The 57,346-nt window shown below is 35.9% G+C and carries 63 protein-coding genes and 1 riboswitch (2 of these 64 running past the window's edge); of the genes, 48 read left to right on the top strand and 15 right to left on the bottom strand.

Annotated features, from left to right (window positions below; translation table 11 throughout):
- The 10 genes from MJG50_RS01785 to MJG50_RS01740 all read left to right on the top strand — a co-directional run.
- A protein-coding gene (locus MJG50_RS01785; protein WP_275695458.1) for a YezD family protein crosses the window boundary here: on the top strand, window positions 1–4 show its 3' end. It extends 152 nt beyond the left edge of the window; the window shows 4 of its 156 coding nt (coding positions 153–156); its start codon lies off the left edge, out of view; its stop codon occupies window positions 2–4.
- A 125-nt stretch (window positions 5–129) separates the two neighbouring features.
- Window positions 130–843, top strand: coding sequence for a phosphoadenylyl-sulfate reductase (locus tag MJG50_RS01780; protein ID WP_240252288.1), 714 nt, complete (start codon window positions 130–132; stop codon window positions 841–843).
- A 12-nt stretch (window positions 844–855) separates the two neighbouring features.
- A complete protein-coding gene (gene cysP / locus MJG50_RS01775; protein ID WP_240252287.1) occupies window positions 856–1,923 on the top strand; it encodes a sulfate permease in 1,068 nt (355 codons plus the stop codon).
- Window positions 1,924–1,985: 62 nt separating this feature from the next.
- Window positions 1,986–3,134 (top strand): sulfate adenylyltransferase, encoded by a 1,149-nt coding sequence (gene sat / locus MJG50_RS01770; RefSeq protein WP_240252286.1) that lies wholly within the window; start codon window positions 1,986–1,988, stop codon window positions 3,132–3,134.
- Between the two features lie 12 nt (window positions 3,135–3,146).
- The gene (gene cysC, locus MJG50_RS01765) at window positions 3,147–3,746 is read left to right on the top strand and encodes an adenylyl-sulfate kinase (RefSeq protein WP_240252285.1); all 600 of its coding nucleotides are present in this window, start codon (window positions 3,147–3,149) and stop codon (window positions 3,744–3,746) included.
- Window positions 3,747–3,781: 35 nt separating this feature from the next.
- On the top strand, window positions 3,782–4,558 hold the full coding sequence (gene cobA / locus MJG50_RS01760; protein ID WP_240252284.1) for a uroporphyrinogen-III C-methyltransferase: 777 nt from the start codon (window positions 3,782–3,784) through the stop codon (window positions 4,556–4,558).
- Between the two features lie 19 nt (window positions 4,559–4,577).
- Entirely contained in the window at window positions 4,578–5,309 is a 732-nt protein-coding gene (locus MJG50_RS01755) for a sirohydrochlorin chelatase (protein WP_240252283.1), read from the top strand.
- A 20-nt stretch (window positions 5,310–5,329) separates the two neighbouring features.
- The gene (locus tag MJG50_RS01750; RefSeq protein WP_240252282.1) at window positions 5,330–7,141 is read left to right on the top strand and encodes an assimilatory sulfite reductase (NADPH) flavoprotein subunit; all 1,812 of its coding nucleotides are present in this window, start codon (window positions 5,330–5,332) and stop codon (window positions 7,139–7,141) included.
- 27 nt (window positions 7,142–7,168) lie between these two features.
- Window positions 7,169–8,890 carry an assimilatory sulfite reductase (NADPH) hemoprotein subunit gene (gene cysI / locus MJG50_RS01745; protein ID WP_240252281.1) on the top strand — a complete coding sequence of 574 codons (1,722 nt, stop codon included), beginning with the start codon at window positions 7,169–7,171 and terminating at the stop codon, window positions 8,888–8,890.
- A gap of 154 nt (window positions 8,891–9,044) precedes the next feature.
- Window positions 9,045–9,506: a nucleoside deaminase gene (locus tag MJG50_RS01740; RefSeq protein WP_240252280.1), complete on the top strand. Its 462-nt coding sequence runs from the start codon at window positions 9,045–9,047 to the stop codon at window positions 9,504–9,506.
- A 440-nt stretch (window positions 9,507–9,946) separates the two neighbouring features.
- Here MJG50_RS01740 and MJG50_RS01735 read toward each other — a convergent pair whose 3' ends face one another.
- The gene (locus MJG50_RS01735; protein ID WP_240252279.1) at window positions 9,947–10,780 is read right to left on the bottom strand and encodes a nuclease-related domain-containing protein; all 834 of its coding nucleotides are present in this window, start codon (window positions 10,778–10,780) and stop codon (window positions 9,947–9,949) included.
- Window positions 10,781–10,845: 65 nt separating this feature from the next.
- Window positions 10,846–11,244 carry a ribosomal maturation YjgA family protein gene (locus MJG50_RS01730; protein ID WP_240252278.1) on the bottom strand — a complete coding sequence of 133 codons (399 nt, stop codon included), beginning with the start codon at window positions 11,242–11,244 and terminating at the stop codon, window positions 10,846–10,848.
- A gap of 75 nt (window positions 11,245–11,319) precedes the next feature.
- On the opposite strand from MJG50_RS01730, the gene MJG50_RS01725 reads away from it, so the two are divergent.
- The 3 genes from MJG50_RS01725 to MJG50_RS01715 all read left to right on the top strand — a co-directional run bounded on the left by MJG50_RS01725 (window position 11,320) and on the right by MJG50_RS01715 (window position 13,282).
- Window positions 11,320–12,114, top strand: coding sequence for a nucleotidyltransferase domain-containing protein (locus tag MJG50_RS01725; RefSeq protein WP_240252277.1), 795 nt, complete (start codon window positions 11,320–11,322; stop codon window positions 12,112–12,114).
- 173 nt (window positions 12,115–12,287) lie between these two features.
- Complete coding sequence (locus MJG50_RS01720; protein ID WP_240252276.1) at window positions 12,288–12,611, top strand: PadR family transcriptional regulator; 324 nt, start codon at window positions 12,288–12,290, stop codon at window positions 12,609–12,611.
- Between the two features lie 5 nt (window positions 12,612–12,616).
- On the top strand, window positions 12,617–13,282 hold the full coding sequence (locus tag MJG50_RS01715) for a DUF1129 family protein (RefSeq protein WP_240252275.1): 666 nt from the start codon (window positions 12,617–12,619) through the stop codon (window positions 13,280–13,282).
- 22 nt (window positions 13,283–13,304) lie between these two features.
- Here the strand turns inward: MJG50_RS01715 and MJG50_RS01710 are convergent, their stop codons facing one another.
- Window positions 13,305–13,865 carry a DUF6434 domain-containing protein gene (locus MJG50_RS01710; protein ID WP_240252274.1) on the bottom strand — a complete coding sequence of 187 codons (561 nt, stop codon included), beginning with the start codon at window positions 13,863–13,865 and terminating at the stop codon, window positions 13,305–13,307.
- An 18-nt stretch (window positions 13,866–13,883) separates the two neighbouring features.
- On the bottom strand, window positions 13,884–14,300 hold the full coding sequence (locus MJG50_RS01705; RefSeq protein WP_240252273.1) for a VOC family protein: 417 nt from the start codon (window positions 14,298–14,300) through the stop codon (window positions 13,884–13,886).
- 98 nt (window positions 14,301–14,398) lie between these two features.
- Here MJG50_RS01705 and MJG50_RS01700 point away from each other — a divergent pair, with 98 nt between their 5' ends.
- The 18 genes from MJG50_RS01700 to MJG50_RS01615 all read left to right on the top strand — a co-directional run bounded on the left by MJG50_RS01700 (window position 14,399) and on the right by MJG50_RS01615 (window position 29,929).
- Window positions 14,399–15,358, top strand: coding sequence for a helix-turn-helix transcriptional regulator (locus MJG50_RS01700; RefSeq protein WP_240252272.1), 960 nt, complete (start codon window positions 14,399–14,401; stop codon window positions 15,356–15,358).
- 144 nt (window positions 15,359–15,502) lie between these two features.
- A complete protein-coding gene (locus tag MJG50_RS01695) occupies window positions 15,503–16,192 on the top strand; it encodes a phosphatase PAP2 family protein (RefSeq protein ID WP_240252271.1) in 690 nt (229 codons plus the stop codon).
- Window positions 16,193–16,197: 5 nt separating this feature from the next.
- Window positions 16,198–16,827 (top strand): nucleoside deaminase, encoded by a 630-nt coding sequence (locus tag MJG50_RS01690; RefSeq protein ID WP_240252270.1) that lies wholly within the window; start codon window positions 16,198–16,200, stop codon window positions 16,825–16,827.
- Window positions 16,828–17,042: 215 nt separating this feature from the next.
- On the top strand, window positions 17,043–17,705 hold the full coding sequence (eutL, locus tag MJG50_RS01685; protein ID WP_240252269.1) for an ethanolamine utilization microcompartment protein EutL: 663 nt from the start codon (window positions 17,043–17,045) through the stop codon (window positions 17,703–17,705).
- A 73-nt stretch (window positions 17,706–17,778) separates the two neighbouring features.
- Complete coding sequence (locus MJG50_RS01680; protein WP_240252323.1) at window positions 17,779–19,230, top strand: acetaldehyde dehydrogenase (acetylating); 1,452 nt, start codon at window positions 17,779–17,781, stop codon at window positions 19,228–19,230.
- A gap of 36 nt (window positions 19,231–19,266) precedes the next feature.
- Complete coding sequence (locus tag MJG50_RS01675) at window positions 19,267–19,554, top strand: BMC domain-containing protein (RefSeq protein WP_240252268.1); 288 nt, start codon at window positions 19,267–19,269, stop codon at window positions 19,552–19,554.
- A 6-nt stretch (window positions 19,555–19,560) separates the two neighbouring features.
- Window positions 19,561–20,349, top strand: a complete 789-nt coding sequence (pduL, locus tag MJG50_RS01670) for a phosphate propanoyltransferase (RefSeq protein WP_240252267.1) — start codon at window positions 19,561–19,563, stop codon at window positions 20,347–20,349.
- On the top strand, window positions 20,342–21,178 hold the full coding sequence (locus MJG50_RS01665; RefSeq protein ID WP_240252266.1) for a hypothetical protein: 837 nt from the start codon (window positions 20,342–20,344) through the stop codon (window positions 21,176–21,178). Before pduL ends, MJG50_RS01665 begins: the two co-directional genes overlap by 8 nt.
- Window positions 21,175–21,453: a EutN/CcmL family microcompartment protein gene (locus MJG50_RS01660; RefSeq protein ID WP_240252265.1), complete on the top strand. Its 279-nt coding sequence runs from the start codon at window positions 21,175–21,177 to the stop codon at window positions 21,451–21,453. The genes MJG50_RS01665 and MJG50_RS01660 overlap by 4 nt, the downstream gene beginning before the upstream one ends.
- Before the next feature lie 34 nt (window positions 21,454–21,487).
- Entirely contained in the window at window positions 21,488–21,829 is a 342-nt protein-coding gene (gene eutS, locus MJG50_RS01655) for an ethanolamine utilization microcompartment protein EutS (RefSeq protein ID WP_240252264.1), read from the top strand.
- Entirely contained in the window at window positions 21,826–22,278 is a 453-nt protein-coding gene (locus tag MJG50_RS01650; protein ID WP_275695450.1) for a EutP/PduV family microcompartment system protein, read from the top strand. The genes eutS and MJG50_RS01650 overlap by 4 nt, the downstream gene beginning before the upstream one ends.
- A 96-nt stretch (window positions 22,279–22,374) precedes the next feature.
- Window positions 22,375–23,811: a sensor histidine kinase gene (locus MJG50_RS01645; protein ID WP_240252263.1), complete on the top strand. Its 1,437-nt coding sequence runs from the start codon at window positions 22,375–22,377 to the stop codon at window positions 23,809–23,811.
- Complete coding sequence (locus MJG50_RS01640) at window positions 23,801–24,388, top strand: ANTAR domain-containing response regulator (RefSeq protein ID WP_240252262.1); 588 nt, start codon at window positions 23,801–23,803, stop codon at window positions 24,386–24,388. Before MJG50_RS01645 ends, MJG50_RS01640 begins: the two co-directional genes overlap by 11 nt.
- 97 nt (window positions 24,389–24,485) lie before the next feature.
- Complete coding sequence (locus MJG50_RS01635; protein ID WP_240252261.1) at window positions 24,486–25,916, top strand: ethanolamine ammonia-lyase reactivating factor EutA; 1,431 nt, start codon at window positions 24,486–24,488, stop codon at window positions 25,914–25,916.
- A gap of 48 nt (window positions 25,917–25,964) precedes the next feature.
- Window positions 25,965–27,311 carry an ethanolamine ammonia-lyase subunit EutB gene (locus MJG50_RS01630; protein ID WP_240252260.1) on the top strand — a complete coding sequence of 449 codons (1,347 nt, stop codon included), beginning with the start codon at window positions 25,965–25,967 and terminating at the stop codon, window positions 27,309–27,311.
- 13 nt (window positions 27,312–27,324) lie between these two features.
- Window positions 27,325–28,203 carry an ethanolamine ammonia-lyase subunit EutC gene (eutC, locus tag MJG50_RS01625; RefSeq protein WP_240252259.1) on the top strand — a complete coding sequence of 293 codons (879 nt, stop codon included), beginning with the start codon at window positions 27,325–27,327 and terminating at the stop codon, window positions 28,201–28,203.
- A 34-nt stretch (window positions 28,204–28,237) separates the two neighbouring features.
- Window positions 28,238–28,381, top strand: coding sequence for a hypothetical protein (locus MJG50_RS01620; protein ID WP_240252258.1), 144 nt, complete (start codon window positions 28,238–28,240; stop codon window positions 28,379–28,381).
- 36 nt (window positions 28,382–28,417) lie between these two features.
- Window positions 28,418–29,929, top strand: coding sequence for an amino acid permease (locus tag MJG50_RS01615; protein WP_240252321.1), 1,512 nt, complete (start codon window positions 28,418–28,420; stop codon window positions 29,927–29,929).
- A gap of 47 nt (window positions 29,930–29,976) precedes the next feature.
- On the opposite strand, the gene MJG50_RS01610 is transcribed toward MJG50_RS01615, so the two are convergent.
- Complete coding sequence (locus MJG50_RS01610; RefSeq protein ID WP_240252257.1) at window positions 29,977–30,597, bottom strand: DUF3298 and DUF4163 domain-containing protein; 621 nt, start codon at window positions 30,595–30,597, stop codon at window positions 29,977–29,979.
- A 132-nt stretch (window positions 30,598–30,729) separates the two neighbouring features.
- Window positions 30,730–31,236, bottom strand: a complete 507-nt coding sequence (locus tag MJG50_RS01605; RefSeq protein ID WP_240252256.1) for a DoxX family membrane protein — start codon at window positions 31,234–31,236, stop codon at window positions 30,730–30,732.
- Between the two features lie 366 nt (window positions 31,237–31,602).
- Here MJG50_RS01605 and MJG50_RS01600 point away from each other — a divergent pair, with 366 nt between their 5' ends.
- Together MJG50_RS01600 and MJG50_RS01595 are read left to right on the top strand one after the other, a co-directional pair.
- Window positions 31,603–32,610 (top strand): hypothetical protein, encoded by a 1,008-nt coding sequence (locus MJG50_RS01600; protein ID WP_240252255.1) that lies wholly within the window; start codon window positions 31,603–31,605, stop codon window positions 32,608–32,610.
- Between the two features lie 136 nt (window positions 32,611–32,746).
- Window positions 32,747–32,834, top strand: a riboswitch (cyclic di-GMP riboswitch).
- 357 nt (window positions 32,835–33,191) lie between these two features.
- Entirely contained in the window at window positions 33,192–33,920 is a 729-nt protein-coding gene (locus MJG50_RS01595) for a GGDEF domain-containing protein (protein WP_240252254.1), read from the top strand.
- 43 nt (window positions 33,921–33,963) lie between these two features.
- On the opposite strand, the gene guaC is transcribed toward MJG50_RS01595, so the two are convergent.
- Both guaC and MJG50_RS01585 read right to left on the bottom strand, forming a co-directional pair.
- Complete coding sequence (gene guaC, locus MJG50_RS01590; RefSeq protein WP_240252253.1) at window positions 33,964–34,947, bottom strand: GMP reductase; 984 nt, start codon at window positions 34,945–34,947, stop codon at window positions 33,964–33,966.
- A gap of 155 nt (window positions 34,948–35,102) precedes the next feature.
- Window positions 35,103–36,185 (bottom strand): AI-2E family transporter, encoded by a 1,083-nt coding sequence (locus MJG50_RS01585; protein ID WP_240252252.1) that lies wholly within the window; start codon window positions 36,183–36,185, stop codon window positions 35,103–35,105.
- A gap of 284 nt (window positions 36,186–36,469) precedes the next feature.
- Between MJG50_RS01585 and ltaS the strand changes: the two genes are divergently transcribed.
- Complete coding sequence (gene ltaS / locus MJG50_RS01580) at window positions 36,470–38,431, top strand: lipoteichoic acid synthase (protein WP_240252251.1); 1,962 nt, start codon at window positions 36,470–36,472, stop codon at window positions 38,429–38,431.
- 205 nt (window positions 38,432–38,636) lie between these two features.
- Here the strand turns inward: ltaS and rluF are convergent, their stop codons facing one another.
- Window positions 38,637–39,353, bottom strand: coding sequence for a 23S rRNA pseudouridine(2604) synthase RluF (gene rluF / locus MJG50_RS01575; RefSeq protein WP_240252250.1), 717 nt, complete (start codon window positions 39,351–39,353; stop codon window positions 38,637–38,639).
- 176 nt (window positions 39,354–39,529) lie between these two features.
- Here rluF and MJG50_RS01570 point away from each other — a divergent pair, with 176 nt between their 5' ends.
- On the top strand, window positions 39,530–39,865 hold the full coding sequence (locus MJG50_RS01570) for a rhodanese-like domain-containing protein (protein WP_240252249.1): 336 nt from the start codon (window positions 39,530–39,532) through the stop codon (window positions 39,863–39,865).
- Window positions 39,866–39,983: 118 nt separating this feature from the next.
- On the opposite strand, the gene MJG50_RS01565 is transcribed toward MJG50_RS01570, so the two are convergent.
- Window positions 39,984–40,970 carry a Gfo/Idh/MocA family protein gene (locus MJG50_RS01565; protein WP_240252248.1) on the bottom strand — a complete coding sequence of 329 codons (987 nt, stop codon included), beginning with the start codon at window positions 40,968–40,970 and terminating at the stop codon, window positions 39,984–39,986.
- Window positions 40,971–41,143: 173 nt separating this feature from the next.
- Here MJG50_RS01565 and MJG50_RS01560 point away from each other — a divergent pair, with 173 nt between their 5' ends.
- The 5 genes from MJG50_RS01560 to MJG50_RS01540 all read left to right on the top strand — a co-directional run bounded on the left by MJG50_RS01560 (window position 41,144) and on the right by MJG50_RS01540 (window position 45,091).
- Complete coding sequence (locus tag MJG50_RS01560) at window positions 41,144–42,439, top strand: purine/pyrimidine permease (RefSeq protein ID WP_240252247.1); 1,296 nt, start codon at window positions 41,144–41,146, stop codon at window positions 42,437–42,439.
- 29 nt (window positions 42,440–42,468) lie between these two features.
- Window positions 42,469–42,885, top strand: coding sequence for an ABC-2 family transporter protein (locus MJG50_RS01555; protein WP_240252246.1), 417 nt, complete (start codon window positions 42,469–42,471; stop codon window positions 42,883–42,885).
- 124 nt (window positions 42,886–43,009) lie between these two features.
- Window positions 43,010–43,267 (top strand): hypothetical protein, encoded by a 258-nt coding sequence (locus MJG50_RS01550; protein ID WP_240252245.1) that lies wholly within the window; start codon window positions 43,010–43,012, stop codon window positions 43,265–43,267.
- Window positions 43,268–43,491: 224 nt separating this feature from the next.
- Entirely contained in the window at window positions 43,492–44,457 is a 966-nt protein-coding gene (locus MJG50_RS01545; protein ID WP_240252244.1) for a bile acid:sodium symporter family protein, read from the top strand.
- A 115-nt stretch (window positions 44,458–44,572) separates the two neighbouring features.
- Entirely contained in the window at window positions 44,573–45,091 is a 519-nt protein-coding gene (locus MJG50_RS01540) for an acyl-CoA thioesterase (RefSeq protein WP_240252243.1), read from the top strand.
- 39 nt (window positions 45,092–45,130) lie between these two features.
- Here the strand turns inward: MJG50_RS01540 and mscL are convergent, their stop codons facing one another.
- Together mscL and MJG50_RS01530 are read right to left on the bottom strand one after the other, a co-directional pair.
- Window positions 45,131–45,520, bottom strand: coding sequence for a large conductance mechanosensitive channel protein MscL (mscL, locus tag MJG50_RS01535; RefSeq protein ID WP_240252242.1), 390 nt, complete (start codon window positions 45,518–45,520; stop codon window positions 45,131–45,133).
- A gap of 38 nt (window positions 45,521–45,558) precedes the next feature.
- Window positions 45,559–45,858, bottom strand: coding sequence for a hypothetical protein (locus MJG50_RS01530; protein ID WP_240252241.1), 300 nt, complete (start codon window positions 45,856–45,858; stop codon window positions 45,559–45,561).
- Between the two features lie 158 nt (window positions 45,859–46,016).
- Here MJG50_RS01530 and MJG50_RS01525 point away from each other — a divergent pair, with 158 nt between their 5' ends.
- Window positions 46,017–46,475, top strand: coding sequence for an SRPBCC family protein (locus tag MJG50_RS01525; protein ID WP_240252240.1), 459 nt, complete (start codon window positions 46,017–46,019; stop codon window positions 46,473–46,475).
- Between the two features lie 55 nt (window positions 46,476–46,530).
- Here the strand turns inward: MJG50_RS01525 and fdhD are convergent, their stop codons facing one another.
- Window positions 46,531–47,337 (bottom strand): formate dehydrogenase accessory sulfurtransferase FdhD, encoded by an 807-nt coding sequence (gene fdhD / locus MJG50_RS01520; RefSeq protein WP_240252239.1) that lies wholly within the window; start codon window positions 47,335–47,337, stop codon window positions 46,531–46,533.
- 212 nt (window positions 47,338–47,549) lie between these two features.
- On the opposite strand from fdhD, the gene MJG50_RS01515 reads away from it, so the two are divergent.
- The 3 genes from MJG50_RS01515 to MJG50_RS01505 all read left to right on the top strand — a co-directional run bounded on the left by MJG50_RS01515 (window position 47,550) and on the right by MJG50_RS01505 (window position 52,394).
- Window positions 47,550–49,910, top strand: a complete 2,361-nt coding sequence (locus MJG50_RS01515) for an FdhF/YdeP family oxidoreductase (RefSeq protein ID WP_240252238.1) — start codon at window positions 47,550–47,552, stop codon at window positions 49,908–49,910.
- Window positions 49,911–50,196: 286 nt separating this feature from the next.
- Window positions 50,197–51,981 (top strand): DNA helicase RecQ, encoded by a 1,785-nt coding sequence (gene recQ, locus MJG50_RS01510; RefSeq protein WP_240252237.1) that lies wholly within the window; start codon window positions 50,197–50,199, stop codon window positions 51,979–51,981.
- A gap of 104 nt (window positions 51,982–52,085) precedes the next feature.
- Entirely contained in the window at window positions 52,086–52,394 is a 309-nt protein-coding gene (locus MJG50_RS01505; protein WP_240252236.1) for a hypothetical protein, read from the top strand.
- An 80-nt stretch (window positions 52,395–52,474) separates the two neighbouring features.
- Here MJG50_RS01505 and MJG50_RS01500 read toward each other — a convergent pair whose 3' ends face one another.
- Complete coding sequence (locus tag MJG50_RS01500; RefSeq protein WP_240252235.1) at window positions 52,475–52,702, bottom strand: group-specific protein; 228 nt, start codon at window positions 52,700–52,702, stop codon at window positions 52,475–52,477.
- 130 nt (window positions 52,703–52,832) lie between these two features.
- Between MJG50_RS01500 and MJG50_RS01495 the strand changes: the two genes are divergently transcribed.
- Entirely contained in the window at window positions 52,833–53,333 is a 501-nt protein-coding gene (locus MJG50_RS01495) for a hypothetical protein (protein WP_240252234.1), read from the top strand.
- 79 nt (window positions 53,334–53,412) lie between these two features.
- Window positions 53,413–53,937: a nitroreductase family protein gene (locus tag MJG50_RS01490; protein ID WP_240252233.1), complete on the top strand. Its 525-nt coding sequence runs from the start codon at window positions 53,413–53,415 to the stop codon at window positions 53,935–53,937.
- 354 nt (window positions 53,938–54,291) lie between these two features.
- On the opposite strand, the gene MJG50_RS01485 is transcribed toward MJG50_RS01490, so the two are convergent.
- Window positions 54,292–54,852, bottom strand: coding sequence for a thioredoxin family protein (locus MJG50_RS01485; RefSeq protein WP_240252232.1), 561 nt, complete (start codon window positions 54,850–54,852; stop codon window positions 54,292–54,294).
- A 200-nt stretch (window positions 54,853–55,052) separates the two neighbouring features.
- On the opposite strand from MJG50_RS01485, the gene MJG50_RS01480 reads away from it, so the two are divergent.
- Window positions 55,053–56,435, top strand: coding sequence for an L-cystine transporter (locus MJG50_RS01480; RefSeq protein ID WP_240252231.1), 1,383 nt, complete (start codon window positions 55,053–55,055; stop codon window positions 56,433–56,435).
- Window positions 56,436–56,963: 528 nt separating this feature from the next.
- On the top strand, window positions 56,964–57,346 hold the 5' end (the start) of the coding sequence (locus MJG50_RS01475) for an AAA family ATPase (protein WP_240252230.1). The gene runs 568 nt beyond the window's last position; the window shows 383 of its 951 coding nt (coding positions 1–383); its start codon is at window positions 56,964–56,966; the stop codon falls past the right edge of the window.

Below are 57,346 nucleotides of genomic sequence, written 5' to 3'. Positions count from 1 at the left end.
CTGACTAGAAAAACTAGAGGCGGTCTCCATTTTATTAAAATGGGAGGCTGCCTTTTTTTATTGAAATTTTCAAGTGCTTTTCTTACAGCTACTCTCGAATGTTTTTAGGAATGAAAGGAGGTTAATACAATGTCGGTTACAACGTATGATAATTGGATTCAAATTTCAAATCAATTTAACACAGATGATGAATCAAAAGGGGCAAAGGCAGTATTAGAATGGGCCTATAGCACCTATTCAGCGGAAAAGATTGTCTACGCCTCAAGTTTCGGTGCTGAAGCAATCGTTCTAATTGATCTGATTCAACAGTGTAAGTCAGATGCTCATATTGTTTTTTTAGATACTGGTTTGCACTTTCCTGAGACTTATGAAGTGATTGATAAGATTGAGACACGTTTTCCATCCTTAAGAATTGAACGAAAACAGCCGACCATCAGTCTTGAGGATCAAGCTGCACAATTTGGAACCGCATTATGGAGAAGGAATCCGAATGAGTGCTGCAATATTAGGAAAGTAATTCCATTAAAAGAGGTTCTCTCGACGAAACAAGCTTGGATTTCTGGACTTCGTAGGGAGCAATCGCCTTCAAGGGCAAATACTGAATTTATTAATAAGGATGATAAGTTCAAGAACATTAAAATTTGTCCTCTCATCCATTGGACTTGGGATGATGTATGGGAATATCTTCGAAAAAGGGATTTACCATATAACATTTTGCATGACCATCAATATCCAAGTATTGGATGTTTCCCTTGTACACATCCTGTTAGTGATAGTGGTGACTCACGTGAGGGACGTTGGGCGGGAATCGGTAAGACGGAGTGTGGTCTTCACACCCGCTAAGGAGGACGTAACATGATTATGTTTATGGCTATAATAATTGGGTTATTTTTTGCCATGAATATAGGAGGTAGTGGTGCAGCTGCTTCGATGGGAATTGCATATGGTTCAAATGTGATATCGAAATGGCTAGCATTGCTCCTCTGTAGTATAGCAGTATTTCTTGGTGCTTGGCTTGGTGGCGGTGAGGTTGTTAAAACAATTGGAAGTGGGATTGTCCCTTCTAGTACATTCTCGACTCCAATTGCCTTAATTGTATTAGCATCTGCTGCTTCATCGTTATTTTTGGCAAATATTTTCGGTATTCCTCTATCAACGAGTGAAGTGGCGGTTGGTTCAGTAATCGGAGCAGGAATTGTCTATCAGTCTATTTTTATCTCGAATGTTCTCTGGATTATGTTATTCTGGCTGATTACACCTTTACTTGCGTTTGTGATTGCCATCATTGCTACTACTTTTTTAAAAAGCAAATACATAAAACGGGTTATGTTGGCCCCAAAAGCAATCCCGTTTTTATCAGTCCTTGTGATTTTTATGGGATTGTTTGAAGCTTTTTCTGCGGGTATGAACAATGTTGCTAATGCAATTGGTCCACTTGTTGGTTCAGGAATTCTTTCTAAGGAATTCGGTATTTTCTGGGGTGGTTTATTTGTTGCCATTGGTGTATTGCTGCTAGGTCGACGTGTCCTCGAAACGAATGGAAAAAAGATTACAACAATCAAGTTAGAGGAAGGATGCGTGATCTCAGGTACTGGTGCAAGCATTGTAACAGTTGCATCATTGTTTGGAATTCCAGTACCACTGACACAAATCACAACCTCTTCGATTATCGGAATCGGATTTGTAAATCATGGGAAGGCAGTTTTGAAAAAGGGAATCGTTGTACAATTGCTCACAGTTTGGATTGTATCCCCAGTCCTCTCAATGCTACTGTCTTACACACTTATTCAATTATTCATTGAAAAAAATGTTTACCCAATTATTGTAATGGTGAGCGTTCTGATTTCAGTATTTGGTGTGTGGTTTTTGTTGAAACGGCAGAAACCAATTATTCATTTAGAAGCTGAGAAGGAATCTAACTAGATTAAATTAGTGGATACTATAAAACAATTAAATTATAAAAATCAATGAAAGGTATGATATTAATGTCATTTTTACCGCAACCTCATGGAGGTACTTTAATCCAGGCATATGATCCTGATTTTGATTATGCCCATCTCGATAAAGAGATTGAACTTGATGCTATTGCATTAAGTGACCTTGAATTAATTGGAATTGGAGTATTCAGTCCATTGACTGGTTTTCTTGGTCGGGAAGACTATGAATCTGTTGTCGAAAGCATGCGACTTGCAGGAGGCATGATTTGGTCGATTCCAGTTACACTTCCTGTATCGTACAAAAAGGCTGAAACACTTAAAAAAGGTGAAGAAGTTAAACTAGTTTTTAAGAACGAGGTCTATGGTGTATTAAAAGTTTCAGAATGGTATGAACCAGACTTAAGTAAAGAGGCTATATTGGTCTATCGGACAGAAGAACTTGTCCATCCAGGTGTTAAACGACTCTTTGAAAGAGGGACTGTCTATGTCGCTGGGGATATAACTCTTATTAAAAAGACGGAAAAAGGCATATTTAACGATGTTTGGTATGAGCCGAAGGATACTAGAGCTTTGTTTGAAAAAAATGAATGGAAAACAGTTGTTGGTTTCCAAACACGAAACCCTATTCATCGAGCTCACGAATATATTCAAAAGGCAGCCCTTGAAACGGTTGATGGATTATTTGTTAATCCACTTGTAGGGGAAACAAAATCTGATGATATTTCAGCAGATGTAAGGTTAAAAAGCTATCGTGTCCTCTTAGAAAATTACTATCCAAAGGAACGAGTCAAACTTGGGGTATATCCTGCTGCTATGCGTTATGCAGGGCCAAGAGAGGCTGTTTTTCATGCAATTGCACGGAAAAACTTTGGTTGTACTCATTTTATCGTTGGACGTGATCATGCAGGAGTGGGTAATTATTATGGAACGTATGATGCACAACGCATCTTCAGTGAGTTTCCTGAAAATGAACTTGGAATTATTCCGCTATTTTTTGAACATAGCTTTTATTGCAATAAATGTGAGGGGATGGCTTCAGATAAGACTTGTCCACATTCTAAAGAAGACCGTGTTATTTTATCAGGCACTAAGGTTAGAGAAATGCTTCGAAATGGTAAAGTTCCACCATCCACTTTTAGTCGGAAAGAGGTTGTGGAGGTACTTATCGAAGGCTTGAAAGAGAATGCATTAGTTTAGAGGAGGGAAGCCATGTCTAAGGCAACTAATATTGTCTGGCATCATAGTGCAATAACAAAGACTGACCGACGTGTTCAAAATGGTCACGGGAGTTGTGTTTTATGGTTCACAGGTTTATCAGGATCAGGGAAATCGACAATTGCAAACGCTGTTTCTAGTGAATTATATTTTCAAGGAATTAATGAATACGTCCTTGATGGTGATAATATTCGCCATGGGCTTAATCGTGATCTCGGCTTTTCAGATTATGATCGAACTGAAAATATTAGAAGAATCGGTGAAGTGGCTAAGCTATTTATCGATAGTGGAAAAGTAGTAACAACTGCTTTTATCTCTCCGTTTCGGTCAGATAGAGATCAAGTTCGTGCACTTTTTGAAGCAGGAGAATTTATTGAGGTATTCGTTGATTGTCCAATCGAAATTTGTGAAAATCGAGACCCAAAACAGCTCTATGAGAAGGCACGTCGTGGAGAAATTAAAAATTTTACGGGGATTGATTCTCCTTATGAGGCGCCTGAACGTCCGGAAATCATCATTCCATCAAACGTATTGACAGTAGACGAAGCAGTGGAACAAATCTTCCATTATCTTCGAGAACACCACATTTTGTGATTCTTAATTTTTGGTAAATGGAAGGAGTGTTTATTGTGAGTGGCAAGGTTTATTTAGTAGGAGCCGGACCAGGTGATCCTGACCTTTTAACAGTAAAAGGGCTACGTTATATTGAGGCAGCAGATGTCATTCTATATGATCGGCTCGTGAATCCAAAGCTATTGGAGAAAGCAAAGGATGGAGCGCAACTTGTGTACTGTGGAAAACTCCCACATTACCATACGATGAAGCAGGAAACAATCAATCATTTCTTAGTGAAATATGCAAAAAAGGGACTTCAAGTTGTTCGGCTCAAGGGCGGTGATCCTTTTGTATTTGGACGTGGAGGAGAAGAGGCTGAAGCCTGCGCAAAACATGGGATTTCATTTGAAATCATACCCGGAATTACAGCTGGTATAGCAGCTACTGCTTATGCAGGAATTCCTGTTACCCACCGTTCTTTAAGTAGGAGTTTTGCCATGATTACAGGGCATCAGGTAGGTGATCAAGTGGCAGAACAGCAGTGGTCACATTTGGTCAATGGCGTAGATACACTCTGTATCTATATGGGGGTCTCACAGCTTTCTACGATAATCAACAAATTAATTGATCATGGCAAACCACGGCAAACTCCAATAGCGCTTATCCATTGGGGAACATACCACGATCAAAGTACAGTTATTGGGACACTTGAGTCGATTGAAGAGTTAGTAAAGAAAGCAGATATCTCAAATCCAAGTATGATTGTGATTGGTGATGTTGTTCAATTACATGAAAAATTAAACTGGTTCCAAGAAGAAAAATTATCGAATGTACCGGTTGTCCATGGATAAGAGGAGAGTGGTTCAGTAGATGGAAGCCATTCTTTATATAGCACATGGCACACGTTCAAAAAAAGGGGCAAGTGAGGCTATAGATTTTATAGAAAGGGTCATGAATCGAATTGATATTCCGATACAGGAGATGAGCTTCTTAGAATTGACGAAACCATTGATTAATGAAGGGTTTAAGCGGTGCATTGCAAGGGGGGCAACAGTAATTAATGTAGTCCCATTGTTCCTGCTTGCAGCAGGGCATATTAAACATGATATCCCACAGACATTATCGTCCTTACAAGCTGATTTCCCACATGTTGAAATTCTTATGAAGGATCCCTTTGGAGTACAGGAGAAAATCCTAGATGCAGCAGCAGAGCTTGTAAGGAATTCTTCTGGTCAAATGGATCGACTATTGATCGTTGCTAGGGGAAGTAGTGATCCAGATATTCATGCTGACTTTTCACAGATTGCTAGTGGGCTTAAGGAACGTCTAGGAATTGACTTTGTAACCGTTTGTTTTTTAGCCGCTGCTGAACCAAGTCTTCAACAAGGTTTGGATAATATTTTAGAAGAAGGGACTGGAATCGTCTTCGTTCTTCCATATTTATTATTTTCTGGATTACTAAGTGCAGAAGTAGAACGGGAGGTTAATAGAAGGAAGAAAGCAGGAAGATTAATACAACAAACCGGTCCGTTAAGTCAACATCAGGCCATTGAGGATATTGTAATTGAACGTGCAAGCAGTAAGAAGATAGTTATTTTTTAACAATAGTGGGGTGTATAACGTTGCAACTTCAGGTTTTAAACAGTCTATTTAATCAAGAGCAGGCAGATCTTCTTAACCGCCTTCTACCAACTATGAATGAGACACAAATGGTTTGGTTGAGCGGGTACCTAGCTGCTGCGATACAATCTGGACTTAATTCTAATTCACCTGTTATTCAGGTTGGAAATCAAGGCAGTGGTGCAGTAATTACGAAAGAAGTAACCATTCTATACGGTTCGCAGACAGGTAACTCAAAAGGTCTAGCGAACAAAGCTGCAAAAACACTTGAAACTAGTGGGTTTAAATTAACCGTTGTTTCCATGAATGATTTTAAACCAAATCAATTAAAAAAAATCAAGAACCTTTTAATTGTTGTAAGTACACATGGGGAAGGGGATCCACCGGATAATGCTTTGACATTCTTCGATTATCTTCATAGTAAAAGAGCACCAAAGCTTGATGATTTACATTTTTCAGTATTAGCACTAGGAGACAGCTCCTATGAATTTTTCTGTAAAACTGGAAAGGATTTTGACCAGCGATTGGAGGAACTTGGTGGAACAAGGCTTTATCCTCGATTTGATTGTGACGTCGATTATGATGAGCCAGCAGAAGAATGGATACAGGGAGTTTTTAGTAGTTTGAAAGATACTGAGGGTGAAAGTGAAAATTTTGAATTAGGAGTCCAGTCGATAGTCTCCGAATCCGTATATTCACGAACGAATCCCTTCAAGGCAGAAGTTTTAGAGAATATTAATTTGAATGGAAGAGGATCAAACAAAGAAACTCGTCATCTCGAGCTGTCAATAGAGGGATCTGGCCTCACATTTGAACCTGGTGATAGTCTTGGAATCTATCCGGAAAATGATCCTGACCTAGTTGATCTTATTCTTAATGAGTTAAATTGGAGTCCTGATGAAATTGTGACTTTAAAGCAAGGTGATACACGTTCACTATATGATGCTCTGTATTCATTCTATGAAATTACGGTTCTGACAAAACCTCTTCTAGAAAAGATAGGGAAGCTTTCCACTAATCAGGAATATCAAGACCTGTTATCACCTGGCAATGAGGGAAGGGTGAAAGCATACATCGAGGGGCGCGACTTACTTGATTTGATTCGCGACTTTGGGGTTTGGGGCAATACAGCGCAAGAATTTGTATCTGTCCTACGGAAAATACCAGTTCGATTATATTCAATTGCTAGTAGTTTAGCTGCTAATCCAGATGAAGTTCATCTAACAATTGGCGCTGTTCGCTATGAAGTAAATGGGAGGAGACGAAATGGTGTTTGCTCAATTTTAACAGCAGAGCGCCTTCAACCAGGGGATATTTTGCCTGTTTTTATTCAACATAATGAAAATTTCAAGTTGCCAGCTAATCCTGAAGCACCGATTATCATGATTGGACCGGGAACGGGCGTTGCACCGTTTCGTTCTTTTATGCAAGAACGTGAAGAGCTTGGTATAGAAGGAAAGTCATGGTTATTCTTCGGTGACCAACATTTTGTGTCAGATTTTCTGTATCAAATTGAGTGGCAGAAATGGCTGGAAAGTGGAGTTCTGACAAGAGCGGATGTTGCTTTCTCAAGGGACCAGGAAGAAAAGGTTTATGTACAAAATCGTATGCTTGAAAATAGCAAGGAATTATTTATGTGGTTGGAAGAAGGAGCATATGTTTACGTTTGTGGTGATGAAAAGAACATGGCACGAGATGTTCATCACACACTAATTGAAATTATTGAAACAGAGAGTGGTTTGAGCCGTGAAAAAGCGGAGGAATATGTTGCTAGACTTTTACAACAAAAGCGTTATCAGCGTGATGTTTATTAATGTAGGAAGAAAGGGAGTTAATTCGTTATGGTTTTCAAGCAAATATTAAAAGCGCCGGATGGTACTCCGAGTGATGTAGAACGAATTAAAGATGAGAGCGACTATTTGCGTGGAACATTAGAGGCTTCAATGAGAAATCAGATTAGTTCAGGAATTAATGATGATGATAATCGTCTTATGAAGTTTCACGGAAGTTATTTACAGGATAATCGAGATCTTCGAAATGAGAGGCAAAAACAAAAACTTGAACCAGCATATGGTTTTATGTTGCGAGTACGTGCTCCAGGTGGAGTTGTAAATTCTGAACAATGGCGGGTTCTTGAAGAGCTATCCGATAAATATGCGAGTGGAGCATTAAAACTAACAACACGTCAATCGTTTCAAATGCATGGTATTTTAAAATGGAATATGAAAACGACAATACAAGAAATTGATCGTATTCTATTAAATACACTTGCTGCCTGTGGAGATGTTAATCGGAATGTAATGTGTAATCCTAATCCTTATCAATCTGAAATACATTCTGAAGTTTATGAATATGCAAAATTGCTAAGTGATTACTTATTACCACGTACAAGAACCTATCATGAAATTTGGTTGGATGAGGAGAAAGTCGCTAGTTCGCCGGATGTTGATGAAGTCGAACCAATCTACGGTAATTTGTATTTGCCGAGAAAATTCAAAATAGGGATTGCAGTACCACCATCGAATGATATTGATGTTTTTTCTCAGGATCTCGGATTAATTGCGGTCGTAGAGGAAGGGAAGCTTATCGGATTTAACATCGCAATAGGTGGGGGGATGGGTTTTACCCATGGTGACAAAGCAACCTACCCACAGGTAGCGAAGGTGATTGGCTTCTGTGGTCCTGATAAGATAATAGAGGTTGCCGAAAAAATAATTACGATACAGCGTGATTACGGGAATCGATCTGTCCGTAAAAATGCAAGATTCAAGTATACAATTGACCGACTTGGTCTTGAAGTTGTTAAGGAAGAATTAGAGAACCGTCTTGGCTGGAGGCTAGCTGAGGCTAAGTCATATCATTTCGATCATAATGGCGACCGCTATGGCTGGGTAAAAGGAATTAATGGTAAATGGCATTATACTCTTTTTGTTCAAAATGGTCGTGTGGTGGATTATGATAGTTATCAACTAAAAACAGGTTTGCACGAAATTGCAAAAATCCATACAGGTGACTTCCGTCTAACTGCCAATCAAAATCTAGTTATCGCTAATGTTTCTGAGGAAAATAAAGAACGAATTAGTGAGTTAATTGAAATTTTCGGATTAACTAACAGTGACTACTACTCTGCCTTACGACGTAATTCCATGGCATGTGTTGCTTTGCCAACATGTGGTTTAGCGATGGCCGAGAGTGAACGGTATTTGCCTGTTTTAATTGATAAAATTGAAGAAATCATTGTTGAAAATGGTCTAAGAAATGAAGAGATTACAATTCGAATGACGGGTTGTCCAAATGGTTGTGCGCGCCCAGCTCTTGCTGAGGTTGCATTTATGGGGAAAGCCCCAGGGAAGTATAATATGTATCTCGGTGCTGCATTTGATGGAAGTCGGTTAAACAAAATGTATCTCGAAAATATTGGCGAGGATGAAATTTTAAGCGAAATGAGACTGTTGCTTACGCGTTATGCTAAGGAACGTGAGGACAAGGAACATTTCGGGGACTTTGTTGTACGTGTTGGTATTATTAAAGAATCATCAGATGGGACTAATTTTCATGATTGATTAGAAGTTGAGTGTATATTAAAGAGGGGGCAGAAGCAGAGGTCGAGGCTTCTGTTTTTTTGATCTCAATATATGATAAAGAATTGTATATTTTGCACATACTATCTTCATTTGATAAGGTATTATGTAAAAGAAATGGTGAGGAGGAATTGGATTGGATAAATTTATGGAAAGAGCAGTAGTGTTGGCTATGGATAATGTTAATAGTGGCGGTCAGCCGTTTGGTGCGGTTCTTGTGAAGGATGATCAGATTATTGCGGAAGGGGTAAATGAACTGCACAAGAAATTTGATGTAAGTGGGCATGCTGAGTTGTTAGCAATTAGACGTGCACAGGAGCAGTTGAAGACAAATGATTTGTCTGGATATACCATGTATGCAAGCGGTGAGCCTTGCCCGATGTGCCTAAGTGCGATGTATTTTGCAGGGATTGAACAGGTATATTTTTGTGGTTCTATTGAGGATGCCGCAGGTGTTGGTTTGGGAAAGTCAAAAGAGATTTACGAGGATTTGAAAAAGTTAAGGGTAGACCGTTCGTTATCAATGATCCAAATGCAGTTGGAGGAAGGGCAAGTAAATCCAATGATACTTTGGAAAGAACGTACAAAGATTAAATAATCAAGAGATTTGCCCTACCAGACGCATTTTGTAAAAGGAATGCGTTATTTTTATACCTGCTTTTTAAAGTGAAAAAGGGAAACTTCTGAAAGGCATGGCCACGAATCTCCATTGGAAAAGTAAAAAGAAGGAAAAAGTGGTGGTGCAAACCTGTGAATCGCCACCGGAAAAGTAAAAAGAAGGAAAAAGTGGTGGTGCAAACGTGTGAATCGCCACTAGAAAAGTAAAAAGAAGGAAAAAGTAGTGTTGCAAATGCGCAAATCCACACCAGAAAAGTAAAAAAAAGGAAAAAGTAGTGGTGCAAATGTGCGAATCGCCGCTAAAAGTAAGAGTTAGGAGAAGTTCACCTATACACCTCCATCTTAGTCCTCCATATAATAAGAAGCCCTTCCAAGTTTTTTTAATTTAAAGTTTCTTGAAAGAATCTTTTGGAGTTCTGATTACGATATTTTTTCATCGTACCATTCATGAATAGTATTTAGTCGTATCTTTCTATTCGGAAAAAGGTGGACAAACTCTTTAATACTCCTTAACACAGCCAATTCAACATTTTCCACGAAACCACACCCAGAACATTTAAAACTACTATTTCGAATATCAGTATAAAACGAATAGCATGCTACACAGGTGATCCCTTTTTCAAGCGATTCATATGTGTACTCTGGTATTCTAGTGAAAGGGTTATTCATAAGATGCAAAGCTTTTAATTTCTCAGCTAACTTCCAATGTCTATCAGTTATCTTGGATGGAATCGAATTTAATTTTTTAAAAAAGCGGTTCAACTGGGTTGGGAAAGTAATAGGTAGATTTAATGGAGCTTGGTATAAGTAAAAGTCAGAGTTAATAAAGATAAGTGAAGCTTCAATTGGGAGGTTAAAGCCATTTTCGTGGAATAATCGTCGGAGTAAGGATTCACTACGGGTTAACTGTATAAGTGGGTCTTTTATTTCAATATCCGAAAAGGTGTACCACTTGCCTTTTTGAATAAAAAAGTCACCATCATAATTTTTTACATCAATAAGATAAATTTTGTTCTGGGTAATTAGTAGTGAGTCAATTTGAAAGAAAGAATTGCCAATTTCGAACAAGAGATCATTCAGAACTAGAAAATCATTCCGGACGTCATTTAATCTTGCATCAAACAATATCTCGCCTTGGTAACCCTTTTCAAGCTGAGAAAAGTATTTTTGCTCCTTTTCAGTAAACTTCATTCGGGGTTGTAAATACCGTAGTATGATTAATTCTTGGGGTTCGTGTCGGGGTTTATATATCATTAATCACATCTCCATTCAAATTGATTATATAAATAGTACCATTATCTAGAAAATAAGAGTAGTCATTATTTTAGGAATATTTTATCCAACACTACTGCAATCATGATTCCTCCCGAATATCGAACAAGATCCACCAATAAAAACCCTTTACCAAATATTAAAGCTCCAAGCACCGTACCACGAATCTGATGCATCCATTCAGCTTGATATAATTGACTAAATTCAATTCCAAACGTGAATATGAAGCATAAAACAAGTGCAGAAATAAAACTCTTTCGCACAAACAAAAAACGAAACCCAAAATAAACCATCATCGCCCAAAGCATATCCCCACCATTTTCAGCTACAAATGGAGGAAGTAAATATCCATATTTTCTTGAAGCTAAGCCTAAAAATATGGTAACAATAATGGCAACGCTATATAATAATCTCAACTGTATAGGATGAGTTTTAATCAAAGACATTTTCATCACTCACTATCTTGTTATGTAATCACCTATAGGTTACCATATATAAAACCGTTAATGGGGGATAAATAGATGAAACAACATATTCAACAAGTAGTAAAACAAATTGAAATCGATTATGATGTAAAAGTTTTGTATGCATGTGAATCTGGTAGCCGCGCTTGGGGATTCCCTTCTAAAGATAGTGACTATGATGTTCGATTTATTTATGTTCATCAAAAAGAGTGGTATTTATCGATTGATCATAAAAGAGATGTTATCGAAATTCCTAGCAGAGACAAAATTTCGATTCCTATCCATGAGCTATTAGATGTAAGCGGTTGGGAGCTAACAAAAGCGCTACGATTATTTCGTAAATCCAATCCGCCACTTTTGGAATGGCTCCGTTCAAATATCATATATTATCAGTCATTTACTACGATTGATCAAATGAGACATTCAGCTAAGAATATTTTTTCGCCCGCATCATGTATCTACCATTATTTAAATATGGCAAAAGGGAATTTTCGTGATTATCTACAAGGCAACGAGGTTAAAATAAAAAAATACTTCTATGTATTAAGACCTATTTTAGCGGCAAAATGGATTGAAAAGTATAATACAATTCCACCCATTAAGTTTGAGGAATTAGTAAAAGATATTATTAATCCTGGTGAACTAAAAGATGAAATCGCAACCTTACTAGAGCGTAAAATTGCCGGTGAAGAATTAACGCTAGAACCAAAGATTGATGTAATAAATCAATATCTCACTAAGGAAATTGAACATTTAGAGCATTTTACAAAAAACATAAATATTGAAATTCCAGATCCTACAAATATGCTTGATAATCTCTTTAGGGATACATTAGAAGAGGTTTGGGGCTAAGCGGATTGCTTATTGACACAAAAAGAAAAATAAATTATATTAAAAACAACTATTTTGCATAACCAAGTAGTTGTTTTTTTTATTAACTATCTTGTAATAACAAATAGTAAAAATCTCAGGCTATTTTTTTTATCAACTATCTTGTAATGCATGTTAGTGGGGGTAAGTTGTATATGTCGATAAGAAGTCAATTACTAAAGGGAATTTTGGATGGATGCGTTTTAGCAGTTATTGAGAAGGAAACAGTCTATGGGTATGAACTATCTCAAAAATTGCAAGAGGTTGGACTAGATGATGTAAGTGAAGGGACAATTTATCCTGTTTTATTGAGACTCCAAAAAAATGGATTAATTAGGGGAGAAATGAGACCATCTGATGCTGGACCTAATCGAAAATACTATTTTTTAACCGCTGAAGGACATGAAGCTTTGACTATCATTACTGAAGAGTGGAAACAAATTTCAAAGCCGGTGAACGATTTACTTAAAGGAAGGTGAGAAAGATGAATGCAACAAAATTAATCGAAGAAAACAATAGAAAAAGAGAATTATTGACTCCGGAAAATGAAGTGTATTATAGCGATATGTTGGTCTATATTCGACTTCAATTTTTGATTTCTGAGCAGCAATCTGAAGAGGTATTAATGGAGTTGCTTGATCATTTACTTGAAGGGCAAGAGGCAGGAAAAACAGCTAAAGACATATTTGGTTCCAATCCGAAGGCATACGCCGATGAAATTATTGAACTTCTCCCTAAAGAGCAAAAACGTGCAGTACTACCATTTGTTTTAGGTATCATCGGTAACATTGTTAGCTGGACTTTGCTATTACGCGGTATGATTTTCCTTGTGGTTTCACGATTCCATGAAGTAAATATAGAGGTCTATCCATTTAAAGTTATTGTTATAGGTCTCATGATTGCGATGTTCGTGATATTCACGATATGGGTTATTTTTAAGCTTGTAAAAAACTCGTTATTTCAAAAGAAGCGTACAACAAAAAGGGATATGGTCATTGCAGGTTCAGTTGCTGCATTAAATATGGCAGCTGTATTAACTGCAGTACGCTTTATTCCTGACATTGGTCCTTCATTCAATTTCACCTGGTGGGCATCGCTACTTGCTGGGGGAATTCTTTGGATCATTTTGTATGTAATTAAAAAGAAATGATGTAAAAGGGGCTAAACCCCTTTTACATATATTTATTAGATCCGGGCAATTTTTTAATAATGTTCCATGCTTTTATTGCTTCTTCTCTACCTTTTCCTTTGTTCTTTGTGTCAGCGAAAAAGTCCCGGATAAATTGGTTATATTCAAATTGTGGACTGATTGCATTCTTATATTTAGGGTCTTTCTTTCGTTCCTCCTCTTTATACCAAGCCTCTATAGCATCACGATATGTCTTTCCAGCATTGTTTTTAAAATAGTTCTGTATATAGGTTGAAAAATGAAACTTTTGATTAATTGCTGTCTTGAAAAAGGCTCTAACTTCTTGGCTGCATCGATGCTCCTCCGTAATCACTGTATCTAAACTTAATTTTTGTTTAGTACGTTTACTAGTGGCCTTTCTTTTTCTGATTGGTGTTTTTATCTCCCCAGTATGCAGAAAATTAGTGATCCTATTTGAAATCTCTAATTTTGAACCTGAAGCTGATAGCCCATGTTCTCTGCAAAAAAATTGTAATTCTTCCTTCAACCAATAAAAGTTTTTAAAATCTTGAACACTTAAGTTAAAAGTAAGTTTGGGCCTCATTTTTATCACCTTTAAAAATTATTGTGTGGAAATTTGAAAGGTAACGCCAAATTTATCTGTAACTATTCCGTACGCAGGGCTATAGTGTGTTTTAGCTAAATCCAAGTTCACTGTACCACCAACTTTTAATTGATTAAAAATTCGTTGGGAGCTTGCTACACCCTCAATTATCAAGCAAATGCTAATTTTACCCCCATCAATAGATGGAATTCCCGTAAGTATGTCAGAAATCATAATCTGTGTTTCTCCGATTTTTAATACTGCATGTGCAATAAGCTCTTGTTCAATTTCTAGAAATTGTGAGGCTATATCTTTGGGGCGATCGCCAATACTGCTTTGAAATAGTATATCTGCATTTAATACATTTCTATAAAATTCAATAGCCTCCCTAGCTCTTCCGTTCATTAAGATATATGGAATGGCTTGCAATTTCATAATTAACATCTCCTTAATGGTTATAAAAATCATTTCTCAATTATTTAGTATAGACTATAATGGTGACAAGTAATGTCATAGTTATGCGGGAGGCATTTATGTCAAAAGCAAAAAGATTAAATGAAATGATAATGATGGTCAATCGTAAAAAAAGATTTACAGTACGAGAGCTATCAGAGGAGTTTGGAGTTTCCAAAAGGACCATCTTACGTGATTTGCAGGAATTAAGTGAGATGGGGGTACCACTATATTCTGAAGTTGGTCCACATGGAGGATATCAAGTTTTACATGAAAGGATTCTTCCTCCAATTGCTTTTACGGAAGATGAAGTAGTTTCTATCTTCTTTGCAATTCGTGGATTAAGAAATTATGTTTCACTCCCATTTCATAGTGAATATGAATCAATCGAAAGAAAGTTTTATTTAAATCTTTCTGGGGATATGAGGGAGACAATAGATAAGATGGCTGATCGGGTAGATTTTGTAACAGTTTTTCAACGACAAGACCTTCCAAATTTAAAACAATTACTTGAAGCATCGATTGAACAGAAAGTAATTGTAATCGAATATGAAAATACAAATAAGAAATCAAAGAGAAGCATTCAACCAATTGGTATTTATGCAAAAAATGGACATTGGTATTGTCCAGCTTATTGTTTTTTGAGTAAAGATTATCGAGTATTTAGATGTGATCGAATCAGGTCAGTAATGTTTGATGAGGAGAGAAACCCTCTCAATTTGAAGGAATACACATTAAAGAATCGTTTTGAGTTACAGAAAAAACCTTTGGAATCATTAACTTTACATGTGGAGTTAACAACTGCTGGGCTAGAAAAATATCAGCTTGAAATTTGGCCAAATCTAGTTTTGCATAAAAGAAATGATGGTTCAGGATTTATAACGGGGAAAATGACAGAACAAGATATTCCTTTTTATTCGAATGTTTTTATTTCTTTAGGCAAAAATGCCAGCGTCGAATCACCAGTTGAATTAATAGAATATATAAAGTCTGTGTTAATGGAGCTATTGGATCACTATGTTGAGCATCTTGATATGTAAAAAAATTTATAAAACTTTTTCCGACTTTACACGTATATGTTATCAGAGATATATAGTAGTGGGAATATCCAGAATTATAGTACAATAAAGGTTGTATCTTTTTTAACAAAGATAAACAATATCAGTAAAAGGAGGCAATATGAAATGCAGCAAAGAAATACAACATTATTATTGTTTTTCCTTTTATTGCTCAGTATAACTGTTGGATATACGATAATTATTGTAAATGATGTTTTTTATACAATTGATACGAATGTTGAGGATATGTTAGCTTCATGGTCATCTCCAATTCTGGAAAGGGTAATGGAGGGAATAACATTTCTCGCCTATACCAAGATGCTTGCATTGTTGTCAGCAGTTGCCTTGATTTGGTTGCTTATTAAAAAGTTATATATTCAAATTATCTTTTTCCTCTTATTAATGGGAGGGGGAGTTATTCTAACATTAGTGATGAAACTTACGATAGAACGTGATCGACCAGATGAAATTACATACATTGACTTCTGGGGATTCGGTAATAACATCATTTCATATAGCTATCCTAGTGGGCATGCGGTGAAAGGCTTTTTATTTTTTGGGTTTCTTATTTATTTGATTCATCGGAAAATGAATAGTAAAGGTTTGGAATACAGTTTAACCGTATTTTTTGTCACTCTTATTGTCCTTATTGGTATAGGTCAAATTCTATTAAATAGACATTATGTTTCAGATGTTCTCGGTGGCTATCTCATTGCTATAACATGGTTCATGTTTTGTTTTATAATACTTCGGTCAAATAAAATTAGAAAATCAAAGGTGTTTTTTTTCGATAGAAAGACATTTAAAGGAGAGTGACCACCATGCAATGGTCAAATATACCACATATTTGGCAAGAATGCTTTAATACTGCTTGGATTTCATTTCAAGAAGGATCCAGGCCAATTGGGGCTGTTATAGTTAACACTCAAGGGGAGATCGTTGCTCGCGGGAAAAGTGCTGTTTTTAATGAATTATCAAATACAGTTATCTCCCATAACGAGCTCGCACACGCAGAAGTTAATGCGATGTTAACATTAGATAATCGTATACATAAGAAAGTGAATGATTATGTTTTATACTCTACGATGGAGCCTTGCCCATTATGTTTTAGTGCGTTATATATGAGTGGAATTAAGAATTTGAAATATGCTGCAAAGGATAAGTATGGTGGTAGTACTAATTTAGTAGGGACAACCCCATATTTAAGCCGCAAGCAAATTGCTATCGAGGGATCGGTGCCAATTCTTGAAGATTTCTCTATCCTGCTTAATGTATATTTTGACCTTAAGATTGGATACGAGAAAGCATTACCGGTAATTGCTTTAATGGAAGAGGATTATCCGTTTGCAGTACAATTAGCAAGAAAATGGGTAAAAGAAGAGAAATTAAAAGAATACAAGAATTTGAATGTTGAAGAAGTTTACGGAATGATTACATATGAATTGCAATGAATCATTATCAGTTGTAGATTTTTAACATAATGAAAAAGGGGAAACACCATCGAAAAGAGGATAAACAAAAACGAAGTCATATATTTCAGTCCTTCCTAATAGACTTATGATAGCTAGTTCTCGCGAAAAGTGAATATCAGAATGGCAAAGGTGCCGTGTGTACAGTTTAGATGCTGTTGCATGGCATTTTTTTATTGGATTGGGGGTGATGAGGTTTGGGGAAAGATATTTATCCACTGCCAGCAGCAGTTTTAGCTAGTCGGATAATTCCTAATGTTGACGAAGGTCTTGCCAAACATTTAGAGCTGCTGCCACATCTTAAGAGCTTGGCACTCGTAACGTGTACAAGTGATGATGTTGGTTATACTGCACTTGATGAGGCGACAAAAAAAGCGGCTGTCGAGGTTGTCTATGCGAAATCATTTTATGCAGGTGCTGCTCATTCTTCTGGGCCGTTGTCTGGGGAATTTATTGGTATTTTGGGGGCAGAAACACCTTCAGAAGCAAGAAGTGGCTTAGATGTTGTGGTTCAAATGATTGAGAGAGGACCTTGTTTTTATGCTCTGGATTCTAGTGGAAGTCATGCATACTATGCTCATACTATCTCTAAATCTGGAGCTTATTTATCGAAGGTAGCGGGAGTTGAAGCAGGAGCACCGTTAGCTTATTTAATTGCTCCTCCCCTTGAAGCAGTCGTGGGGTTGGAAGCAGCTTTAAAGGCAGCGAACGTTCGTTTATGTGTCTTCTATGGTCCACCTACTGAAACCAACTTTGGTGGAGGCTTGCTAACTGGTACCCAATCATCTTGTATGGCAGCTGCAGAAGCGTTTGCAGAAGCAGTTCGAAAAATTTCCGAATCTCCATTTGGAGGGACGTAATAGGTTGTTGTAATTGAGCCAAATCGGTTTTCCCTGCTTTGGAAGCAGGACTACAGGAGGTGGAAAATCATCGATGGAGTTGGATCGTGATTTGTTATCCATTCAAGAGGTAAGAAACAAAGTAACTTTGTCTAAAATAGCTCAAGAGAAACTTGAACAACATTCACAAAATAACATTGATAAAATCGTTTTTAATATGGTTGAAAAAGCTGTTCAGCACGCTACTGAACTAGCAGAGTTAGCTGTAGAAGAGACAGGATTTGGTAATGTCCGCGATAAGGTTATCAAGAATTTATTTGCTTCAGAAAATGTATATGAAGCCATTAAAGATATGAAGACTGTTGGTATTATTCACGAGGATGTTGAGAAGAAGGTATGGGAAATAGCAGCTCCGTTTGGGGTAATCGCTGGAATTGTTCCATCTACCAATCCGACGTCGACGATTATTTTTAAAGCACTGATTGCTATAAAAGCACGGAATACGATCATATTTAGCCCTCATCCATCCGCATTAAAGTGCTCATTACTTGCGGCGAAAATAATGCATGACGCGGCAATCCAGGCAGGGGCACCTGAAAACTGTATTCTATGTCTTGAACATCCAGCTTTTGAGTCTTCTAAGGAATTAATGTCCCATCGAGAAGTTGACTTAGTCCTAGCTACCGGTGGACCTGGAATGGTCAAATCAGCATATAGCTCTGGGAAACCAGCATATGGCGTTGGACCTGGAAATGTTCCGGTTTATGTCCATGAGAGTGCAGATTTGAAACAAGCAGCAAAATATATTATTGAAAGTAAGTCATTTGATCATGGTACGATTTGTGCTTCAGAGCAGTCGGTGGTGGTTGATGAAAGGATAAAAGCACAATTCATTATCGAGTTGAAAAATGCTGGAGCATATGTTTTAGAAAAGGAAGAAAAAGAAAAACTCGCTTCAATTATATTAGACAATAAACGATTGAATGCTGGAATTGTAGGGAAGTCGCCTAAATGGCTTGCGGAAAAAGCAGGCTTTCATGTTCCATCCGCAACAAAGGTGATTGTTGGGGAAGAGGAAGAGATTGCTAAAAACATCCCTTTTGCAATTGAAAAACTATCCCCAATTCTTGCTTTTTACACAGTTAAAAATTGGCGTGAAGGCTGTGAGACGTGTATGCATCTACTTGAAGTTGGTGGACTTGGACATACTCTAGGGATTCATGCAACTGATGACGCAGTTATTAGAGAGTTTGCATTGAAAAAGCCTGCCTCAAGAATTGTAATCAATACCGGAACAACCTTTGGCGGGATAGGTGCAACGACAGGGATTTTTCCATCGATGACATTAGGGTGTGGATCATTTGGGAACAACATCACATCAGATAACATAGGGCCTCAGCATTTGATGAATATTAAGCGTGTTGCATTCGGGATTCGTGAAATGTACCCGGAAGTAAATAGAGTAGAAGAATCACCCAGTGTTGAGCTTGGAATAAGTGAGGAAGATATTAAACGTATTGTTGAACAGGTTTTAAGTAAATTATAATGACAGCATTTAAATACAAATAAGGAGGAATTTGGGATGGGAAGAGAAACATCGGCATTAGGTATGATTGAGACAAAGGGATTAATAGGATCTGTTGAGGCAGCGGATGCAATGGTTAAAGCGGCAGATGTTCGCTTAGTAGGTAAGGTACAGGTAGGGGGTGGCTTAGTTACTGTTATGGTTCGTGGTGATGTCGGAGCAGTAAAGGCAGCAACAGATGCCGGGGCAGCTGCTGCTGAGAATGTTGGTGAATTAGTGTCAGTTCATGTCATTCCAAGGCCACATTCTGATATTGAGCTCATCTTACCAAAATTAGAAGGGTAAGAGGGGATGGCACTGATTACAGAGAAAAATCTACGTCAATTATTCGTACAAAGAAAGCTGCCAAATCCTTTTATTCTTAACTCGAATGAGAAGATGACACCAGCAGCGCGGGATTTTTTGAATGAGCGAAAAATTGCAATCATCTTTGCAGAGAAACAGAAGAATCCGCTAACTCATTCACACATTCAAATTCCTGTAGGCGTTTCTAACCGACATGTTCACCTATCAAATGAGCATGCTGCAATCCTATTTGGTGCGAATGAAAGATTAGTAGAAGAAAGACCATTATCACAGCCAGGACAATTTGCATCAAAACAAAGAGTTACATTAGTTGGACCAAATGGCGTGATTGAAAATGTCCGAGTACTTGGGCCAGAGCGAGAAAGAACCCAGATTGAAATATCACGTACTGACGGATTCTCATTAGGAATTCATCCCCCAGTTCGATTATCGGGTTCAATAGAAGGTACTCCAGGGATAACACTTGTTGGAACAGCTGGAAGTGTAACAGTTAAGGAAGGTCTTATCATTGCAAAAAATCATGTTCATATGTCTTCGAAAAACTCGAAGAATCTTAATATCAAACACGGAGATTCCATCGTTCTATTATCTAAAATGAGAAATATTATTTTTTCGGATGTTATTGTCAGGGTAAAAGACTCTTATCAGTTGGACTTTCACATTGATCTTGATGAAGCCAATGCCTCTGGGTTATCAACAAATGACCATGTCGTTATGATCGGAAAAAACGGACAATTATTTTCTGACTGTATAGGAGATGTGGCCGATGATTAATAATAAACGACTAAGGAAAGATGAACTGCAAAATCTTGTCGAGCGAATAACGTTGGAAGTTATTCAAGATATGAAACCATCCTATCCCCAAAAAAAGATCTTATTTGTATTTTGTGATAGTTCAACTCATGAAAGTTATCTGGATCAAATGATTCTATTTAAAAAACATTCATTTCAATATGATGTGATAACGTTGGATAGTGAGACATCAGGTTGGCTTGGTAATGCGTACATTCAATCAACTGGTGCATGCCAGGTCATTGCTTTTGATTCTTTGGCACCTGCACCAATTGAACTCCCTATAGCCTATGAAGCAATTATCGTACCGGAGATTGACCTGGATGAAGCAACTAGAATTACAATGGGATTAAAAGGAACGGTGCAATCTGAGCTTGTATTTTCATCATTACTTCTAGGAAAACCAGTAATCTCCTGTGTGGATTTTTCTGGTATCAAACGACCTGATCGTAGAACTCTACAAACGATTGAACTTCCACAGCCGTATCGCCAACTTCTAAAAAAACGAATAATCGAATTGAAGGAGATGGGAGTATATTTTGCAAAGCAATCTAGCTTATTTTCAACCTTCCGTGAGATTGCAGCATCTCCAGAAAATCAAACAGAAGAACAAATGAAAGAACATTTTTATGAAGGGCGATTGCTTACGTTGAAATGGTTAAGCTCAAATAGACTTACTAATCAAGCCCTTTTTGTGAAAAAGACGACTATTATTACGCCTTCCGCTCGTGATTATATGAAGGAGAAGAATATAAATCTAATTGTTTATAATAATGGTTCCTTCGAAAGCAAAGGGGAGGAAAATAAATGATGCTTGGAAAGGTAATTGGAAGTATTTGGGCGACGCAAAAAGAAGAAGGAATGAAGAATATTAAGCTCCTTCTCGTTCAGCCAATTTCAGTGGAAGATGAGCCATTAGGACAATTGATGATAGCAGCGGATAGGATTGGAGCTGGTAAGGGCGAGAGAGTTATTATTTCAAGAGGTAGTCCGGCGAGGATGATTTTTCAAAAAAACACACCAATTGATGCAGTTGTTATTGGGATTGTTGATTCAATGGAAGTAATAAAGGATGAGGACGAATGATTGATCAAATAGATAAGCGGGTGATATGAGGAAGATGAGTAATCAAAAGCAACGGGTCATTCAAGAGTATGTTCCTGGAAAACAACTAACACTTGCTCATATAATTGCCAATCCGGATGAATCACTATCTTCAAAACTAGGCATAAATCGAAGTGGTGCTATTGGCATTCTGACGTTAACACCAACAGAAACAGCGATTATTGCAGCCGATTTGGCAATTAAGGCAGCTGACATTGAAATTGGATACTTAGATCGATTTACTGGTTCGCTCGTTATTGTCGGGTCTGTTTCAAGTGTTGAAATGGCGGTAAGAGCAATCGATACATTTTTAACAAGGAATCTGCGATTTGAACCAGCGGAGTTAACCAGATCATGATAAAAGGAAAAGTACTGATTATTGGCCCAATAGGTTCGGGTAAGTCAACTTTAACAAAGCGATTGCTTAATGATGCTACCTTGCCAACGAAGACACAGGCACTAAATTATGTAGATTGGGTAATTGATACTCCAGGTGAATATGTTGAGAATCCAATGTTTTATCGATCCTTAATGGCAACTGCTTTTGAGGCAAAGGTGCTGCTAGTCGTTCAGGATGGCACGAAAACCAACTCGATTTTTCCTCCTAATTTTGCAGGAGGATTTCCATTAATCCCAATTGGGGTAATTACAAAAATCGACCATGAGGACACAAATATAATAAGAGCAGAACAAATTCTCCAACAGGTTATCCCGAACGGTGTTTTTTTCAAAACTTCAGCTGTCACAAATGAGGGGATTGAAGAACTAAGAAATAAGATAATAAATTTACTATCATTACACTTTTAAAGCACTGAATTTGTTTAAGTCACCCATAAGAATAATGACCCAATGTCTAGAATACTATTGGTAATAAAGTTGTCTATGGGGGGTTGGACAAATAGAATGAGCGAGAAAATAGTTTTGAATGTACCATTGTCAAATAGTCATGATATCGATTTGATTCTTGAAATTTCAAGCCATCTACAATTATTTGCAGACCTAACACAATCAGATGTTTTTATTGATTGTCTTCTTCCGGGGGAGGATACAGTTGCGATTGTTGTGGCAGAAGCTCATCCAACTACATCGAAATCAATGTATAAACGGCCTGTCATTGGACAGCTTGCATTAAAAGAAAATGAACCTGGTGTTTTTTTTAGTATTGAGTCAGGAAGGCCAGTTATGGGTTCTAGAGGAATTTCGCAGGAAAAGGTAAGTATTCAACAAAATGTAATACCCATTAAAAATCGAGAGCATCAAACAATTGGTGCGTTAATCATGGAACAGGATATTACCGAACGGATCAAACAAGAAAAGCATGTAGAGGTGTTACTTGAAACGACTGAACAGTTAAGTGAAACAATTTTTCGAGGGGCGATGTCTGAGAATAACATTCCTGCCCTCATTCACGAGGGATTATTGCTTTTCAATCATGATGGGATGATTACTTTTGCAAATGAAAGAGCCCATCATATTTTAAGGGACTTTAATACACCAGAGAATTTAGTAGGGACAAATATTGAACATCTCTGCTTTGGAAAGTTTTCGATGATAAAAATGAATGAAAATGGTGGACTTGTTCAAGAGGAGTTTCAAAAAGGAAAATTTGTCATCCAATTAAAGGCAGTTTGTATACATCGTGATAGCCAAACAGTAGGAGGCATTCTTCTCTTGAGGGACTTATCGGAAATTAAGGAAAAAGAAAAGCAATTAATGATAAAATCCGCTGTAATTAAAGAGATTCATCATCGTGTTAAAAATAATCTGCAAACGATCGCAAGCTTATTACGACTACAAATGAGGAGATCAAATTCTTCAGAGGTAGAAAAGGTGTTCCGTGAAAGCATCAATCGAATCATGAGTATCGCGATGATTCATGAGGTTTTATCACAGGATGGCTTGGATGCGATTGATTGTACAGAGATTTTCGATTATGTATCAAGAGGGATTGTTTCATCGATGAAGCGAAAAGATCAATCCATTCAAGTTGAAATAAAAGGTGATCCAGTCTACTTGAGCTCTAAGAAGGCAAGCTCGCTTGCTTTAATCATGAATGAACTGGTCCAAAATTCAATGAATCATGCTTTTAAATACCGAAAAGAAGGCGTGATTCAAATACAAGTTAAGCAGATGAATGAGTTTGTTACAATTGCAGTAATTGATAATGGCGTTGGATTTACGTTTGATGATCGTCGTGGTGGAAATTTAGGTCTTGAAATCTGTCAGACACTTGTTAATGAAGATTTAAGTGGTTATATCGATTTCACGAATACGGGTACGGGGACCAAAGTCTCAATCACATTTCCTATTCCAAAGGAGGGAATGGAAAATGAAGCATAAACTAATGATTGTTGATGATGATCCAATTACGAGAATGGACCTACGAGAGATGCTTCTAGCTGAGGGGTATTTGGTTGTAGCGGAATGCAAGAATGGTGAAGAGGCAATTGAACAAAGTATGAAGCATATACCAGATCTAATTATCATGGATGTAAAAATGCCTAAACTAAATGGAATAAAAGCTTCAAAAATTATCCGCAGTAAGCTTAATGTCGCAATTCTATTATTAACAGCATATAGTCAACGAGAATTAATTGAAGATGCAAAAAAATCTGGGGTGACGGCATACTTAGTGAAACCAGTAACGGAAGAAGATTTAATTCCTGCAATTGAAATTGCATTAAGCCAAAGAGATCAAATTGAATGGATCACAAGGGATCTAAAATCTCTCAAGCAAAAGATGGAAGAGCGTCGGATCATTGAAAAAGCAAAAGGGAAAGTAATGGAATATACATCAATGACCGAGGAAGAAGCATATCAATGGATGAGAAATTATTGTATGAAAAATAGAATGTCAATGTTTAATGTATCTACTTTTATTTTAAAGGAATTAACCGAGGATATGGTAATTCAGTAAAAGTGAATCATAATGAAAAGCAATGGCGCTTTCACACAATAGACAGGTGATGTCTTTTGTAGTGGAGTGCTTTTTTGTACAGGAGTGACAAGTATTGGTGGAAAAAGGAATTTTAAGTGTAGGAATAGACATTGGCACGAGTACATCAAAATTTATCATTAGTTTTTTAAAGCTTGGCAGGATTTCAAGTCACTCATCATTACCGCATTATGACATTATTAGCCGTAATGTTATTTATGAAAGCGAAATAATTTCAACCCCGATAAAGTCCAGCGATGAAATTGACACTGAAAGCTTATCGAAATGGATTGAAATAGAGTATAAGAAAGCAAATATTAGGATGGAAGAGATAAAATCTGGTGCAGTAATAATTACCGGTGAGACGGCAATTAAGAAAAATGCAGATGCACTGCTCCATTATTTGGCAGGACACTCTGGAGATTTCGTTGTTGCCATTGCAGGTGCAAGTCTTGAAGCGATCCTTGCTGGGAAAGGGTCTGGAGCTAGTGAACATTCAAATTATAATAAAGGCACGATTGCTAATATCGATATTGGTGGAGGTACAGCAAATGTAGCTTTTTTTCAAAATGGTGATGCTATTGGGATGATTACATTTCATGTTGGTGGACGGCTTATTGAAATAAATCATCACGGCAAGATTTTACGTGTGTCTCCTGCCTTAAACCCTTGGTTAGAAGAGAGGGGACATGATGTAAAAGAGGGACAGAAGATTTCTTTTCCTTCACTTAAAAAAATTATTAAAGAGCTTTGCTCTGAAATGCTTGATGTTCTTTCAGGTAGACTATCCATTACTGAATTACAAACATTGGTTCATAGTACATCTCTTGATAAACTTCCCAAAATAGACAAAGTGATGATATCAGGAGGTGTTGGCTATTTAATGAAGGAAAAGCCACCGTCTACATTTCAGGAACTATCAACCTACAACGATATCGGACCATTATTAGCTACCGAATTATTAGGACAATTAAAGAACTATCCTTTTGAAGTGGAGGCTCCAACACAAACTACAAGAGCTACTGTTATAGGTGCTGGGATGCAATCAACTGAAATAAGTGGATCGACCATTTACTTGAATAAAGACGCATTGCCACTTCGTAATGTTCCAGTAATGACAGTTAATCTTACAGAAGAAAATAACATAGAAGAAATTATTAGTAATTCATTCCTTAATGGCAAAGAAATATATGGGGAACAAGAAGATTTGCCATTTGCGATCTATATAGTTGGCCTAGAGTATCACTCTTATTCATTTATTAAAAAGCTAGCACAAGTTTTATCAAGTCTTTACATTAGTATTTTCCCAACAGCCACATCACTTGTTATTATATGTGAAAATGATATGGCAAAGGCTTTAGGTCAATCGATACAGCTAGTCGTAAAGTCTACTATTGCTATTATTTGTATCGATCAGATCGCGATTACGCAAGGGGATTACATTGATATTGGTCAGGTTGTAAATGAAACGATGGTTCCAGTTGTTGTAAAGACATTGGCTTTTTCTTAAAAGGACTTTACAAATGGAGGTGATTGAAAATTGAGATCCCAAATAACAATGTTAAATAAAACATATCAGTTTACAAGCTTAAAAGAAATTTTTGCGAAGGCAAATGAAGTAAAATCAGGTGATCAATTAGCAGGTATTGCAGCAATTGATGCCCAGGAACGATTGGCAGCCAAGCATCTTTTATCTGAATTAACATTAGCTGATATTCGTAATCATCCGATTATTCCACCTGAAGAAGATGAAGTTTCAAAGGTCATTGAAGAATCGATAAACGAAAAAATCTATCAATCTATTGCGAATTGGACAGTAGCTGAACTGCGTGAGTACTTATTGTCTCATGAAACGTCAAGATATGAGATTGAACGAATAAGAAGAGGGCTTACGAGTGAGATGGTTGCGGCCGTTACAAAGATTATGACGAATCTTGATCTTATTCAAGCAGCTTCAAAAATTGAAGTAGTCACTACATGCAATTATTCTGTTGGTCAGAAGGGTACTCTCGCCGGTAGGGCACAGCCAAATCATCCAACTGATTCGATAAAAGGGATTCAAGCTTCGTTATATGAAGCACTTAGCTTTGGGGTTGGTGATGCAGTTATTGGAATCAACCCAGTTATTGACAGCGCTGAAAGTGTGAAACGAATTTTAGAAATGACGAGAGAAGTAATTGATAGATTTAATATACCAACGCAAAATTGTGTGCTTGCCCATGTAACAACACAGATGAAAGCGATTCTTAACGGAGCACCTTCAGATATGTTGTTCCAAAGTCTTGCAGGAACACAGGCTGGAAATGAGGCTTTTGGAATTAATGTCAGTCTCTTAGATGAGGCAGATGATCTGATTAAAAAGGAAGGTACGGCACCAGGACCAAATCTTTGGTATTTTGAAACAGGGCAAGGCTCAGAACTTTCTTCTGATTCACATCATGGTGTAGACCAATTGACACTTGAAGCAAGGTGTTATGGACTCGCTAAAAAATACAAACCATTTATTGTTAACACAGTTGTAGGCTTTATTGGTCCTGAGTATTTATACGATAGCAAGCAGGTTATACGAGCTGGTCTTGAGGATCATTTTATGGGTAAATTGCAAGGAATCCCAATGGGTGTTGATGTTTGTTATACAAACCACATGAAGGCCGACCAAAATGATATGGAGAATTTAGCGGTTTTATTAGGTTCAGCAGGGGTGAACTTCTTAATAGGGGTACCAATGGCAGATGATTGCATGCTTAATTATCAATCGACAAGTTTCCATGATATTGCAACAGTAAGAGAGGTACTAGGCTACAAACCTTCTCCCGATTTTGAAAAATGGTTGGAGAAAATTGGACTTATGAACCATGGTAGATTGACGGATTTGGCAGGAGACCCGACGATATTTTTAACGTAGGAGGTGAAGGAGGATGAAAGGTTATCATATCGATGAGATTGTATCTAAGGTGCTTGAACAATTGCATGCAGGCTTCCGAATGGATGAAAAAAAGGAGTTTTACCCTGATGATGATAAAGATGTAGTGGGGAAAGTTATTCAATTCGAAGAGGGAGGTTGGAAAACAAAGATTCCTAATCCTAATGATGATATAGGCTTGCAAGGATTGCTTAACTCAACCCCAGCTAGAATTGGGGTATGGAGAAGTGGAACACGCCCTTTAACAAAAACAATTTTGAAACTGCAGCTTGATCACGCTGCTGCCATTGATGCTGTCAGTGGTGAGGTGTTAGAACGATTTCTTGATGAATTTAAATTGTTTACAGTAGAGACATGTTATGAGAATAAAGATGAGTATTTGAAGAGACCTGACAAGGGCCGAATACTAACAGATAATGCAGTTCAGACGATTAAAGATCGATGCACATTGCAACCTCAAGTTCAAATCGTAGTTTCAGATGGTTTAAGTGCAAGTGCAGTGGAGACGAACTTAAAGGATGTGTATCCAGCATTACTAGATTCTCTTGAAATTCATAACCTAACTTATGGTACACCTTTTTTCGTAAAGGGTGGTAGAGTCGCTTGCATGGATCATATTGGTGAAATCTTGAAGCCAGATGTTCTAGTGTTGCTAATCGGAGAGCGTCCAGGTCTTGTTTCAGCCAGTTCAATGAGTGCCTATATGTGCTATCAACCCCGAAAAGGAATTATCGAATCCAATCGTACCGTTATTTCAAATATTCATCCGAATGGGACTCCTCCGATTGAGGCAGGTGCCCACATAGGTAGCGTATTAAAAAAGATGCTTGAGCAAAAGGCTAGCGGGATCAAGCTTGATTTATCTCATGCTTAAAAAATATATCTAAATGAAAGGAGGGGGGAGAGGAATGGGATTACTAATCGGTATTCTTTTGTTCTGTTTGACGATTGTTGTTGCAGTATCCATTGGTATGAAAGCGAATCAAAATGTAAGAGCTTATAAAGATGACGAACATGAGATTTTTGTAGGTAATGAAAAAGATAATCTGTAGAAAGGGGAGAGTTATGTGAAAAACAAAGAGCAACAAATGAGCGAAGATAGAAAACAGCTTAATCGATATGGCTATGCACAGGAATTACTTCGTGATATGGGTGGTTTTTCAAATTTTGCTATCTCATTTTCGATTATTTCGATTTTAACTGGGGCTGTTTCTTTGTATGGCCACGGTCTAACCTATGGTGGACCTGGTATGATGGGATTCGGTTGGACACTTGTTGCATTATTTGTCATAATGGTCGCTGCCTCATTAGCAGAGCTCGCTTCTGCTATCCCTACTGCTGGAGCCTTATATCATTGGGCGTCTACATTTAAAGGTATCCGTATTGGATGGTATACAGCATGGATTAACTTGATTGGACAAATTGGTATTGTTGCTGGGATTGATTATTCTTGTGCATTGTTTGCTGATCCGTTACTCGCTAGTGTTGTTGGGTATCAATCAACAGATACTACAACATTAATCGTCTTTGCGATTATTCTACTCTTACATGGAATCTTTAATCATGTCGGAATTCGAATTGTCGCTAGATTAAATGACTTTTCAGCATGGTATCATATGATTGTCGTTGGAGTTTTGGTTGTCAGTTTAGCCTTTTTTACAAATGGTGGACTACAACCGCTTGATTATATGTTCCAAATCGGTCAAACGTTTTCAGAGAAACCTTATGCTTTAGCGTTTTTAATCGGTTTACTCCAAGCGCAATGGACATTTACTGGCTATGATGCATCGGCACATACAATAGAAGAGACTGTACATCCAAGGGTTCGTGCAGCATGGGGTATTTTTAACTCAGTAGCATTTTCATTTGTATTTGGCTTCATTATGCTCGCATTCGTAACATTATCAATTCATGATATTAATGGTGCTGTTGCTTCTGATAATGCATTCATCTATGTAATTAGCTCTGCTCTTGGTGGAACCTTTGGTAATATTGTCTTGTGGTTAGTTACATTTGCAATGTTCTTCTGTGGGCTTTCATCAATTACTTCATTCTCTCGGATGATGTATGCGTTTTCGCGTGATAATGGAATGCCATTTAGTAAACAATGGGCAGAAATAAGCAGGAAATATCGTACACCTGCAAAAGCGATATGGTTAGCAGTCATTTTATCTTTCATTTTAGCATTAATTGATTACATTACAAAAATCATTTTTCCGGATTCTGGATATTCAACCCTAGCCTTCTTAACAGCAATTAGTGTGGTTGGTTTATATATTGCATATGGTATACCCATTTACTTGAAGCTCGAAGCTGAATCAAAAGGTATATTCAAGAAAAAGCACTTAGGACCATGGAATCTTGGGAAATGGAGTAAACCAATTAATGTATTAAGTCTCATTTGGATTCTATTTATTAGTATATTGATGATCATTCCACCAAACCAAAATGCTGCCTATGCCTTGGCAGGAATGTTCATTATCTTAATCATTATGGATCTAGGATACTATAAAAAGCACTTTAAAGGTCCTCAAGCAGCACTGAGTAAATCAATAGAAGAAATCCAAAAACTTGAAAGTGAGTTTGAAAAAGAGAAATAAAGAAAATGAGGATGGGATTTGAATCCCATCCTCATTTTCTTTATTCATTAATTATTCTCAGCCAATCTTCCTAGTGGACCATCTTCATTGATAATATCTTGTATATCATATACGGAAATAGGAAACATCGGGAATCCAAAAACATATGGGGTAATTTGATAAAGTTGAAAATAGATGACAAGTGTTTTGTCGGCAATGTAGAAGTCTTGGTCAGGCGAAATAACAGTAAAATCCGAGATAAGATCAATATTACGATGTTTTATTTGTTCATGAATTAATGTTGAGAGCCTTTGAATATAGTCACTCCCGGGTTTAAATAAGTCCTTAAGTGTATCAATCTTTCCTTTTATTAAATCGAATGTTATTGATTTAATGAAGGTGTTGCCATGAGCAGCATGATAATGGTACGTATAATTTGAGAGGGAGAGGCTTAGAACTTGACGCTGATTATTTTTTATTTCAAACGAGCCAATCATTTCTACTACTGATTCTGGAGTATCTCCAGTCTGTAAATTAATTAGATCTTGAGTTTGCTTCACAATAATACGATTTATATCATTTTGTAATTTTGGATTTTCCATCCCAAATACTTGTGGGTAATAGACAAACTTTTTAGGACCACTACTAATTTTAAAGCTTTTAATGCTAACAGGTAATGAAATAGGCATATAGCTTCATCCTTTAATTGTTTTTAATCCATCATATGTAAGTGGAGTGAATAGGTACCTACCCAATGTTTACCTTCTCAACAATAAAAAGGCACACAACCCAATTGGTTGAGTGCCTTGCTCGATTGTAAGTTAGACCGCTGGTTTCATTACTTTTGGTGTATTCTTTTTATTGTTAATATAGTTTTTGATGAAAGGTATAGTAAATCTATCTGTTCCGTAATGGTAAGCTCCAGTACCAACGAATAGTAGGATAATTGCTGCTGTTAATAGAATAGGGTTTGTGCTTACTGTACCAGCCATTAGGAAGTTAAGATTCATGAATGCTCCAGCTATTAGTGCCGGTATTGTTGCTGCTCCAAGGATTAATCCTAAGCCTACTAATAATTCGCCCCAAGGAATTAGAGTGTTAAATAATTCTACATTTGGTACGGCAAAACCTTCTAGAAATGTTGCATACCATCCTTGTACTGCAGGATTTTCTCCACCTGCTTTTGCAAGTGCTCCTTGTAAGAATCCATTTGCATCAAAACCACCTGTTAATTTATGAAATCCTGCCTCTATCCATTGTATGCCTAACCAAATTCGTATAATAGTCCAAATAACCGCCATGATTGGTCCTTTAACAAATGTTTTCATATTCAATCTCCCCTTAATTTGTGAAGTATTTCACAAATAGTGATAAAAAAATATTTGTTTAAGCTGCCAGCTTTTGTAGTTAAGTTTGTGAAGTTCTTCACTAACTTTCTACACTCTTAATATACAACTTTAATTCATAAAATACAATAGGCTTCACATATATGTCACAATTTTAACGATAAGTATGTTTGTAACACCCTAAACATATAAAAGAAATAACGTTAATCGTTAGTCATGGGTCTAGAGTTGCTTCTTTTATTTAGTTCTTAGTACTTTTTCCTTATCTTTACCATTTTTACTATTCGAACATCTTAGGATTGTTTAGAATAGGGTTGATAAATAGTGAGTTTAACGGGGGGAGAAGGTTTGAAAAAGTATTTATTTTTAATAATTGTTTTTATTATGGTTTTGTCAGGTTGTTCAGACGATACAACTAAAGAAGCAAAAGTGGAACCAAAAAAGGAAGTTAAAGTGGATGATGTAGAAAAACATGAAGATAAGCCGAAGGGTAAAGATGACAAGAAGAAGGTTGATGCTACACCAATTACTATAAGAGAAGATAAAGGTGATTACTCAGTTGATATCGAGGGTGATATCACTTTTAAGGAAAATACATTATACGTAACTGGTACAACGAATTTATTACCAGGCTCAAAGCTGTATTTCTATATTGATTCAATGTCAGGTACAATTATTGGAGGTACTGATACAACACTTGTAAAAGAAGATGGATCTTTTCAATTAGAGAGTAAACTACCTGATGGTTATGATGATCCGATTATTTATACGAAAATAGTCTTTAATTCTGCTGCAAGTAATGAGGAGATTACCCAGCATTATAAGGAAGATGGTGACCCACTTGAAGGTCCATTTGTAAGATTATATGAAGAGAATGATGATATTGGCAAAGAAATTGTGGTAATAACTGATGTTGAGATAAAAGAAGGTACAGTAGCAAAGATACAACCACCTAATTGGAAAAAACCAGATGATTACGGTGCAACAACTGTTTGGATTGAAGCTGAAATTGAAGAAGATGATGAATTTGTGTATGTTACGGGAAGAAGTAATTTACTTGAAGGTGCATTTGTTAGTGGTAGGCTCCAAATGGAAGGATATATTACCTCTGGTTTCCAGGACAGCAAGAATGTGAATCCAGATGGAACATTCAATCTAACCATTACAAACCCAAATAAAAAAATAAAGAATTTAAAAGGTTATGACTTGAAATTATCTTTTTCCCCGACAGATGGTAATAATTTTATCTATATTTCTAAAACATATGGGGAAAATGGTGAAAAATTATTAGGCAATCTTGTAAACGAAGATAACGGTGAAAAGTCTGTTGAATATATACTTAATGTGAAGTATTAACGAATTATTATGCCTTCATTTGATTTAATCTAAAATCAAATGAAGGTATTTTTATTGTTATATAAAAATAGTATTTAATTTGAATTATATCAAAAAAATAGTATAATATAACTACTTAATGATTCGAAATACCTATATAAGAAAAAGGCAAACTAGTACGAAAGTCTAGGTCGCAAAGCCATAGGTCTAAGGTTCACTAGAACTAAGATTGCTAGGTTACCGAATAGGAATTAGGTCTAGGCTTATTCGGAATGAATAGGTCTATTTTTTATGTAGTGGTTATCGTCTCAGGACTTATAGAGGTGTACCTATGGATGGAAAAATGCTTAATAAAGAGAGAAATATGTTAAAATTTATATCAATTGCCCAAAGTGTTTTATATTTTTGTGTCGTTTTTTATTATTGGGGAAGTTATCGGGCATATTCGATGATTTTCCTCTTTATAGCATTCGGTGTAGTAAATATTATGATTTTGAATGTTGAGTCCGAATGGTTATTGATCCTATTCACAATTACAGAGCTTCTTCTTGCATTTTTTATTATATTTTTATCTGGAAATACGGAAAGTCCGTTTTTTTCCAATGTACTATTTTCCTGTGATTTCGTTTTTAGCTAAAAAACATGTTTCTATTAAAAATAATATCGTTCTATTAATCTCTTTAATTGCATCTGTTTTGACATTTATAAACCTAGCATTCAAACCTAGCTTTTCTTATATTGATTTCATAAAAGGTTGCGTTTTCTTACTAAGTTATTTTGGACTTGGTTATGGTATCATGATGTATCAATTAAGATTGAAAGAAAGCATCATTTATTCGCGGACCGATCATCTTACAAAAGCATTAAATAAGCACACCGGGGAAATTACTCTTGTTAAAGAAGTAACACTAGCCAAAAAGAAAGGGTTCCCAATTAGTATTGCTTTTTGTGATATTGATAAATTTAAGAAGGTAAATGATACATATGGCCATCTTTGTGGTGACATGGTTATTAAGGAAACGGCATTATTATTAAAGGAACACTCTCCTCAAGGCACGCAAATTGTTAGATGGGGTGGAGAGGAGTTCTTACTTATTTTTAAAGGTATGGCTATAAAAAATGCATTTGATGCTTTGGAGAATGTTCGTAAGCAAATTGAATCCGATCATTTTATCTATCATAATGAAAGTATCCATATCACGATGAGTGGTGGAATAGTTGATGCATCTGACTATGAACACGATATACAGAAAACTCTTATTGAGGCAGACAAGCTACTTTATCAAGCAAAGGACTTAGGCCGTAATCGCATCTTATCAACGATTAAATAAATGGGAAAGGGGCACCAGCCCTTTTCCCATTTTTAAAAACATATTAATATACCTTGTCACCATTAAAGATTGAGTTTTTTACAACTACATAATCTACATTACGAATGGCGTCTAGTTTTGTTCCTCCAGCGTATGAGATGGATGATTGAAGGTCCTGTTCCATTTCATTCAATGTATCTTGTAAATGTCCTTTGTACTCGACAAACATTTTTTTGCCTTCAACATTTTTCTTTTCACCCTTTTGAAATTCTGAAGCAGAACCAAAGTATTCTTTAAAGACGTTTCCATCTCTTTCGATTGTTTCTCCTGGTGATTCTTCATGTCCAGCAAATAAAGAACCAATCATAACCATTGTTGCTCCGAATCGGACCGATTTTGCTATATCACCATGGGTGCGAATACCACCGTCTGCAATTACAGGCTTACTTGCAGCTTTAGCACACCACCTAAGAGCAGCTAATTGCCAGCCCCCTGTTCCAAATCCAGTTTTAATCTTAGTAATACAAACCTTACCTGGTCCAATCCCAACCTTTGTTGCATCAGCTCCAGCATGTTCTAACTCTCTAACAGCTTCAGGTGTTCCGACATTTCCAGCTATAACAAAGCTTTGCGGAAGATGCTTTTTAATATGTTGTATCATTTCGATTACAGCATTGGAGTGACCATGTGCAATATCAATCGTAATATATTCTGGTGAAAGCTGTTCCTCAGCTAGCTTCTGAACAAAGTGGTATTCTTCTTCCTTGACACCAACACTAATAGAAGAAAATAATCCGCGGGAATTCATATCCTTAATAAAAGCAATTCTTTTTTCTGGTTCGAAACGATGCATGATATAGAAATATCCATTTTCAGCTAAGTATAATGCAAGCTTTTCATCGATAATAGTTTGCATATTTGCAGGCACGACAGGTAGCTTAAAAGAACGTCCACCTAATGAAACCGTTGTATCACATTCAGAACGACTGTTAACAATACACTTTGCTGGAATTAATTGAATATCCTCATAATCAAATACATTTTCCATAATTACACCCCTAAATACGAATATTAAAATACGAATAAAATTAAACGTTCGTATATTAGGTACTTTACACCATTTTTAATAGGATGTCAAAGTCCTTCTGGTAGTATTTCCTATAAACTAAAAAGGACACCATGTTTTGACATGGTGTCCATAGCTTATGATTCCTTAAAAATCTTGATTATGTTAACAACAAGAACTTTTCCAATGGAATAGGCAGGGATGACAAAAATGATTCCGATTATCCCCATTAAGTTACCAGCTGTTAAGATTAAGACAATAATTGTTAAAGGATGGATATTGAGAGATTTCCCCATTACATTTGGTGATACAACATTTCCTTCAATTTGCTGGGCAATCAGCATTATAATTGCGACATAAAGTACCATCTTAGGTTCTTGAAATAGTGCAACCAGTACAGCTGGAATAACCGCAATATAAGGACCCAAGAACGGGATAACATTAGTAAACATTCCGAACATTGCTAATACAAGTGAGTATTTTAGTCCAATAATCAAATAGCCGATAAATAAAAGAATTCCTACAATTATGCTTACAAGCATTTGTCCTTGTATATAAGTGGAAATCGTCTTGTCCATTTCTGATAAAATATTTAATACATGTTTCTTCTTGGATTTTGGGAATAAGACAGCTACACTTGGTGCAAATTGATCACCATCTTTCAACATATAAAATAGAATAAATGGTACAAGTACTAAATAAAATATTGTATTAATAAATCCGCCAATAAAGCTAAAAACACCAAGAATACCATTCGCGATATTTCCTACATTTGCTTCAATTTTTGACTGGATATTGTCACTTGCATTCAACAATGCATCCTGAATAAAACTAGGAAATGTATTTTGATTTTCTTGTAAGTACTTAATCCAATTTGTAACCGTTGAAACCATTTCAGGTAAATTTGCCACAAATGTTTCTAATTGATCATTGATGACTGGACCAACTAATTTTACGATGCCATATATTATCAAAATCATTGCTAAGTATGCAGATATTATTGCAATCCACCTAGGTACTTTCTTTTTAACCAATAATTTCACTAGTGGACGACATAGATAAAATAAAATGCCTGCTATGACGAATGGTAAAAAGATTGTTTTCAACAAAACTACAATAGGAGTTAAAATGAATTGGTTTACTTTTAATAACATCACAATTAACAAAAATAAAATAATCCCGAACATGATTTTAAACCATTTTTTTTCAAACAATGACATATACCTCGCTCACATCCCAATAATAACGATTTTTAATCTCCTTTGAATATACAACTTAATTGCCTAAAATCCAATAAGTACTAAAAAAATTACTTTGATTAATCCAAACTGGTATTTTTTATATCCTTTTTTTTACAGTTTGCTTGACATTTTTCAAAAAAGCAGTATAGTAATATCTCGTGTAACCCTTTAAAAACTATTTTTATAGTTTGTTAATAGTTTGTTCATAATTTATTGGTAAAATAATTGATAACTTGATTTTTAATCAAAAGGTAGGTGCAACAATGAATATAACTGATCAAAAGAAAAAAGGTTTTTTAAATAAATATATAGTCTTTTTCTTTGTTGCGGTATTTTTTCTTTGGATGAAAACTTATATTGCACAAGGAACACAATTTAATTTAGGTATTGATAATAGTTTGCAAAAATTTCTATTGTTTATTAATCCATTAGGTTCAGCTATTTTATTTTTGGGATTTTCGTTCATTTTTAAAGGGAGAAGAAGATATATAGCATTAATTGTTATTGATTTACTTTTATCCTTTCTATTATTTGCTAATGTAGTATTTTATCGGGAATTTAGTGATTTTATTACATTACCAACTTTAACCCAAACTCAAAATTTAGGAGATGTAAGTGGTAGTATCACTTCATTATTAAAACCATATGATTTCTTATTCTTTATTGATATCATTCTATTAATTGCGCTTCTTGTTTTTAGAGTGGTTAAAATCGAAAAGAACATCGTGATTCGTTGGAATCGTTTGAAAGTCTCTACCATTATTGTGTTCGCTCTTGCGATTTCAACTGTGAATCTTCTATTAGCAGAGGCTGATCGTCCAGAATTGCTTACTAGAGGATTTGATCGACATTATATTGTAAAGTACTTAGGTATGTATAATTACACTATTTATGATGCAGTACAAAGTACTAAAGCATCTACTCAAAGGGTTATGGCGGATAGTAGTGATGTTACAGAGGTTGAAAACTTTACAAAAGCAAATTATGCCGAACCAAACCCAAATTACTTTGGTGCAGCAAAAGGAATGAATGTAATTTATTTACATCTTGAATCGATGCAAAATTTCCTAATAAATTACAAACTAAATGGAGAAGAAGTTACTCCGTTTTTAAATTCCTTAACACAGGATAAAAATACAATGTACTTTGATAATTTTTTCCATCAAGTTGGACAAGGTAAAACAGCCGATGCTGAATTTATGTTGGAAAATTCATTATTTGGATTACCACAGGGTTCTGCTTTTACAACAAAAGGTATGAATACATTTGAAGCAGCACCAGCTATTTTGGGTGAAAAGGGCTATACATCAGCCGTTTTTCATGGTAATTCAGGTAGCTTCTGGAATCGAAATGAAATATATAAATCTTTTGGCTTTAATGAGTTTTTTGACTCAAGTTATTATGATATGAATCCTGAGGATTTAGTTGAGTATGGATTACTGGATAAACCTTTCTATGAGGAATCAATTCCATTACTGGAAACATTACCGCAACCGTTCTATACAAAGTTTATTACCGTGGCAAATCACCATCCGTATTCAATGGATCAAGAGCTTACAACGATTGCTCCGCATACGACTGGAGATAAGTCAGTAGATAATTATTTTCAAACAGCTCGTTATGCTGATGAAGCACTAGAGCAATTTTTCACGTATTTGAAGGAATCAGGGTTATATGACAATTCCATCATTATAATGTATGGTGACCATTATGGAATTTCTAAAAATCATAATAAAGCAATGGAAAAAGTTATAGGTAAAGATATAACAGCATTTGAGAGTGCTGGCCTACAACGTGTACCATTATTCATTCGTGTTCCTGGAATGGAAGGTGGATTAAACCATGAGTATGGTGGTCAAATCGACCTTTTACCAACCTTACTTCATTTATTAGGTATTGATACAAAAGATTATATCCAATTTGGAACAGACCTTTTATCAGAACAACATGATGAGCTAGTTCCATTCCGTAATGGTGACTATGTAAGTCCGACAATTACTGCAGTAGATGGTGACTTCTATAATTCTAAGACAGGATTAGAATTATCAGAGGATAAGCTTGATGAGGCTAAGAAATTACAAGAAAATGCAAACCAAAAATTAGCTATGTCTGATAAGGTAGTAAATGGTGACTTATTACGTTTCTACATGCCGCCAGGCTTTACACCAGTTGATCGCACACAATTCGATTATACTAATCCTCAAATGAATGAATCAGAGGAATAAAAAAACAAAAGCTTCCCGAGGAAATTTTCCTTAGGAAGCTTTTTCTAAAAGAATAGAAAGTATAAGGTTTTACGCGTAAATGTCTAGCTCCAGCGCCTAGGCCCTCGAGGTCAAATAACCTGATGCAAGAAAAGTCAAAGAGCGACTTTTTTGCATCAGAACATTTGCTTGTCGGGCCTGGACAAGGCGCTTGCGCTTTTCTTATTTACCACTCTTTTGGTTCGTAATTAAGATCTCTAAATAATTGGTTCTTTTCTTTTTTGGTAAGATCACGCCATTGTCCGAGGGGGAGATTCCCCAAATGAATATTCATAATTCGTGTTCTTTGCAATCTTAAAACATCGTAGCCAAGTTCTGCACACATGCGGCGGATCTGTCGATTTAATCCTTGTGTTAAAATAATTTGAAAATCAAATTTTGATAGTTGTCTTACTTCACAGGGAAGTGTTACTGTATCAAGAATTTTAACTCCTTCTGACATTTGTTTTAAAAATGCTGGTGTGATGGGCTTGTCCACTGATACGATATACTCTTTTTCGTGCTTATTTTCAGCCCGCAAAATTTCATTAACAATATCTCCATCATTTGTTAGGAGAATTAGGCCATCTGAATCTTTATCAAGCCGCCCAATATTAAAAACTCGCAAAGGATGATTGACTAAATCAACAATATTTCCTTTTACATTTTTTTCAGTTGTGCTTGTAATGCCTATTGGTTTATTTAAGGCGATATACACATAATTTCTAGCCATTCTAATAGGGTCACCACTTACACGGACATCATCTCCAGGTTCGACCTGGCTGCCGATTTTAGCAACCTTTCCATTAATGGTAACTCGTCCTTCACTAATTAGTTTATCTGCTCCCCGTCTAGATGCTTTTCCAGACTCGCTAATGAATTTATTAATACGTATGTTGGCCATCTCCTTAAGGTGGGAATTGTATTATAAGAATACCCAACAAACACCTTAGTTTCAAGGAGAAAATATCAAATCTTTACTAAAATATAGCAATCAAGCAAACCATAAGAGAAATCACTTTCGCTAAATACATTAATTTGATATAAAGGTATATGAAACAAATAATTGAGGTGTTTACAATGTCATTATCTAAAATAACTGTTAAGGAATTATCAAAGAAACTTGAAAAAGATAACGGTGTATTTGTTCTTGATGTACGTGCAGAGGAAAAATTTAAAGATTTTCATATCGATGAATCGACAAATATTCCAAAGACTAACATTTTTGAGCTAGATGAGAAACAGATGGAAGTGATTGATTTATTGCCAAAGGACAAAGAAATTGTTGTTACCTGTACCACTGGTAATTCCGCCAGAAAATGTGCTGAAATTTTAGCGGAAAAGGATTATAAAGTGACTGTACTTGAAGGTGGTTTAACTGCTTGGAAGGAATATGTTAAGGAAAAAGGGGAATAAAAAATTGTCGCAATTTATTAAAAAATATCATGAGAATACCCCGAAAGGTTAGAATCCAAAATAACATAATTAAAAAGATGCTAACACTTTCATGAATGTTAGCATCTTTTCCATTTTCTTAATGATGATCTGCAGGGAATATAAGACCGATTTGTTCTCTTGTTTCATCAAGAATTTCCATAACATTTAATGATATTTCTAATGAATTAATGGAGGACTCAAAAGTTCCTCTCTTTATTAAATCAATAAATTCCTTCGCCTCATAATACATGGAATGATGACTGTCAGTACTTGAAATATCTTCGACGCTCCCATCCTTATATCGTATTTCAACTTTTTCCGGTGAACTGATTTTATCAATAAGAATACTTCCATTTTCACCTTGAATTTCAGAAGGGATATAAGAATTTGTGATTTTAGAATACATCACCATTCCTTCCATATCCTCGTAGTGGGCAATAAGACTTCCTTTTCCATCTACTCCTGAATCAAGCATAATTCCACTTGCTTTAATATACTGTGGTTTTCCGAAGAGAACAATCATCGGGTATATGCAATAAATGCCGATGTCCATTAATGAGCCATTAGAAAATACCGGATTAAAAGCATTTAAAACAGTTCCATTTTTGTACGCATCATATCGGGAAGAATACTGACAGTAACTAGCAAAATAGCGACGGATTTTACCGATTTTATGTAAATTTTCTTTAATACTTATAAAAGCAGGAGTAAAGGTTGTTTTTAATGCCTCCATCAGTAAGACTTTATTATTCTTTGCTGCTTCAATCATTTGTTTTAATTCTGTTGTATTAGAAGCAATGGGTTTTTCACAAATAACATGTTTACCATGATTCATTAAGATGATGGCTTGCTTAGTGTGAAAAGAGTTTGGGCTTGCTATGTATACCGCATCGATTTCTTCTGATTTTGCAAATTGGTCAAGGTCAGTATAAATAAAATCTGCACCATGTTTGTCAGCGAATTCTTTTGCACGATTCTCTGTACGAGAGTAGACAGCTCTCAATGTAAAGTCTTCTGTTTCACTAGCACCTTTTATAAATTCCTCTGTTATCCAGTTCGTACCGATCACACCAAAACGTATCATAAAAGTTTTCCTCCTAACAAAGCTGTTTTTTTATATTATACCAGAGTTCGAAGAGTGCTACTCTGCTTGAGAATATAGTGGGAATATTTGTGAATTAAGTAATATTTATAACGGTATTTTTTGTGTTATGTTACAATAATTAAACATAAATAAGTAGCTTAGGGATGAGAGAAATGAAGGTTATATTTAGTTCCATACAATGGATGGCATTTATTCTTGCTAGTTCTATCGTAGCACCAATTGCTATTGCAGCGACATTCGGAATGGATGCTGAGGCTACTTCCGATCTTATGCAACGCACCATTTTTGTATTAGGGTTATCGAGTTTACTTCAAGTGTATTTCGGGCATCGTCTTCCAATTAATGAAGGTCCAGCAGGATTATGGTGGGGTGTGTTTGTCATTTATGCAGGATTGGGTCCAACTCTGTATGGTTCAAGTGATGACACACTTAGAGCGATAGAAGCGGGAATATTAGTTAGCGGGATATTATTTATAGTTTTAAGTGTTTTTGGAATTATTGAGAAGCTTTCAAAATTATTTACACCTGTTGTAACCGGTGTTTATTTAATACTTTTAGTTGCACAATTAAGTGGATCTTTTTTTAATGGGATGCTTGGTGTCGATTATTTGGGTGAACATCATGTACAATTAAAAGTAGCAGGGATTTGTTTTTTCCTTATAGTATTTTCCTTTATAATGTCACAAAAAGGTTCAGCTATAATTAAACAATACTCCGTTTTAATCTGTCTAGCAGTTGGATGGGCTTTATTTGCTATTTTTGGTCTTACAGAACCAATTGTCCACTCATCAAAAGAAGTAATATCATTTCCTGGTTTATTTGTATTTGGAAAACCAATGTTTGATGGTGGGATGATCGCTACCTCTGCACTCGTCACGTTGTTGCTTTTAACAAACCTTATTGCAAGTATTCGAGTTGTTGAACAAGTTTTGAAAAATAATCAGGTGAAGGTTGAAGAAACGAGATATCGTCCTGCGGGACTTATTGCAGGGATTAACCAGCTTATTGCGGGTCTATTTTCTTCTGTTGCAAGTGTACCAATTTCTGGAGCAGCTGGCTTTATCGCTACGACAAAAATCACTTCACGTCTTCCGTTTATAATTGGTAGTGCATTTTTAATAGTCATTAGTTTTTTTCCTCATGTTATGACATTTGTTTCGGCATTACCTGCTCCGGTAGGATATGCGACTATCTTTGTTATTTTTGCAAACTTGATGGTTCCTGCATTAATCGAATTTGAAAATGTTCAAAATAAAGAACGTTCTCGATTAATTATTGCATCGTCATTGTTTATTGGCATTGGCGCGATGTTTGTATCTGCAGACACTTTTAAAGGTATTCCACCAATATTAACATCAATTCTAAATAATGGTTTAATACTTGGGACAATTGTAGCGATTATTGTTGAACAAATTGTCATGAAAATAGGGGTAAAAGAGAGAGCTTAGACCTAAAGGTTTAGGCTCTATTTATTGTGATGTTTTTCTTTGTAGATCTAACATTGCCAAGTTCGTGGCTGACATGGGTTTTATTTATTATTTCAGGTTTTTTAGGTTTATTAATTCGTTATTGTATTGAATTAACTTTTGGTCTTTTTACGTTTTGGTTGATTGAAACAGGAGGAATAGAGGATATATTTTACTTTTCCTTATCGCTTCTATCTGGTTCTGTCATACCACTATGGTTTTTTCCTGGCTGGTTGCAAACTATTGCGACTTATTTACCATTCCAAGGTATTTATTTTATTCCAAACGCCATTTTTATTGAAGAAATTTCTGGGTATTCAGTCTTGACTTCATTGCTAATTCAATTATTTTGGGTGATTGTTTCCTATTTAATCCTCCGTTTTGTTTGGTATAAGGCATCAAGTAAAGTAATTGTGCAGGGGGGGTAAGCGGTGAAAATAGTAGAATATATTAAATTGTATTTTCGGCTTGTATCCGCGGGAGTACGGGCACAAATGCAATATCGAGGTATATGATGGTGATATTGCGGCGGTAAAGTCAAGGTACGGAAAAATGAGAACATTGGTTGTCGATATTGAGGAAAATGGATATCCTTTTCAAGTTGCGAATGGAGAAGTATTTAGAGAAGAGGGAAACCGAAAGTGGATTCGATTCAATCGTGATGAATATTCTGCATCCGATCTAATTTCTCAAATTTCGCAATTACATAATATAACTGACTTGACAGTTGAAGAACCAGAAATTGAGTCGATTATTAGCCGAATCTATAAAGAAGGCTATAAAGTTGATGAAGAGCCAGTTGGAGTTTGACGGGTAAAGAGCTTGTTGTAATAACCCTTTCTTATGATGAGAATGATCCTAGTTAATATAGAAAAAGGCTTAGATCATTCTTGATCTAAGCTTTTTTCTATTTGTTCGGTAGTCTGATGACATTCTTTGTTCGAACTTCATATTCGAAGTCTGATATTCGTTTTTCCATATGATAAAATAATAATATACTAGAACAATAGTGAAAACATTAGGAGAATATCAGAATGCTAAATAAAATGAACAAATATCTTGAAAAAATGATGCCATTGATTACCCCAACAAGTGTTATAATTGGGGTTTTACTTTCCGCATATTTAAGTCCGTTTTCCAATTTAGTTCCATGGATTTTTGCCTTTATGACATTCGCTGGTGCACTTAGCTCGAATTTTAAGTCATTACAAAGGGCTATTTCTCAGCCAATTCCTATTTTAGTGGCATTATTCACATTACATCTCTTAATGCCTGCTTGGGCTTGGATAGTTGGACATATCACTTTTCCAGATGATAGTCTCACAATAACAGGTCTACTTCTAGCCGTTGTAATTCCAACAGGAATAACTAGCTTTATATGGGTTTCGATGAAGCATGGAAATATTGCTTTAACTCTTTCAATTATTTTAGTGGATACGATGCTTTCCCCATTTATTGTTCCATATAGCTTAACATTCTTTGTTGGTGGAAATGTTGAAATGGACATTTGGAGTATTATGAAAGGTTTATTTTTAATGATTGTACTGCCATCGATGCTTGGAATGGTTGTGAATCATTTGACGAAGGGCAAGTCCAAAGAATTATTAAGTCCACGGTTGTCTCCTTTTTCAAAACTTGGTTTAGCAGCTGTTGTTATGATTAACAGTGCTGAGGTTGCTCCTTTTTTAAAAGAGGTAGACTTAAAGCTAATATCAATTGCAGCAGTGGTATTTATGATTGCCTTTAGTGGTTACTTATTTTCATGGGGGATTGGTAAACTATTCAAATTAGAAATAGAAGTGATTGTGGCATTAATCTTTACCGGTGGGATGCGAAATATTAGTGCTGGTGCCGTAATTGCAGTCACTTTTTTCCCATCTGAGGTTGCTGTCCCTGTTGTTGTAGGAATGCTATTTCAACAAGTACTCGCTTCCTTATATGGATTTTTTATAGACCGAACATATCAACTTGGTAGTGTACAGCATAAACATATGGCATAATTAATGAATGTGTATTAGAGGCTTAAAAGTAAGGGGTCTAATGCCAAACTCAATCTGTATAGTTAAATATAAAGAGTAGAAAATATGAAAAATGATGTGTAAAGGGGTATTAGGTATGGTTGAATCGAAATTTTGTAAAGAATCCTTTGTGGTAAAAACGAGTAATGTGTTTCCACCAGATACAAATTATCATGGGACATTATTCGGTGGAAAGTTGATGGGCTATATTGATGATGTTGCTTCAATTGCTGCCACCAGACATTCTCGTAGTGCTGTGGTAACAGCTTCAACGGATTCAGTTGACTTCCTCCATCCTATTCATGTCGGTAGCTCAGTTTGCCTCGAGGCATATGTTACATATACTGGGAGATCATCGATGGAAGTATTTGTGAAAGTCATTGCAGAAAATTTAATTTCCGGGGAACGTAATATGTGTGCTATTTCTTTTTTAACATTTGTTGCCTTGGATGAGAATGGAAAGCCGAAACAAGTGCCAACGGTTGTTCCCCAATCTGATGAGGAAAAAATGCTTCATCAATCTGCAAAGGACCGTGCGGAAACCCGGAAAAAGCGTAAAAAGGAAAATGAAAAAATGGCGCAATTGTTTAGTGTAGCGTTGCCATGGGAAATTTAATCTACTGCATAAAATAGAAGCTATCGTGATGATAGCTTCTTAATTTTGCCTTTCTTGCTGTTGTTTTAGAAGATCACGAATTTCTGTTAGTAAAAGTTCTTCCTTAGATGGCGTAGATTCAACAGGTTTACTCTCTTCTTTTTTTCTGAACCTTTGTAACAATCTTACAAATAAAAAGATAGAGAAAGCAATTATTAAGAAATCTAGAATTGTTTGAATGAATGATCCATATTTAAGATAGGATTCCTCTCTAAGATGCAATTGATCACTTGATAAGTCAATTCCACCAAGTAGTAGTCCAACTAGGGGCATAATAACATCGTTAACAAGTGAAGTTACAATCTTCCCAAATGCTCCACCAATAATTACGCCAACTGCAAGATCAATTACATTCCCCTTCATCGCAAAAGCTTTAAATTCTTTAAGCATTACATTCTTATCTCCTTTCAATTTCCATATACCTTAATTTACTTGTTAAACCTTTTCAATTGATGTAGTAAGTTTTCTTTAGTTAATATTTCAACCTGACGGCTTCCTAGTAAATCAAAATGTGGATAGCCAAACTTGTGGTGGATATAACGTGCAGGTATATCATATTGTTTACCCCATTCAATAAGACACTCGATATCTGCACAGCCAACTTTTGTAACGGTTTTTGCATCTGGAAAGCGGTCATCTAGCCAATAATGGGTGATAAACGCTATTTCTCCTTTTTCAACTTTTTTCTTCCACTCCAAAAGTTCTTTTCTCTTTATTCCAAAGGCCATGATTTCCACTCCAATAAACATTTTATATAAATATTATAGAGGTTTGTCCAGAAGAAATCATTTCATCAGCTTTTTTTTATGGTAGATTTAGTTGTTCTACAATTTAATTTCCTTAATAAAATGTAAACATCACCTTAGAATGAAGGTCAATCAGGAGTGTGAGGAAATTGAAAAAAACATCCCAATTTATCATTAATGCGAAACGTGAAGATGTGTATTCGGTTTTTATGGACCCTATGAAATTAGCAGTTTGTATCCCAGGTTGTAAAAAAATACGAGGTATTAGTCCAACGCAATATGAAGCTCTCGTTGAGGTGAAGGTGCAGTTTGTTCCAATTAAAATACAAGCGAGAGGGGAGTTAAAGGAAGCGATTGAGAATGAAAGGATAGTCGTAGAAATGACAGGGAAACCTGTTGGGTTGGCAGGTTCATTTAGTAATACCCTCACTGTAACCTTACAGAGTGATGGATCAAATAAGACGAAAGTAGACTACGAACTGGATCTAAAAATGACTGGAAAATTAGCTGCTATCGGGGACTTAATTATGAAGGGTTCGAGCTCAAAAAATTCAACGGAGTTTGTAAAAAATGTACAGGAGTTATTTCAACATTCCTGATCTAGGAACAAAAGAGATTAATAGATAGAACAGCATCTATTAATCTCAACACACTTTATGTGGATTTCACTGATTTCTGGATAATCCTTTCCGGACATGAGTATACATTTAGTGTTTCTCCACGGATAAAACCTACTGCAGTAATATTCAATTCCTCTGCCATTTTGATAGCAAGATCAGTTGGTGCAGATTTTGAAAGAACAACTCCGACACCGATTTTTGCTGCTTTAAGTAATACCTCAGATGAAATTCTTCCACTGAACACAATGATTTTATCCCGTACTGGAATTTTGTTAATTAAGCAATGACCATAAATTTTGTCTAATGCATTATGTCTACCGATATCCGAACGGTTAAACATTACTTCGGATCCGCTGCAAAGAGACGCATTATGGACACCACCTGTATCTTTGAAAATTACACTATGTTGCTGCAATTGGTCCATTAAAAACATGCATTCCTCTGGTGTTAATGTTAGATTAGATGTAGAAGTTTTTGCAGTTTTAGTATCATTTACAAAATAAAATTGCCTTCCTTTGCCACAACATGAGCCAATGAAGCGTTTTGAATAGTACTCTTGATTAGTATTAACTTGCTTACTAATCGTGACATATGCAAAGCCTTGATCCACATCTATTTGTAAATTTATGATTTCATCATAAAAACGAATAACTCCCTCTGATGCTAAAAATCCGACTACTAATTCATCTAACTCAGAAGGGCTACATACAAGTGTAGCAAATTCTTTGTTATTTAAAATGATGGTCAAAGGAAATTCAGTCACAATTTGATCTTCTTCTTCAACAAACTGACCGAAATGGTATTTCACAATATTTTTTGTTATTGTTGTTAAATCATTCATATGTTACACCTCTTTTCAGTTCCAAGTATTGTATTTAATCAAACCGAATAAGTATTTTAGAGAAGAGGAAATCCTGTTATTTATTGTTGATTAGTTTAAAGATGTGATAATATTTTAATCAATAATTCTTAATTTTGCCACAGATATATTAGAAATGTTTACTTCCAATTATAGCGTATAAGAATAGTAATTTTGCAGAAAGGAGATTAATTATGGGGAAAATGAAGCATCAAGGTCCAATAAAAGCTACGAAAATGCCTCAACCAAAGCATTGGGTAAGTCCAATCCCGTTTGGTCTAGGGAAGGTTAAGCCAAAGCATATTAGAGATACTATGAAGGTAGCCTGGGAAAATAAAGATAATCTCAGCTATGCAACTCGAATATTGACACAGGGAGTTTGCGATGGTTGTGCACTTGGAGTGTCTGGTCTCCAGGACCAAACATTGAAAGGGCCACATATGTGTACGACTAGATTAAATGTTCTGCGATTAAGCACGATGCCTTCAATAAAAAAAGAAATCTTACATGCCGATATTGATGAATTACGAAAATTCGATAGTACAGACTTAAGGAAGTTGGGCCGTATCCCATACCCGTTGATCAGAAGAAAAGGAGAGCGGAAATTCTCGCGCATTTCATGGGATGAGGCAATGGAGACAATTGCCCAAAAAATGAAGCAGTTAGATCCGAGACAATACGCATTTTATTTAACCTCAAGAGGAATAACGAATGAGTCTTATTATGTAGCAGCAAAGGTTGCTCGTTTTTTAGGTGCTAATAATATAGATAACGCTGCACGAATTTGCCATTCACCAAGTAAAACAGCATTGAAGCGTTCAATTGGAGTTGGAGCATCTACAGCAAACTATCAGGATTGGTTTGGAGCAGATGTTTTATTGTTTTGGGGTAGTGTAGCTTCAAATAGCTCGCCAGTCTCTACAAAATATATGTTAGAAGCAAAAAAACGGGGCACAAAGATTATTGTTGTGAATCCATATAAGGAGCCAGCAATGGATAAGTACTGGATCCCTTCAAATATGGAATCCGCACTGTTTGGTACGAAAATTGCTGATGACTTCTATCAAGTTAATATTGGTGGTGATATTGCCTTTATGTTCGGTATCATGAAACACTGGTTTGATATGGAGAAACAGGAATATGGTTCAGCCATTAATCATGAGTTTGTTCGTGATCATGTTAATGGGTATGCCGAATTAAAAACTCAAGTCATGAAGATATCTTGGGAGGAAATCACCAAATCTTCAGGAATTGCGAAAGAAAGAATCATAGATTTGTCGAGATTGTTAGCGAATAGTAAAAACGCAGTATATGCATGGGCATTAGGCTTAACGATGCATGCATTTGCAACTGATAATATTTCACAGGTTGCAAATCTAGCACTTCTTCGGGGACATCTAGGGCGTAAGAATAATGGGTTAATGCCTTTTAGGGGTCATTCTTCTGTACAAGGCTCGGGTGAAATGGGTGCTGATCCATTTGTATTACCCGGTGGTGGATTTGATGAGAAAACAATTGAGAGAATTGAAAAGGTATGGAAATTTGAAGTTCCAAAATGGCAGGGTGATATTTGTGGGATATCTCTTGAAAATATTGTCCTACCTGAAGATCATGAGCGCAAAATTAAGCTCTATTATATGTCGGGTGGAAACTTCTTAGAAACAATGCCAGACCCACATTTTATTAAAAAGGCTCTTTCTGAATTAGAAATTCGTGTTCATCAGGATATTATTCTTAATACCTCCACATTAGTAGATGCAAAGGAAGCAGTGATCGTGCTACCCGCTAAAACACGCTATGAACAAGATGGTGGAGGAACATCTACTTCGACAGAACGGATGGTATATTACTCACCTGAAATTGAAGGGAACAAGAATAAAGTGGAGGAAGCTCGTTCTGAATGGAAGATTTATATAGACCTTGCGAAACGTGTAAAACCAGAAACAGCTTATTTAGTAGAATTTGAAACAGGTCAAGAAATTCGAAACGAAATTGCGCTTGCCAATCCGGATTATGAGGGTATTCAGCACTTGAAGAATAGAGGGGATGTATTCCAGTGGGGGGGAGCATGGCTTTGTGAGGATGGAATTTGCAATACTCCTGATGGAAGAGGAAACTTAATTTCTGTAGACATCCCTGACTTTGGAAAAAAGGAAGGACAATTTGTTCTTACAACTCGTCGAGGAAAACAGTTTAATTCTATGATTTATAAAGAAACTGATCCATTTAATAATTCAGAACGTTATGATGTGTTAATAAATGCAAAAGACGCGCATGATTTAAGTATTGCGGAAGGCGAGGGAATTGTCGTCTATAATGGTTTCGGAGTATTCCAAGGTAGAGCTAAATTTGCAGAAATAGCAAATGGTAATCTCGGAGTTCATTTTCCTGAGGGGAATTTTTTATTGCCAAGAGGTAGATATGAAAAATTTGCAGGAATACCAGATTATAATATTACCGTTTCAGTAGAGAAAGCAGACCGCTATAATGCACGGAAAGATGTGCAATATCAGGAAAAACGCATTGAAGAATTAGAAATAGACGTACCTGAATAATTGCCCAATAAGGAAACACCCAAGTTATAAATCTTGGGTGTATATTTTTGACTTTAATCTTTTAAAATTGCTTTATTCCTTCACTCCCTCAAGAAATTGAACTATAATTAAATGAATAAGCGGCTTCATGCCAAAAAAAAAGGGAAGTGAAAAAATTCACTTCCAAATGAACAGATAAAGAATAAGGAGCTAACACTTTCTAGATATTGTATGCAGCAACTATTCCGGACATGTAGGGGATGTACCCTGCGCCATTCGCACATTTTTAATAAAGCAGGTGTTTTTTATGATTGAACAAGCAGAGAAAGTCTTAAAATCATACTTTGGATATTCTTCTTTTCGAAAAGGTCAAAAAGATATTATTGAAAATATTTTAGATGGAAATGATACGCTTGCCATCATGCCAACTGGAGGTGGAAAATCGCTTTGTTATCAAATTCCCGCGATGCTTTTAGATGGTGTTACAATCGTTATATCTCCTCTTATCTCCCTTATGAAGGATCAAGTAGATACACTACACGGAGTCGGAATTCCAGCAACCTTTATTAATAGCAGTATTACTTCCAAAGAAATAAATAATCGTATAAAAGAAGCGCAAATGGGGACTCAAAAAATAATCTATATCGCTCCAGAACGATTGGATTCACCAAGCTTTCGTTCATTACTATCTTCATTACAAATCTCAATGATTGCTGTTGATGAAGCCCATTGTATCTCACAATGGGGACATGATTTTCGTCCGAGCTATCGGAATATAAACCAGATGATTGTTGACCTTCCATATAAACCGATTGTAGCTGCCCTAACAGCAACGGCGACTGTAGAAGTTACAAATGATATTTGCAATCAGTTAAAAATTAATGAGTCAGATGTATTTGTCACAGGATTTGCCCGAGAAAATCTCTCATTTTCGATTGTTAAAGGTGAAAATAAACGAGACTTTGTCAAAGAATTTTTAAAGCAAAATCAGAATCAGTCAGGCATTGTATATGCTGCCACGAGAAAAGATGTGAATGAGCTCCATTCATTTTTGGAACGAGTGGGGTATTCTGTTGGAAAGTATCATGCTGGACTTTCTGAGGAAGAACGTAATATTGCTCAAGACCAGTTTTTGTTTGAGAATGTTCAAGTAATGGTCGCGACAAATGCTTTCGGAATGGGAATAGATAAATCCAACGTGAGATTTGTAATTCATTACAGCATGCCAAAAAATATTGAAGCTTATTATCAGGAAGCTGGACGTGCTGGTCGAGATGGTGAAAAGAGTGATTGCTACTTACTTTATGCCCCGCAGGACATACAATTACAAAAGTTTTTAATTGAACAAACAAGTTTAGATGAGCATAAAAAGGAAAATGAATATAAAAAGTTACAGCAAATGATTGACTTTTGTCATACTGAAAAATGTTTACAAAGTTATATATTGGAATACTTTGGTGAAGTGGATGTTCAAGACTGTGGACGTTGTGTAAATTGTATGGATGATCGTGAAAAGGTTGATGTAACAACAGAAGCGCTAATGGTATTCTCATGTATTAAGCGAATGAAGGAACGATTTGGAAAGACTATCGTTGCCCAAGTATTGAAGGGATCTAAGAATAAGCGAATCCAAGAATTTGGTTTTAACAGTTTGTCCACATATGGATTGTTGAAGCAATATCCTGAAAAGCAAATCGTTGGACTTATCGACTTTTTAGCTGCTGAAGGATTCGTATCATTAACAAATTCACAATATCCCGTTTTAATACTAGCTCCGAAATCACTTGCTGTGTTAAAAGGAGAGGAAAAGATATTTAAGAAGGAACAAAAGAAGAAGCAAATTGTTGTGAATGACAAATTATTTGAGATGCTCCGAGAGGTTAGAAAGGAAATTTCAATTAGAGACAATGTTCCTCCCTATATTGTATTTTCAGATAGTACTTTAAGAGAGATGAGTGAACAAGTGCCGACAGATCAAAAGTCCATGCTTGAAATAAAAGGAGTAGCCCAAACGAAGTATGAGCGATATGGGGAGGACTTTCTAAGTGCAATCAGAACGTATCTTGACGAAAGCAAAATTGCCAACCACTAAGCTTGGATGAGTTTTCATTTTAAATGTGATTCAAATCATGCCATCGTTTTAAGAAACATGCTTTAATAATTGTAGTGAATTAATAATTATTGGAGGGGTTTCGCATGGCATCTGCACGAATTGAAAAAAATGAATTAATTCTAGAAGTAGATCTTCCGGATTTGCAAGTGATACTTAATGAAGCAATAACCAATATTGATTTATACAAAGATGAAATTGCTGTTATTTATGAGAAAATGCCAAAATTTGATTATAAGTATTTTTGCTTTTATGCATATTCTACTTATCGTCTATTAGAAAATGCTTTAGATTTTAATACGGATGATGTCGGGCATTTTCGTCTAATAGCACCAGAATCATTTTATTTTGCCTTTTTTGGGATGATTGCAACATTGCATGCTGAACATAATTGAATAATATTAAATAACAGATCCCCCTAAAACATGAGTTTAGAGGGATTTTTAATTGTATTTTAATCAAAACATAGCCAATTCTAATTGATTAGACTTCTTATTAACTCATTTCTCTTCGATTGTTCTTCCTTCGTAGCTAAATCATATTTTTTAAGTAAGTGAAAAAGTTCATTAAGATCTTTTTGAGAACGTTCTTTTTCTAAATAGCTTAAGATATCTTCATAAATTCCTTGAGGCAAAAAGTTCTCCTGGCTTGCGAGTTTTTTATTTACATCTTCCTTTGAGTGATCTAAGTTACAAATAGACATTCTGATTCCTCCTGAACGTTATGCTTTCATACTATCACTATTTAGGATCTTTTGGGAGTGATAGCTAACACTGCATGATTTATTTAGCTTTTGATACAATGGATAAAGAGGAAATTACAGGAGGGGTTTGATGTCTTATTATATTTGGTTAGTAGTTAATGTGCTGTTTGTTATTATTACTGCCATATATATATGGCTATTTCGCACCCAGGATTCCAGCATTATTTTACTTGGCCAGTTTCTTGCGCAAATTGGGATTTTATTTTTCTTAGTAAACGTAAATATGTATTTTATTTTTCTGGTTATCCGTAAATCAAGGACAAGGAAATTGAAAATAAACTTAGCGAAAATATCACGTAAAATGATGAAAGCTCATATCCCATTTGCAATAATGGGAACAATCATTATTATTTTTCACGGGATCATTATGCTTTATAAGATGGGGGACATTGTCAGTTTCACAAATAGTAAACTTTTAAGTGGTTATGCTGCGATATTACTGTTATCAGTTACATTATTTGCAGGGTATTTACGACATAAGAGATCTTCTGGCTTCAGGCGTAGATTTCATCTTGTAGCTGCCCTAACCTTTACTAGTTTTTTTATCCTTCATTTATTTTTACCTTTATAAAAATCCCAAAGACTTAAAATTTCATGTATAATATATGTAGTAAGTTTATCGAAATACTTGGAATAGAAGGTGGAAGGGAATGGATGTATTAGAAGCAATCAAATCAAGACGTGAAATTACAAATTTTAAAGATGAACCAATTTCGTTAGATGTATTAGAGGTTGTTTTGGATGCAGCGTATTTATCACCGGCAGGCAATAATCTCCCCTCTAGGGAATTTATTTTAGTAACAGATCCAGATGTATTAAAAGAGTTAGCAAACGCAACACCATTTGTCCCGTGGTTAGCCACTTCAAAAGCAGCTATCATTGTGACAGGAAGACCAGATGTGAGTAAATACTGGCTTCAGGATGCATCAATTGCTTCCGGGTATATTTGGTTGGCAGCTGTTGAACAAGGCTTAGGTGCAGCATTTGGTGCAATTTATCATTCCGAAGACCAGGTTGAATCTGAAAAACGAGAAACACATGTGATAAAACAGTTGTCACTCCCAGATGATAGAAGAATTGTATCCATTCTGGGTCTTGGATATCCGGCTATACTACCAGATGCTAAGAAATTACTACCAAGGGAATCGATTGTCTTCTATGGCACCATTAAGTGAGGCATGCGGATAAACGCATGTTTTTTTATTGTTTACTAGGAAATTATAAAATTTAAACATGTGGATGTCTTTAAATAAAGTTTATCTACGTTCAGCTCCAGCGCCTAGGCCCTCGAGGTCAAATAACCTGATGCAAGAAAAGTCAAAGTGCGACTTTTTTGCATCAGAACATTTGCTTGTCGGGCCTGGACAAGGCGCTTGCGCTTTTGTTCTTTTGGGAAAGCAAAAAAGACCGCCCACTTTCCGGTCTGGTTAGTCCCGCAAACGTTGCGAATGGTAGAGGTGGACGGCCTTAAAAATATTATATGTTCTTTCTGAAAAAGTAATACCACTTTCATAATCGAAAATTACGTCTTAAATGTTCTTAAGTATCTTTAAGATATCATTTTTAATATCTATCCAAAGGTCTACATCTGTTGTTAGTTTCTCAACAAAAGAATTGAGGAATTGCTTAAATGCTGCCTCATACTCGTCTGAATCCTTAGGGGGAAGTGTTTCTTTAAGTTGATCAGCAACCTGTTGAGCCATCGGGGATCTTGGCCCCCATTTTCCAACTTCTTCGAAATCATTATTTAAAAAAATAATGATTGGGATTGATCGAGCTTTTCCATTTGTTAAATATTGATCCATAAGCTCTAAGTTTTCATCACGAATTAAATAACGTGTTTCAAGTAAAGCTTCATCAGCCATCCTGATTAGTATAGGTAAATTGACCATTGCATCACCACACCAATCGGCAGTTAATATTACCGCTTTCAATTGTTTGGATTGAAAAGAATGAAGTAGTTCTCTATCTTCATTAGTAAGTGTAAACTGATTGAATACTTGTAGAAGATGCTCTTGATGAACCTTCATATTGTTAATATACTCATTTTTATTCATACCTTTATCAAACCATGTTTTTAAATTTGTCATATTAGACCCCTTTCGAATAATCAATTTCTTGATACTACTATAAGTTAAAGTGTCTAAATAACGCTACTATATTGCTTATTTCTCATGTCTTAACCGATTTAATATAGTAAAATATTAATATCTGAATAAATCATACTTGACGCATAGGAATAATTGTAATATATTTTGAATACGTTAATATACAAAAGGAGGAAACGAAATTGTCATTTTTAACAATTGTAAATATCATAATACTGCTATTATTAATTATCGGTCTATTTTATATGCAAAAAAAACATGTCTCATTTTCAAAGCGAGTTTTTGCTGCTCTTGGAATAGGTATTGTATTTGGATTGGTTTTACACTTAATATATGGAACAGAATCAGAGGTTGTTTCAGAATCAATGGACTGGTTTAACATTGTTGGTAACGGCTATGTTAAATTCCTACAAATGATTGTGATGCCGCTTGTTTTTATCTCGATTGTTTCTGCTTTCACAAAGATGAAGCTTGCAAATAATATTGGGAAAATCAGTGGGTTAATTTTAGCGATATTGGTTGGAACAACTGCAATATCTGCAGCTGTTGGTATTGCAACGGCTACAGGATTTAAACTAGAATCAGTTCAAATCGCGGGTGGGGATGCTGAAGCTGCTCGTGGGGAAATGCTTGATCAAAAATTTTCGGAGATCCAAGATCGAACTTTGCCTCAACAAATCGTAGATTTATTACCAGCTAATCCATTTTTAGACTTTACTGGTGCTCGACCTACTTCAACAATTGCTGTCGTTATATTTGCAGCATTCATAGGATTTGCATTCTTAGGGGTGAAACGAAAAGAGCCTGAACATGCTGAAATGTTTGCGAAAATTATTGATGCTTTTTATTCAATTATAATGAGAATTGTAACCATCATTCTTCGTTTGACTCCATACGGAGTTCTCGCAATTATGACTCGTGTCACTGCAACTAGTGATTATAGTGCAATTTGGAAGCTTGGAAAATTTGTCGTTGCTTCTTATGTAGCATTATTAATAGTTTTTGCTATTCATTTATTGTTATTAACACTTTCAGGGTTAAATCCAATCACATATGTAAAGAAGGTTCTACCTGTTTTAACTTTCGCCTTTTCATCACGTACAAGTGCGGGGACATTGCCGCTTAATGTGAAAGCTCAAACAAAAGACCTCGGAGTACCAGAAGGTATTGCTAACTTTGCGGGTTCATTTGGATTATCAATTGGCCAAAATGGATGTGCAGGTGTGTATCCAGCGATGCTAGCTGTTATGATTGCTCCAACAGTAGGAATTGATCCACTTAGTCCATCGTTTATTGCCACTTTAATCGCAGTAGTTGCGATTAGCTCGTTTGGTGTTGCGGGTGTTGGTGGAGGTGCAACATTTGCTGCTATCCTAGTACTTTCAGCAATGGATTTACCTGTTGCATTAGCAGGATTATTAATTTCAGTTGAGCCTCTGATCGATATGGGCCGTACTGCACTAAATGTTAGTGGAAGTATGACAGCGGGTGTTCTTACTAGTAAAATTACTGGAGAATTAGACACGAATGTGTATGGTAATCCAACCCATGAATTAGAAGCATAACAAGTTAAAGGTAAGGCCAGAAATCTATTGGTCTTACCTTTTTGTTTATCTTTAATCAATTAAAGTAAAAAAAGAACCAACCGCAATCGTTGGTTCTTTCTATATATTGGACGTATTAACTTTTTTCTACATAATAATTACTTAGCCGCGGTAGATTTGGAATTCTTAAACAACGAAAGCCCTACCTCTCTTTCGTCCTCACGGCTCCGAAGCCGATCCAGTGTGAATAAGTCTTTCTCAAATGATAAAATTTATTTTAACTCGAACGAAAAGTTATATATTAAAATTTATATTAGTAATTTAAAATTATGCTTTAAAGTATTGAGGAACATCAAATATTAATTATATTCGTTTTGTATAGCTTTGTCAAATTCTTTTTGCAGAGTTCATCCTTTAATGTCAATATGGTAGGTAATTAATATTTTTGTTGGAAAATAGTAAAATGTTTGATAAATTAAAATAGTCATAGATTTACAATTAATTAAATTAACTAAATTTTATAAAATATGAATAATGGCGGGGATACTAATGACAAATAAAGAATATATTTCGAAATTAAAAGAGAATATTAGTCAAGTAATAATCGGGAAAAATGAGGTAGTAGAATTAGTATTAAATTCTCTTATTAATAATGGACATATTTTATTAGAAAGTGTACCAGGGACAGGCAAGACAATGTTAGCGAAAAGCTTTGCGAAATCAATAAGTGGATCTTTCAAACGAATCCAATTTACTCCTGATGTACTTCCAAGTGATGTTACCGGAATTCAGTTCTTCAATCCTAAGGAGCAAGAGTTTCAGTTGCGTCCAGGTCCAGTTATGACTAATATTCTACTAGCTGATGAGATTAACCGTGCGACTCCTAGAACGCAATCAAGCTTACTTGAGGTAATGGAAGAACGTCAAGTTAC

Source organism: Fredinandcohnia quinoae (assembly GCF_022427965.1).
In the GTDB taxonomy this organism is placed as follows: Bacteria; Bacillota; Bacilli; order Bacillales; family Bacillaceae_L; genus Ferdinandcohnia; species Ferdinandcohnia quinoae.
The sequence above is the reverse complement of the archived record's forward strand: the minus strand, read 5'-3'. Positions and strand labels throughout refer to the sequence as shown.

Excerpts from the sequence above, each read along its gene's own strand:
- MJG50_RS01505 (WP_240252236.1), top strand. The coding sequence starts at position 52,086 with ATGGCATCTGCACGAATTGAAAAAAATGAATTAATTCTAGAAGTAGAT.
- MJG50_RS01675 (WP_240252268.1), top strand. The coding sequence starts at position 19,267 with ATGGGAAGAGAAACATCGGCATTAGGTATGATTGAGACAAAGGGATTA.
- MJG50_RS01550 (WP_240252245.1), top strand. The coding sequence starts at position 43,010 with ATGAGAACATTGGTTGTCGATATTGAGGAAAATGGATATCCTTTTCAA.
- MJG50_RS01545 (WP_240252244.1), top strand. The coding sequence starts at position 43,492 with ATGCTAAATAAAATGAACAAATATCTTGAAAAAATGATGCCATTGATT.
- MJG50_RS01610 (WP_240252257.1), bottom strand. The coding sequence starts at position 30,597 with ATGCCTATTTCATTACCTGTTAGCATTAAAAGCTTTAAAATTAGTAGT.
- recQ (WP_240252237.1), top strand. The coding sequence starts at position 50,197 with ATGATTGAACAAGCAGAGAAAGTCTTAAAATCATACTTTGGATATTCT.
- sat (WP_240252286.1), top strand. The coding sequence starts at position 1,986 with ATGTCATTTTTACCGCAACCTCATGGAGGTACTTTAATCCAGGCATAT.
- MJG50_RS01605 (WP_240252256.1), bottom strand. The coding sequence starts at position 31,236 with ATGAAAACATTTGTTAAAGGACCAATCATGGCGGTTATTTGGACTATT.
- MJG50_RS01500 (WP_240252235.1), bottom strand. The coding sequence starts at position 52,702 with ATGTCTATTTGTAACTTAGATCACTCAAAGGAAGATGTAAATAAAAAA.
- MJG50_RS01705 (WP_240252273.1), bottom strand. The coding sequence starts at position 14,300 with ATGAAATTGCAAGCCATTCCATATATCTTAATGAACGGAAGAGCTAGG.
- MJG50_RS01715 (WP_240252275.1), top strand. The coding sequence starts at position 12,617 with ATGAATGCAACAAAATTAATCGAAGAAAACAATAGAAAAAGAGAATTA.
- MJG50_RS01735 (WP_240252279.1), bottom strand. The coding sequence starts at position 10,780 with ATGATATATAAACCCCGACACGAACCCCAAGAATTAATCATACTACGG.
- MJG50_RS01700 (WP_240252272.1), top strand. The coding sequence starts at position 14,399 with ATGTCAAAAGCAAAAAGATTAAATGAAATGATAATGATGGTCAATCGT.
- MJG50_RS01565 (WP_240252248.1), bottom strand. The coding sequence starts at position 40,970 with ATGATACGTTTTGGTGTGATCGGTACGAACTGGATAACAGAGGAATTT.
- eutC (WP_240252259.1), top strand. The coding sequence starts at position 27,325 with ATGAAAGGTTATCATATCGATGAGATTGTATCTAAGGTGCTTGAACAA.
- fdhD (WP_240252239.1), bottom strand. The coding sequence starts at position 47,337 with ATGAATGATTTAACAACAATAACAAAAAATATTGTGAAATACCATTTC.
- cysP (WP_240252287.1), top strand. The coding sequence starts at position 856 with ATGATTATGTTTATGGCTATAATAATTGGGTTATTTTTTGCCATGAAT.
- MJG50_RS01630 (WP_240252260.1), top strand. The coding sequence starts at position 25,965 with ATGTTAAATAAAACATATCAGTTTACAAGCTTAAAAGAAATTTTTGCG.
- MJG50_RS01560 (WP_240252247.1), top strand. The coding sequence starts at position 41,144 with ATGAAGGTTATATTTAGTTCCATACAATGGATGGCATTTATTCTTGCT.
- MJG50_RS01485 (WP_240252232.1), bottom strand. The coding sequence starts at position 54,852 with ATGACAAATTTAAAAACATGGTTTGATAAAGGTATGAATAAAAATGAG.
- MJG50_RS01660 (WP_240252265.1), top strand. The coding sequence starts at position 21,175 with ATGATGCTTGGAAAGGTAATTGGAAGTATTTGGGCGACGCAAAAAGAA.
- mscL (WP_240252242.1), bottom strand. The coding sequence starts at position 45,520 with ATGCTTAAAGAATTTAAAGCTTTTGCGATGAAGGGGAATGTAATTGAT.
- MJG50_RS01585 (WP_240252252.1), bottom strand. The coding sequence starts at position 36,185 with ATGTCATTGTTTGAAAAAAAATGGTTTAAAATCATGTTCGGGATTATT.
- pduL (WP_240252267.1), top strand. The coding sequence starts at position 19,561 with ATGGCACTGATTACAGAGAAAAATCTACGTCAATTATTCGTACAAAGA.
- cysC (WP_240252285.1), top strand. The coding sequence starts at position 3,147 with ATGTCTAAGGCAACTAATATTGTCTGGCATCATAGTGCAATAACAAAG.
- rluF (WP_240252250.1), bottom strand. The coding sequence starts at position 39,353 with ATGGCCAACATACGTATTAATAAATTCATTAGCGAGTCTGGAAAAGCA.
- MJG50_RS01690 (WP_240252270.1), top strand. The coding sequence starts at position 16,198 with ATGCAATGGTCAAATATACCACATATTTGGCAAGAATGCTTTAATACT.
- MJG50_RS01530 (WP_240252241.1), bottom strand. The coding sequence starts at position 45,858 with ATGGCCTTTGGAATAAAGAGAAAAGAACTTTTGGAGTGGAAGAAAAAA.
- MJG50_RS01720 (WP_240252276.1), top strand. The coding sequence starts at position 12,288 with ATGTCGATAAGAAGTCAATTACTAAAGGGAATTTTGGATGGATGCGTT.
- MJG50_RS01620 (WP_240252258.1), top strand. The coding sequence starts at position 28,238 with ATGGGATTACTAATCGGTATTCTTTTGTTCTGTTTGACGATTGTTGTT.
- MJG50_RS01680 (WP_240252323.1), top strand. The coding sequence starts at position 17,779 with ATGGAGTTGGATCGTGATTTGTTATCCATTCAAGAGGTAAGAAACAAA.
- MJG50_RS01615 (WP_240252321.1), top strand. The coding sequence starts at position 28,418 with ATGAGCGAAGATAGAAAACAGCTTAATCGATATGGCTATGCACAGGAA.
- guaC (WP_240252253.1), bottom strand. The coding sequence starts at position 34,947 with ATGGAAAATGTATTTGATTATGAGGATATTCAATTAATTCCAGCAAAG.
- MJG50_RS01665 (WP_240252266.1), top strand. The coding sequence starts at position 20,342 with ATGATTAATAATAAACGACTAAGGAAAGATGAACTGCAAAATCTTGTC.
- MJG50_RS01595 (WP_240252254.1), top strand. The coding sequence starts at position 33,192 with ATGTACTATTTTCCTGTGATTTCGTTTTTAGCTAAAAAACATGTTTCT.
- cysI (WP_240252281.1), top strand. The coding sequence starts at position 7,169 with ATGGTTTTCAAGCAAATATTAAAAGCGCCGGATGGTACTCCGAGTGAT.
- MJG50_RS01640 (WP_240252262.1), top strand. The coding sequence starts at position 23,801 with ATGAAGCATAAACTAATGATTGTTGATGATGATCCAATTACGAGAATG.
- MJG50_RS01650 (WP_275695450.1), top strand. The coding sequence starts at position 21,826 with ATGATAAAAGGAAAAGTACTGATTATTGGCCCAATAGGTTCGGGTAAG.
- eutS (WP_240252264.1), top strand. The coding sequence starts at position 21,488 with ATGAGTAATCAAAAGCAACGGGTCATTCAAGAGTATGTTCCTGGAAAA.
- MJG50_RS01490 (WP_240252233.1), top strand. The coding sequence starts at position 53,413 with ATGGATGTATTAGAAGCAATCAAATCAAGACGTGAAATTACAAATTTT.
- ltaS (WP_240252251.1), top strand. The coding sequence starts at position 36,470 with ATGAATATAACTGATCAAAAGAAAAAAGGTTTTTTAAATAAATATATA.
- MJG50_RS01755 (WP_240252283.1), top strand. The coding sequence starts at position 4,578 with ATGGAAGCCATTCTTTATATAGCACATGGCACACGTTCAAAAAAAGGG.
- MJG50_RS01540 (WP_240252243.1), top strand. The coding sequence starts at position 44,573 with ATGGTTGAATCGAAATTTTGTAAAGAATCCTTTGTGGTAAAAACGAGT.
- MJG50_RS01555 (WP_240252246.1), top strand. The coding sequence starts at position 42,469 with ATGTTTTTCTTTGTAGATCTAACATTGCCAAGTTCGTGGCTGACATGG.
- MJG50_RS01695 (WP_240252271.1), top strand. The coding sequence starts at position 15,503 with ATGCAGCAAAGAAATACAACATTATTATTGTTTTTCCTTTTATTGCTC.
- MJG50_RS01495 (WP_240252234.1), top strand. The coding sequence starts at position 52,833 with ATGTCTTATTATATTTGGTTAGTAGTTAATGTGCTGTTTGTTATTATT.
- MJG50_RS01725 (WP_240252277.1), top strand. The coding sequence starts at position 11,320 with ATGAAACAACATATTCAACAAGTAGTAAAACAAATTGAAATCGATTAT.
- MJG50_RS01730 (WP_240252278.1), bottom strand. The coding sequence starts at position 11,244 with ATGTCTTTGATTAAAACTCATCCTATACAGTTGAGATTATTATATAGC.
- MJG50_RS01780 (WP_240252288.1), top strand. The coding sequence starts at position 130 with ATGTCGGTTACAACGTATGATAATTGGATTCAAATTTCAAATCAATTT.
- MJG50_RS01570 (WP_240252249.1), top strand. The coding sequence starts at position 39,530 with ATGTCATTATCTAAAATAACTGTTAAGGAATTATCAAAGAAACTTGAA.
- MJG50_RS01645 (WP_240252263.1), top strand. The coding sequence starts at position 22,375 with ATGAGCGAGAAAATAGTTTTGAATGTACCATTGTCAAATAGTCATGAT.
- MJG50_RS01515 (WP_240252238.1), top strand. The coding sequence starts at position 47,550 with ATGGGGAAAATGAAGCATCAAGGTCCAATAAAAGCTACGAAAATGCCT.
- MJG50_RS01710 (WP_240252274.1), bottom strand. The coding sequence starts at position 13,865 with ATGAGGCCCAAACTTACTTTTAACTTAAGTGTTCAAGATTTTAAAAAC.